The 57,671-nt window shown below is 38.7% G+C and carries 52 protein-coding genes and 1 riboswitch (1 of these 53 cut by a window edge); of the genes, 8 read left to right on the forward strand and 44 right to left on the reverse strand.

Annotation, left to right across the window (positions count from 1 at the left end; translation table 11 throughout):
* Positions 1 to 428: 428 nt before the first annotated feature.
* From purU to ACN6NE_RS04915, 11 genes are all read right to left on the reverse strand, one after another.
* Positions 429 to 1,331, reverse strand: a complete 903-nt coding sequence (gene purU, locus ACN6NE_RS04865; protein ID WP_129704342.1) for a formyltetrahydrofolate deformylase — start codon at positions 1,329 to 1,331, stop codon at positions 429 to 431.
* Complete coding sequence (locus ACN6NE_RS04870) at positions 1,328 to 1,486, reverse strand: hypothetical protein (RefSeq protein ID WP_165351668.1); 159 nt, start codon at positions 1,484 to 1,486, stop codon at positions 1,328 to 1,330. The genes purU and ACN6NE_RS04870 overlap by 4 nt, the downstream gene beginning before the upstream one ends.
* Positions 1,487 to 1,617: 131 nt before the next feature.
* Positions 1,618 to 3,423: an IucA/IucC family protein gene (locus ACN6NE_RS04875; protein WP_474324742.1), complete on the reverse strand. Its 1,806-nt coding sequence runs from the start codon at positions 3,421 to 3,423 to the stop codon at positions 1,618 to 1,620.
* Complete coding sequence (locus tag ACN6NE_RS04880) at positions 3,420 to 4,577, reverse strand: MFS transporter (protein ID WP_474324745.1); 1,158 nt, start codon at positions 4,575 to 4,577, stop codon at positions 3,420 to 3,422. The genes ACN6NE_RS04875 and ACN6NE_RS04880 overlap by 4 nt, the downstream gene beginning before the upstream one ends.
* A 3-nt stretch (positions 4,578 to 4,580) precedes the next feature.
* On the reverse strand, positions 4,581 to 5,870 hold the full coding sequence (locus ACN6NE_RS04885) for a lysine N(6)-hydroxylase/L-ornithine N(5)-oxygenase family protein (RefSeq protein WP_129704348.1): 1,290 nt from the start codon (positions 5,868 to 5,870) through the stop codon (positions 4,581 to 4,583).
* Complete coding sequence (locus ACN6NE_RS04890; RefSeq protein ID WP_129704350.1) at positions 5,849 to 6,442, reverse strand: GNAT family N-acetyltransferase; 594 nt, start codon at positions 6,440 to 6,442, stop codon at positions 5,849 to 5,851. The genes ACN6NE_RS04885 and ACN6NE_RS04890 overlap by 22 nt, the downstream gene beginning before the upstream one ends.
* Positions 6,439 to 8,193, reverse strand: a complete 1,755-nt coding sequence (locus tag ACN6NE_RS04895) for an IucA/IucC family protein (protein ID WP_129704352.1) — start codon at positions 8,191 to 8,193, stop codon at positions 6,439 to 6,441. The genes ACN6NE_RS04890 and ACN6NE_RS04895 overlap by 4 nt, the downstream gene beginning before the upstream one ends.
* On the reverse strand, positions 8,171 to 9,691 hold the full coding sequence (locus ACN6NE_RS04900) for a pyridoxal phosphate-dependent decarboxylase family protein (protein ID WP_474324749.1): 1,521 nt from the start codon (positions 9,689 to 9,691) through the stop codon (positions 8,171 to 8,173). The genes ACN6NE_RS04895 and ACN6NE_RS04900 overlap by 23 nt, the downstream gene beginning before the upstream one ends.
* A gap of 1 nt (position 9,692) precedes the next feature.
* Positions 9,693 to 11,057: an aspartate aminotransferase family protein gene (locus tag ACN6NE_RS04905; RefSeq protein WP_129704356.1), complete on the reverse strand. Its 1,365-nt coding sequence runs from the start codon at positions 11,055 to 11,057 to the stop codon at positions 9,693 to 9,695.
* A 262-nt stretch (positions 11,058 to 11,319) separates the two neighbouring features.
* The gene (locus ACN6NE_RS04910; RefSeq protein WP_474324751.1) at positions 11,320 to 12,012 is read right to left on the reverse strand and encodes a copper homeostasis protein CutC; all 693 of its coding nucleotides are present in this window, start codon (positions 12,010 to 12,012) and stop codon (positions 11,320 to 11,322) included.
* Positions 12,013 to 12,263: 251 nt separating this feature from the next.
* Entirely contained in the window at positions 12,264 to 13,034 is a 771-nt protein-coding gene (locus ACN6NE_RS04915; RefSeq protein ID WP_474324753.1) for a hypothetical protein, read from the reverse strand.
* Positions 13,035 to 13,199: 165 nt separating this feature from the next.
* Here ACN6NE_RS04915 and ACN6NE_RS04920 point away from each other — a divergent pair, with 165 nt between their 5' ends.
* Both ACN6NE_RS04920 and ACN6NE_RS04925 read left to right on the forward strand, forming a co-directional pair.
* Positions 13,200 to 14,627: a cryptochrome/photolyase family protein gene (locus ACN6NE_RS04920; RefSeq protein ID WP_474325208.1), complete on the forward strand. Its 1,428-nt coding sequence runs from the start codon at positions 13,200 to 13,202 to the stop codon at positions 14,625 to 14,627.
* 239 nt (positions 14,628 to 14,866) lie between these two features.
* Complete coding sequence (locus ACN6NE_RS04925) at positions 14,867 to 16,072, forward strand: ATP-binding protein (protein WP_474324755.1); 1,206 nt, start codon at positions 14,867 to 14,869, stop codon at positions 16,070 to 16,072.
* A gap of 24 nt (positions 16,073 to 16,096) precedes the next feature.
* Here ACN6NE_RS04925 and ACN6NE_RS04930 read toward each other — a convergent pair whose 3' ends face one another.
* The 3 genes from ACN6NE_RS04930 to ACN6NE_RS04940 all read right to left on the reverse strand — a co-directional run bounded on the left by ACN6NE_RS04930 (position 16,097) and on the right by ACN6NE_RS04940 (position 17,188).
* Positions 16,097 to 16,285: a hypothetical protein gene (locus ACN6NE_RS04930; protein WP_165351657.1), complete on the reverse strand. Its 189-nt coding sequence runs from the start codon at positions 16,283 to 16,285 to the stop codon at positions 16,097 to 16,099.
* A 133-nt stretch (positions 16,286 to 16,418) separates the two neighbouring features.
* Complete coding sequence (locus ACN6NE_RS04935) at positions 16,419 to 16,904, reverse strand: metal-dependent hydrolase (RefSeq protein ID WP_474324757.1); 486 nt, start codon at positions 16,902 to 16,904, stop codon at positions 16,419 to 16,421.
* Positions 16,905 to 17,020: 116 nt separating this feature from the next.
* Positions 17,021 to 17,188 (reverse strand): hypothetical protein, encoded by a 168-nt coding sequence (locus ACN6NE_RS04940; RefSeq protein WP_014458527.1) that lies wholly within the window; start codon positions 17,186 to 17,188, stop codon positions 17,021 to 17,023.
* A 123-nt stretch (positions 17,189 to 17,311) separates the two neighbouring features.
* Between ACN6NE_RS04940 and ACN6NE_RS04945 the strand changes: the two genes are divergently transcribed.
* On the forward strand, positions 17,312 to 17,554 hold the full coding sequence (locus ACN6NE_RS04945; protein ID WP_474324760.1) for a hypothetical protein: 243 nt from the start codon (positions 17,312 to 17,314) through the stop codon (positions 17,552 to 17,554).
* Positions 17,555 to 17,590: 36 nt separating this feature from the next.
* On the opposite strand, the gene ACN6NE_RS04950 is transcribed toward ACN6NE_RS04945, so the two are convergent.
* From ACN6NE_RS04950 to gabT, 3 genes are all read right to left on the reverse strand, one after another.
* Positions 17,591 to 19,015, reverse strand: coding sequence for an NAD-dependent succinate-semialdehyde dehydrogenase (locus ACN6NE_RS04950; RefSeq protein WP_013084712.1), 1,425 nt, complete (start codon positions 19,013 to 19,015; stop codon positions 17,591 to 17,593).
* A 31-nt stretch (positions 19,016 to 19,046) separates the two neighbouring features.
* Positions 19,047 to 20,417, reverse strand: a complete 1,371-nt coding sequence (locus ACN6NE_RS04955) for a sigma-54 interaction domain-containing protein (protein ID WP_129704365.1) — start codon at positions 20,415 to 20,417, stop codon at positions 19,047 to 19,049.
* A 148-nt stretch (positions 20,418 to 20,565) separates the two neighbouring features.
* Entirely contained in the window at positions 20,566 to 21,921 is a 1,356-nt protein-coding gene (gene gabT, locus ACN6NE_RS04960) for a 4-aminobutyrate--2-oxoglutarate transaminase (protein WP_129704367.1), read from the reverse strand.
* 276 nt (positions 21,922 to 22,197) lie between these two features.
* Between gabT and ACN6NE_RS04965 the strand changes: the two genes are divergently transcribed.
* Entirely contained in the window at positions 22,198 to 22,623 is a 426-nt protein-coding gene (locus tag ACN6NE_RS04965; RefSeq protein WP_013058765.1) for a DUF2621 domain-containing protein, read from the forward strand.
* Positions 22,624 to 22,654: 31 nt separating this feature from the next.
* Here ACN6NE_RS04965 and ACN6NE_RS04970 read toward each other — a convergent pair whose 3' ends face one another.
* The 3 genes from ACN6NE_RS04970 to ACN6NE_RS04980 form a co-directional block, all read right to left on the reverse strand.
* Positions 22,655 to 23,146 carry a CcdC family protein gene (locus tag ACN6NE_RS04970; RefSeq protein WP_013058766.1) on the reverse strand — a complete coding sequence of 164 codons (492 nt, stop codon included), beginning with the start codon at positions 23,144 to 23,146 and terminating at the stop codon, positions 22,655 to 22,657.
* Between the two features lie 103 nt (positions 23,147 to 23,249).
* Complete coding sequence (locus ACN6NE_RS04975; protein WP_013058767.1) at positions 23,250 to 23,807, reverse strand: DUF2179 domain-containing protein; 558 nt, start codon at positions 23,805 to 23,807, stop codon at positions 23,250 to 23,252.
* 211 nt (positions 23,808 to 24,018) lie between these two features.
* On the reverse strand, positions 24,019 to 24,726 hold the full coding sequence (locus ACN6NE_RS04980) for a cytochrome c biogenesis CcdA family protein (protein ID WP_129704369.1): 708 nt from the start codon (positions 24,724 to 24,726) through the stop codon (positions 24,019 to 24,021).
* 139 nt (positions 24,727 to 24,865) lie between these two features.
* On the opposite strand from ACN6NE_RS04980, the gene ACN6NE_RS04985 reads away from it, so the two are divergent.
* The gene (locus ACN6NE_RS04985; protein WP_013058769.1) at positions 24,866 to 25,042 is read left to right on the forward strand and encodes an aspartyl-phosphate phosphatase Spo0E family protein; all 177 of its coding nucleotides are present in this window, start codon (positions 24,866 to 24,868) and stop codon (positions 25,040 to 25,042) included.
* Between the two features lie 21 nt (positions 25,043 to 25,063).
* Here ACN6NE_RS04985 and ACN6NE_RS04990 read toward each other — a convergent pair whose 3' ends face one another.
* From ACN6NE_RS04990 to yneA, 8 genes are all read right to left on the reverse strand, one after another.
* Entirely contained in the window at positions 25,064 to 26,869 is a 1,806-nt protein-coding gene (locus ACN6NE_RS04990; protein WP_474324765.1) for an ABC transporter ATP-binding protein, read from the reverse strand.
* Positions 26,859 to 28,622, reverse strand: coding sequence for an ABC transporter transmembrane domain-containing protein (locus ACN6NE_RS04995; RefSeq protein ID WP_474324767.1), 1,764 nt, complete (start codon positions 28,620 to 28,622; stop codon positions 26,859 to 26,861). The genes ACN6NE_RS04990 and ACN6NE_RS04995 overlap by 11 nt, the downstream gene beginning before the upstream one ends.
* A gap of 90 nt (positions 28,623 to 28,712) precedes the next feature.
* On the reverse strand, positions 28,713 to 28,925 hold the full coding sequence (locus ACN6NE_RS05000) for a YneF family protein (RefSeq protein WP_013058772.1): 213 nt from the start codon (positions 28,923 to 28,925) through the stop codon (positions 28,713 to 28,715).
* Between the two features lie 90 nt (positions 28,926 to 29,015).
* Positions 29,016 to 29,456, reverse strand: a complete 441-nt coding sequence (gene sirA / locus ACN6NE_RS05005; protein WP_050689597.1) for a sporulation inhibitor of replication protein SirA — start codon at positions 29,454 to 29,456, stop codon at positions 29,016 to 29,018.
* 148 nt (positions 29,457 to 29,604) lie between these two features.
* On the reverse strand, positions 29,605 to 31,611 hold the full coding sequence (tkt, locus tag ACN6NE_RS05010; RefSeq protein WP_129704375.1) for a transketolase: 2,007 nt from the start codon (positions 31,609 to 31,611) through the stop codon (positions 29,605 to 29,607).
* Positions 31,612 to 31,778: 167 nt separating this feature from the next.
* Positions 31,779 to 32,009 (reverse strand): DUF896 domain-containing protein, encoded by a 231-nt coding sequence (locus tag ACN6NE_RS05015; RefSeq protein ID WP_013058775.1) that lies wholly within the window; start codon positions 32,007 to 32,009, stop codon positions 31,779 to 31,781.
* A gap of 69 nt (positions 32,010 to 32,078) precedes the next feature.
* Positions 32,079 to 32,738 (reverse strand): YneB family resolvase-like protein, encoded by a 660-nt coding sequence (locus ACN6NE_RS05020; protein WP_129704377.1) that lies wholly within the window; start codon positions 32,736 to 32,738, stop codon positions 32,079 to 32,081.
* Between the two features lie 53 nt (positions 32,739 to 32,791).
* Entirely contained in the window at positions 32,792 to 33,121 is a 330-nt protein-coding gene (yneA, locus tag ACN6NE_RS05025; RefSeq protein ID WP_013084723.1) for a cell division suppressor protein YneA, read from the reverse strand.
* 146 nt (positions 33,122 to 33,267) lie between these two features.
* Here yneA and lexA point away from each other — a divergent pair, with 146 nt between their 5' ends.
* Both lexA and ACN6NE_RS05035 read left to right on the forward strand, forming a co-directional pair.
* On the forward strand, positions 33,268 to 33,885 hold the full coding sequence (gene lexA / locus ACN6NE_RS05030; RefSeq protein WP_013058778.1) for a transcriptional repressor LexA: 618 nt from the start codon (positions 33,268 to 33,270) through the stop codon (positions 33,883 to 33,885).
* A 211-nt stretch (positions 33,886 to 34,096) separates the two neighbouring features.
* A complete protein-coding gene (locus ACN6NE_RS05035; RefSeq protein WP_474324771.1) occupies positions 34,097 to 35,542 on the forward strand; it encodes a hypothetical protein in 1,446 nt (481 codons plus the stop codon).
* Positions 35,543 to 35,755: 213 nt separating this feature from the next.
* On the opposite strand, the gene ACN6NE_RS05040 is transcribed toward ACN6NE_RS05035, so the two are convergent.
* The 7 genes from ACN6NE_RS05040 to hflX form a co-directional block, all read right to left on the reverse strand.
* The gene (locus ACN6NE_RS05040; protein ID WP_129704381.1) at positions 35,756 to 36,733 is read right to left on the reverse strand and encodes a cation diffusion facilitator family transporter; all 978 of its coding nucleotides are present in this window, start codon (positions 36,731 to 36,733) and stop codon (positions 35,756 to 35,758) included.
* Between the two features lie 109 nt (positions 36,734 to 36,842).
* Positions 36,843 to 38,669 (reverse strand): APC family permease, encoded by a 1,827-nt coding sequence (locus ACN6NE_RS05045; RefSeq protein WP_474324773.1) that lies wholly within the window; start codon positions 38,667 to 38,669, stop codon positions 36,843 to 36,845.
* A 162-nt stretch (positions 38,670 to 38,831) separates the two neighbouring features.
* Positions 38,832 to 38,973: riboswitch (cyclic di-AMP (ydaO/yuaA leader) on the reverse strand.
* A 191-nt stretch (positions 38,974 to 39,164) separates the two neighbouring features.
* Positions 39,165 to 40,211 (reverse strand): N-acetylmuramoyl-L-alanine amidase, encoded by a 1,047-nt coding sequence (locus ACN6NE_RS05050; protein WP_129704385.1) that lies wholly within the window; start codon positions 40,209 to 40,211, stop codon positions 39,165 to 39,167.
* A gap of 735 nt (positions 40,212 to 40,946) precedes the next feature.
* Positions 40,947 to 42,281: a type I glutamate--ammonia ligase gene (glnA, locus tag ACN6NE_RS05055; protein WP_013084732.1), complete on the reverse strand. Its 1,335-nt coding sequence runs from the start codon at positions 42,279 to 42,281 to the stop codon at positions 40,947 to 40,949.
* Between the two features lie 83 nt (positions 42,282 to 42,364).
* Entirely contained in the window at positions 42,365 to 42,772 is a 408-nt protein-coding gene (locus ACN6NE_RS05060) for a MerR family transcriptional regulator (protein WP_013058786.1), read from the reverse strand.
* Between the two features lie 190 nt (positions 42,773 to 42,962).
* A complete protein-coding gene (locus ACN6NE_RS05065) occupies positions 42,963 to 44,225 on the reverse strand; it encodes a methionine gamma-lyase family protein (protein ID WP_474325209.1) in 1,263 nt (420 codons plus the stop codon).
* 14 nt (positions 44,226 to 44,239) lie between these two features.
* A complete protein-coding gene (gene hflX / locus ACN6NE_RS05070; RefSeq protein ID WP_474324776.1) occupies positions 44,240 to 45,502 on the reverse strand; it encodes a GTPase HflX in 1,263 nt (420 codons plus the stop codon).
* Between the two features lie 277 nt (positions 45,503 to 45,779).
* Here hflX and ACN6NE_RS05075 point away from each other — a divergent pair, with 277 nt between their 5' ends.
* Positions 45,780 to 46,391, forward strand: a complete 612-nt coding sequence (locus ACN6NE_RS05075; protein WP_013058789.1) for a trimeric intracellular cation channel family protein — start codon at positions 45,780 to 45,782, stop codon at positions 46,389 to 46,391.
* A gap of 32 nt (positions 46,392 to 46,423) precedes the next feature.
* Here ACN6NE_RS05075 and spoVK read toward each other — a convergent pair whose 3' ends face one another.
* From spoVK to miaB, 9 genes are all read right to left on the reverse strand, one after another.
* A complete protein-coding gene (gene spoVK / locus ACN6NE_RS05080; RefSeq protein ID WP_013058790.1) occupies positions 46,424 to 47,380 on the reverse strand; it encodes a stage V sporulation protein K in 957 nt (318 codons plus the stop codon).
* A 187-nt stretch (positions 47,381 to 47,567) separates the two neighbouring features.
* Positions 47,568 to 47,792, reverse strand: a complete 225-nt coding sequence (gene hfq, locus ACN6NE_RS05085; protein ID WP_013058791.1) for an RNA chaperone Hfq — start codon at positions 47,790 to 47,792, stop codon at positions 47,568 to 47,570.
* Positions 47,793 to 47,824: 32 nt separating this feature from the next.
* A complete protein-coding gene (gene miaA / locus ACN6NE_RS05090) occupies positions 47,825 to 48,775 on the reverse strand; it encodes a tRNA (adenosine(37)-N6)-dimethylallyltransferase MiaA (protein WP_129705181.1) in 951 nt (316 codons plus the stop codon).
* Positions 48,776 to 48,875: 100 nt separating this feature from the next.
* Positions 48,876 to 50,753, reverse strand: a complete 1,878-nt coding sequence (gene mutL, locus ACN6NE_RS05095; RefSeq protein WP_097824483.1) for a DNA mismatch repair endonuclease MutL — start codon at positions 50,751 to 50,753, stop codon at positions 48,876 to 48,878.
* Between the two features lie 18 nt (positions 50,754 to 50,771).
* Positions 50,772 to 53,429 carry a DNA mismatch repair protein MutS gene (gene mutS / locus ACN6NE_RS05100; RefSeq protein WP_013084739.1) on the reverse strand — a complete coding sequence of 886 codons (2,658 nt, stop codon included), beginning with the start codon at positions 53,427 to 53,429 and terminating at the stop codon, positions 50,772 to 50,774.
* A 163-nt stretch (positions 53,430 to 53,592) separates the two neighbouring features.
* The gene (locus tag ACN6NE_RS05105) at positions 53,593 to 54,990 is read right to left on the reverse strand and encodes an amino acid permease (RefSeq protein WP_013084740.1); all 1,398 of its coding nucleotides are present in this window, start codon (positions 54,988 to 54,990) and stop codon (positions 53,593 to 53,595) included.
* Positions 54,991 to 55,167: 177 nt separating this feature from the next.
* A complete protein-coding gene (locus ACN6NE_RS05110) occupies positions 55,168 to 55,713 on the reverse strand; it encodes an outer spore coat protein CotE (RefSeq protein ID WP_013058796.1) in 546 nt (181 codons plus the stop codon).
* 225 nt (positions 55,714 to 55,938) lie between these two features.
* Positions 55,939 to 56,370: a YlbF/YmcA family competence regulator gene (locus ACN6NE_RS05115; protein ID WP_013058797.1), complete on the reverse strand. Its 432-nt coding sequence runs from the start codon at positions 56,368 to 56,370 to the stop codon at positions 55,939 to 55,941.
* Position 56,371: 1 nt separating this feature from the next.
* Positions 56,372 to 57,671, reverse strand: the 3' portion of a protein-coding gene (gene miaB, locus ACN6NE_RS05120; protein ID WP_025601388.1) for a tRNA (N6-isopentenyl adenosine(37)-C2)-methylthiotransferase MiaB. Its footprint extends 230 nt past the window's final position; the window shows 1,300 of its 1,530 coding nt (coding positions 231–1,530); the start codon falls outside the window, past its right edge; the stop codon is at positions 56,372 to 56,374.

Here is a 57,671-nt window from a genome sequence, read left to right on the forward strand (position 1 = left end):
TTCTATTGTATAAGTGTTCACGAGCTAAGTAAACAACTAAATCTCAGCTCATGTAGAAAAATTTTTTATCATTTAGATACGCAATTCCCCCGAAAAAAACGAGAATGAGACCTAACAAAATCAATTAAATAATCGAGTATGAATCGCTTATGATACTGCGGTTGATCTCCGTGCAAGGCTTCGCTTTCCGCGGGCGGCCGATGAGCCTCCTCGTCGCTTACACTTGCGGGGTCTCATCTGTTCCGCTTTCCCCGCAGGAGTCTTCGCCTTGCCCTCCAATCAACCGCTAGAAGCAACTAAACAGATGAAATCTACGTTTACCATGACCATAAAAAAAATCCGAACGAATTTCATTCTCTCTCAAGAATCTCGATTCATCGTTCGGATCTTCCTTCGGCGAAACTATTTTTTTAACAGCTTAGTCTTTGTTAATTAAATACAATTGTGCGGTTTTCATGCACTAAAATGCGGTCTTCTAAATGCCATTTCACAGCACGTGCGAGCACCGTACGTTCAATTAAGCGGCCTTTTTTCTTTAAGTCATCCGCATCATCACGGTGGTTCACGCGTTCAATATCTTGTTCAATAATTGGTCCTTCATCCAAGTCGTCCGTTACATAGTGAGACGTAGCACCAATTAATTTTACACCTCGTTGATATGCCCGTTCATATGGACGTGCTCCAATGAATGCCGGTAAGAATGAATGGTGAATATTAATGATACGATATGGATTTTCAGCCACAAAAGTCGGCGTTAAAATTTGCATATAACGCGCCAAGATAATCACGTCAATATTATAATCTTTTAATACCTGCAGCTGTTTGGCTTCTGCTTCTTGGCGAATGTCTTTTGTCGCCGGTATATGCTTAAACGGTATACCGAATGATTCAACCACTTCGCGCGCATCTTCGTGATTGCTCACAACGACAGCGATGTCTGTCATCAAATCTCCGCTTTCCCATGCCCACAGCAGCTCTAGTAGACAATGAGGCTCTTTTGACACAAAAATAGCTGTTTTTTTCAAATTATGAGCATATGTAAACTGCCAGTTCATTGAAAATGTATCGGCAATTTTTTTGAAGCTTTCTTCTAGTTTTGCTTCTTTAGCTAATAAATCCTCACATTCAAATTCGAAACGGATAAAAAACATACCCCCTTCATGGTTCGTTGAATGCTGACTTGATTCTACAATATTTGCACCGTACTCATGTAAAAACGTAGACACAGCCGATACAATACCCGGTTTGTCCGGACAGCTAATTAGCAGCCGACCGCGATTTTTATATTTCTCTTTATATGAAGTTAAATGTTTTTGAATATGCGATTTCATGTAATTCCCTCTCTTTTTTTAAATATACAGACAATTGTACCATTATCCTTGTAGCGATGCGACATTGAAATAAGGCTTTGACAAAAGAAAGCCGAAACGTTTGCTTCAGCTTGTGTACTTGTTGTTCTAACATCTACTTCCATCAAATCGTTCATTCACTCTCCTTTACGTTCTACACATACCTAAAATGAGTGTTTCCTAAAGTGCTGTAGCTCATCCAATTCTCTTGTTGCTTTTGAATTAAACATAAAAAAGCCGCTAGCACAACACCAGCGGCTTTTCCTTATTATTGCACGGCTTTTTCACTAACTTCATGCAAGGCATTCCGTACCTTGCCATATTCGCTTGCGTGAGGACGATCTCCGTCATCTTCGTATCCGTAATCAAACATTCGATTTCGATTTAACGTTAATTTCGTAATGGTTGGACGTAATAAATCAAACAATTCAAATCGTTTTTTCAAATGTGGAAATGATGCTTGATAATGTAAAATTTCTGCTCGTACACTTTTCCAAAATTCCGCTTCTTCTACGCCTTCATGCTCTTCTAAAATAGTCGCTAAATAGCGGAAGTGACAAACAAATAACCCTGTTAAAATAAACTGCGTCAGTCCTTCCGGCTCTTCGCTGCGCAACACTTCTTTCAATTCAAAAGATAGCTGCTGCAGTTCTTCAAATGGCTGATCGCTAATATTCACGTCGTCTACAAAATCTTTCATAATAATTCGAACGGGCTTGTTGTTTTTAAGCACCAGTACCGTATTTTGACCGTGCGGGGAAAATACAGTACCGTATTGATATAAGTAATGAAGAAGCGGCGGCAATACAGCGCTGGTTAACGCATCAATCCACTCGGCAGGAGTTAAGCCCGACTTTTCTATATAAGATGAAACTAAAGCTTTCCCTTTACTGTCAACATGTAAAAGCGCAGCTAACGTAATCGCATGCTCTCCTTCTTCTAACTCTTGATAGATGCTTTCACGCCAAACGACTCCCAGCATTTCTAAATACTGATAAGGCGCGTTTTTAATAGAAGCAAACGTCGGCTGAGTTACGTTTAACGTAGCCACTTCACCTAAAAGTCCTACTTTGCACGTATCTTTTAAAAACGCATCGCGATCTCGTATGCCTTTAATGTGCTGAGTTACTTGAGGAGCAATTACCGTCCGCTCACTTGGAAGGCCTCTGTACACAAGCGTATTTAATATACTCATAGGAAGCTTCACATGATATTTATCTCGATTTGTTGTATTCACAAATGTACGAATCGACTGCTGAGGAAAATATTGATCTTCACCTTCTCCTAACGGAACAATTAAATCATTTGCAATGTATTCAGCGAATAAAGGAACAATCACGTTCATCCACTGCCATTCATGGACGGGAATATAGTAATAGTCCGCTGCTAAAAGGTCTTGGCTTGTTAATTCTTTTTCAAATTCAACTAGCGTCTCACCGCTTAGCTCCTGCTTCATGACATCATCGAAGCCGAGGGTATCTAATGAATGAAACGAAGCAATTTGCTTCGCAACAGCAATCCATGAAAGCTGAATTTTTTGTTTTTGCTCAGGTGCAAACCGCAGATAATCATCATAGCCAAATCCGATGCGCCCTTTGTTGTATGTAATCCAAGGATGTCCCGTCATTTCACCTTCTAGCTCCGCATAATCCATATCTGCTAATTCATCAGCTGATTTTCGATTTTGCAAATGCACGTCTGCTATTAATGTATGAAAATATTCTTTTGCTAAGTGACCTGCGGTTGAGCTAGACATTCCTTTGTCTTCAGATAAGCTAATTAACAGCTGCAAGGCTTCCGAAAATGTAGGGGTTGACGCTTTAGATGTCAGCTTAATACTTTCTGGCAATACAGAAAAACTGTCAAACAATCGCTGTTTCGCTTGATATGTATACGTAACGCCCCGGTGGTCTTCCCATCGATACGTGGCAAGCGCACCCTGCTTTTGCAGCTGTTTTGGCTCAATAATATTTTCATACATGAATTCCTGCAGCATTTTAGCTAAAAGCTGTCGATTTGCTTTTTCCCATGATTGCTTATTAAATACGGAAAGATTCGTTTCTTTGATTTTCATCCTTCATTCTCCTTTACTTGTCTTAGAATAGGGATTGTTTTATTACGCAGCGGCATTACAGCGCTAGCAGCTAGCAAAGCAGCGGCACCAGCTGCTAAAGGAAGCGCTAAATTTACTTTGCTGATTTCTAGTGCTAAAAGCGGTGCAATCAGCAGGGCAATATTTTGAACAGCAATAAGCCAGCTGTAATAGTAAGCAGCTCCTTCTTTGCTTTTTTGAAATAAATAGATATCAAGTATAACCATGCTGAGATAAAACCCGGCTCCATATAAAATTCGACTTATAATAAACATGCTGAGATGATCGGCATATGCTTGCAAACATAGCAGTAAAGCACTAGCGCCCGTTACGCTATAAAAAAGCGGTATAACTTTTCCATTAAATAGCTTTGTAGGTACCGTAAGCTTTAAGACGATCGCCATAATGCTCGGCATCACATATAACAAGGCGCTGCCTTGACTGCTCATGCCATATGTTTCATTTGTAAACAATGTAAAATAAGGGCGAATGACATTGTGTCCAAGGTGAAAAAAGAAAATAGCCAGCAAATAGAAAAAAATAGGCTCGTTTATACTTTGAATGTATGCTGGTGTTTTTTCTCTTTTTAAAGATGAAGCTTTTCTTGTTATGAGCCATACGGCCAGTACCATATCAGCTAAAGCAAAGTATTGATATACTTTAAGCGGCATTTCCCATGCAATAATCGTACTTCCAAACAAGCTAGCGACAATAATAGCCGTATGAACAATAAATACATAGGTTGTTGCGGCACTTGCCTTTTTCTGTCCATTTTTCATGCCGCCTACTAAATATGGATACAAAAGATATAAACTGCTTTGAAATACAAGCAGCGCTAAGGAAGTGGTTAAAAATCCATAAAAAGTAGAAGCTTCGCTCAAAATGACTTTAATTAAGGCTGTCATTAGAAGTGACGTTACAACTACATATTTTACGTTCCATTTCTTAAGCAGCATTCCCCATAAAGGTGTCATAACAATGACCACAATCCGGCAGCAAATAATAAAAAAAGACGTCATCTCGACTCCATCTACATGAAATGCATTTGTAAAATACTGTGGATAAAATGGTGATAATAACACTTCTGATGTCATGGTCATAAACAAACAGATAAAAACAAAACGCGCAGAAATCATTTCTTAAAATCCAAACTTTTGGAAAACAGTATTTTCATATATTTTGTACACGTTTTTACCTGCAATTTGGTTAATCAAAACAGCATTGCGATAAGCGCCTAAGCCTAAGTCCGGAGCTCCAACTCCGTGTGTATGAAGCTCTCCGTTTTGAACAAATAGCGGGGCTCCTTTTTTCTTCATCTCAACTTGATAGAGTTCGTTAATTTTCAGCTGTCCTTTTTCATCAAACAGCAAATGTTCTTTTAAACCTTCCATAAAAGCAGGCTCTTTTGCATGATAGCCCGTAGCCATAATAACAATTTCACTTTCTTCTTTTTCAAACAAGTCCTGCTCGTATTGGTGAAGAGTAAGAAGATGTGTATCGTTTGTCTTTTCAACGCCTGCAAGTTCCGTAAGCGCGCGCATCGTTAGCGGTACTTCTTTTCCTCCAATTGTTCGTTCGTAAATCAACTCATAAATATCACCGATCGTTTCAAAGCTTATTCCTTTGTATAAAAGAGCTTGATTTCGTAAAACGCTCTCTTTTTTCTCTTCGGGCAATCTATAAAAATAGCGGGTATAATCAGGTGAAAAATGTTCAAGGCCAAGCTTTGAATATTCCATCGGATAAAACCCTTTTGAGCGCGTATACCAATTCAGCTTATAGTCAAACTGAGGCTGCTGTTGAAGTAAATCATAGACAATTTCAGCTGCGCTTTGACCAGAGCCAATTACGGTAATACTTTTAGCCTTCAGCGTTTGTTCACGATTCATTTTGTACTGAGCGGAGTGATAGAACGTATCGCTGGCTACTGATTGAAAGTCTCTTGGCACTACGGGCTGTGTACCTACTCCGGTTACAAGATGATAGCTGTAATAGGTATGAAGCTTTCCTTCTTTTTCAACCGTTACTTCATAAAAAGGTTTAGCGTCTTCATGCATTTTTACTTCTTTTACTGTGCTGTTAAATTCAAGCCCACTCAGCTGGCTCGCTACCCAGCGGCAATAATGATTGTATTCATTTCTCGGAATGTGAAACTTCTCAAAGAAATAAAACTGATACAAGCGCTCATGCTCATGCAAATAATTTAAGAACGTGTACGGACTCTTCGGATCCACCATCGTGACCACGTCTGCCATAAACGGAACTTGAAGAGTTGTCCCTTCTAAAAGCATTCCTGGATGCCAATTAAACTCATTTTTTTGTTCAAAACATTTATATGTAAAATCTGTTTTATCAATTAAAGCTGCTAATCCTAAATTAAATGGACCAACTCCTACTCCAATTACGTCTAAAATGTCCCGTTGTTCCATTCTCTCCACCTTCTTTCAAATACTTCTCTTTCACATTTCAGCAGTACACCTGTTTTATCAGGCAGGGACACTTCTTTCATAAATTGAAACCCGCATTTTTTAAATACTGCAATCATTTTTTCATTTCGTATATCTGGTTCCGCTATTACTTTAGTAGTGTCCGCTACGTCAAACTTGTGCTTTAGCAAACTAAGAAGCAGCGGATAAATATAGCCTTTTCCTAAAAAAGCAGGTTCTCCAATTAATAGATGAATCCCTTGATCTCCTTTTTCATAAACGTAATAGTTACTGATTATGTCGCCTTCAACCATATAAGATTCCCAGTAGCTCATAGGTACACCGTCAATTTCTCCAATTAGCAGTTTTTGATGAGAATCCGCTAAAAATGTTTTTAAATGCTGCTCATACGCCTGTTTTGAAATATTTAAATTCCAATACGGAATAACATGCGGTTCATGCATCCACTTATAGAGACGGTCGAAATCTTTATTAAAAGAAACAGAGCGAAAGGTGATGCTCTGCTCCTTTTGCTGAATTATAAATGGATACTTCGTTTGTAATGCTGAATTCATACACGCACACCTGCAGATTCGTACAGCGGATTCTCAACATTTACATAAACAGACTGCGTTTCAAGAGACCCTACCAGCTCATCCATATCATGAACACGCGTTAAGAAATTGGCTTTGCAAGGAAGCACTTTCTCTTCTAACATCGATGAAACAAGCCCCGTATGATCTTTTTCTTTGTACATCTCTATTTCTTGTCGCAGAATCAATAGCAGATCTGACTCTTGAACGAGGCCAGCTGCACCAAAAGCATTAACTAATCCTAAAATATGATTAAAAAATACGTAATAGCGAAATCTTTCTTCCGCTACAGCGTCATCACATACCGTATCGCTTTCTCCGTTTAACGAAGGAAGCAGCTCGCGAAGCTCTTGTTCCTTTGATTTCATAAAGTAGTAGCCTTGGTTGTCGCGGTAGTAAAACACCGATGGATACCCGCTTTCATCAAGCTTAATAACGGAATTTTGCTGATGAGCTTCCAGCGCGATTCCTTTTTGAGTGTAAAGCCACATCATCGGGTGAAAAGAGACATCTAAATAACGTTTAAACCAGCGTTTGCTTACATCTTCAATCGTGTTATTTTCATTAGCAGCAATGTAATTAATAATATTATCAATTTGAGAAGCCTCTCCAAACACATGGTCTTGACACAAACTTGCTAAGAGTGTTGTACGGTTCCCATGCTCACCTTGAAAAGGATTGCTTCGAATCATGACTTCAAACCCAAGCTCCTTTTTTCCAAGCGTGATGTAAGCAGGGTCTTCAATCACTTGAAAAGCCGGATGGTTTTCTTGAAGCTCCGCCTGTAATCCCTTTTGCAATAAACGGCTAACTTCTACTCCTCTGCTTAATTCTTTGCGTTTATTCACTCTCAGTGAATTAGTGATCTTTACCGGAATAGAAAATTTGTACATCACATCTGCATCTTTACTGTATACGGTTCTAACAGACGAAGTCGGATAAAACAGCTGACCGTGTGGCCCTAGATAAGCAAGCCTGCCTTTTTGAATCCATTCACACACTTCTTCTTTTCCTAAAAGATAACGAGCTTGCAGCGGATGCATAGGTATAAGTGAATAATCGTCCGCTTGGCAATGCGACTGTATGAATTCTTCAGAAACCTTGTTATCTTTTTTCAGTTGCTCTTTAATAAGCTGTGAAGCGGTTTGACTCCCGGCAGACTGTTCTGCAACAAGAGATTTATGTGCTTTAAAATAATGAAGCTGAAATTTGCCGTTCACTTCAGGCCCAAACACCTCTTCTTCTTCAGGCAATATCCCTTGACGGCTTTTAGGTGTTGGATGCAGCTGGTGGCCAATAAGCAATGACTGCTCAGATTCTAAGAACGTTTTGTCCCATTTATAGCACGTTTCTAACTCTTTCTGTCTTTTTTCAATGAACAATTTCATATTTTCGTAGCTTAATAGCACACGTACAATTAGCTCATTTACTTGTAATAAATGATCTGTTACTTCTTTTAAAAGAAAGGCTAAAAGAGTGACGACATCTAATTCCTTGAGCTCCTCTTTCTGAATGCGATAATAAAAGACCGGAAAGAACAAGTGACGTCCGGTAGCTGAACGGTACTTTACTGGAAAGTAAAGAGTTACCGGCTGTTTTTCTAACCTAAGAACGAGCGTTTCCTCGCTTTTCATTTCTGAAACGGACTGCCATACTCCCTTACCTGTTTCTCGAATATAGCAATTAATAATATTTTGCATCGTAATAAAATTAGCCGACAACTGAGCGTTCACGTAATCGCTCCTCCTTTTTCTCCAACTCTTTTCCTAAAGCCACGACTTCCTCTAACTGAGTGGCAACAGAATCAACTGTAATCATAGGATTTAACATCGTTAGCTTTAAATAAGCTTGCTCTTTATGCTTTGTTTTTGCCATGATAAAAGTGCCTTTTTCATATAAATGCTGCTGAATACGCTGATTTAACTTATTTTCATAATGCTGCTGTTTTTGACAATCACCATATAAAGTATCTGGCACATAGCGAAATACAACCGCGTTCATATAAGGATCATTTAACACCGTAATATTCCTTTGCTTTCGTAAATGTTCAGCTGTCTGCTTAGCCGTTTCAATCGTTTGGTCAACCATTTTCCCATACTCTTTTGTACCTACTGAACGGAAAGTCAGCCATAGCTTCAAGGCGTCAAATCGTTTGGTCGTTTGAATACTGCGATCTACCAAATGTACATGCTCATCTTCTTCGGGATTTAGATAATCTGCATGAAGCTGAATGTGTTTGAACATAGCTGAATTCTTCAATAGAAATGCACCACAGCTCACCGGCTGATAAAACCACTTATGAAAATCCATCGTAATAGAATCTGCTCGTTCAAGAGCTTTTAAGCGTTCACGATATTTATGTGAAAATATCAGCGCTCCTCCATAAGCGGCGTCAGCATGAAGCCAAAGCCCTTCTTTTTTAGCAAGCTCACTTATTTCAAAAAGAGGATCCACGCTTCCAAAATCCGTCGTGCCTGCCGTTGCTACAACAGCAAAAGGAAGGTTTCCCTGTGCTTTGACTTCCCGTATCGCTTCTTCTAAATTTTCTATATCCATCTCGTGCCTTTCATTGCACTTTACACTCACCACTGCATTCATGCCCAATCCAAGCTGAGCTGCAGATTGCTGCACCGTAAAGTGGGCTTTTTCGGAGCAGAAAATCCGCAGTTTTTTAGCTTGGAGCGGTAAACCTTCTTCACTAACATCAATTGAAAATGCAGCATGACAATATTCATTACGAGCAAGCAGAAGTCCCATATAATTCGACTGAGTCCCTCCGCTTGTAAAAACGCCGGAAGAAGAGCTTGAATAACCAATTTGTTGTGTTAACTCATCAATCACTTGATCTTCTATATACGTAGCTGCCGGACTTTGATCCCACGAGTCCATAGATTGATTCAAAGCAGAAATCATCACTTCCGCAGCAAGGGCCGGTATAATCGGAGGACAATGCAAGTGCGCCATTGCCCCGGGATGCGAAATATGAAGCGAATGATCCAGCACTACGGCTTGTACGTCATCAAACAGATCTTCTAGCGGCTGTTCGTGTTCGCTAAAATAGACCGAACGATTGACTAAGTTCGATAGTTCGTCAACGTCTATGTGAGTATAAGGGGATTTTAGTTCATGGTAGTGACGTTTAATCATCTCAGTCATTCCGCCTATCATCGCTTCATAATTCTCGAGGCTTTCTTTGGATGATGATAAAAACCACTTTTCAAACGGCGCCATTTTATTTATTCACCCACTTCTCTTCTGCTGCTTTTATCGCTTCTTCAAATCTTGTTAACACTTCATCGGTTTGTTGTTTCGTTAAAATTAATGGAGGAAGCAGACGAATAACAGCACCATGCCTTCCACCCACTTCTAAAATGACGCCTCTGTCAAAACATTCTTTTTGAATCAGCTTAGCTAACTCACCGTTTGCAGGATGACTGCCGATTTTATTAGCCGGCTTTGTTGCGTCTATGATTTCAACGCCCAGCATCAAACCTCTTCCGCGTACATCACCAATTGAGAATACTTGCTTTTGAATATGTTTTAGCTGACTCTGAATATAAGCTCCTAATTCATGAGCATGTGCAGGTAAGTTTTCTTGTTTTATAAATTGCAGAGTGGCTTGTCCTGTAGCCATCGCAAGCTGATTTCCTCTAAAGGTGCCGATATGTGCACCCGCTTCCCATTGATCCAGCCTTTTATCATACAGAACGACTGATAAAGGAAGGCTGCCTCCAATTGCTTTAGATAGAACTAGTACATCCGGTTCGATATCAGCGTGCTCGAATGCATACAGCTTTCCTGTTCGTCCAATTCCAGTTTGAACTTCATCTACAATAAGCGGAATGTTTCGTTCTTTTGTGATTCTGCGAAGCTCTTTTAACCATGGAATCGGCGCCGGAACAGAGCCTCCTTCTCCTTGTACAATTTCTACTACAACACCCGCCGGAGTAACAATTCCGCTTTCAGGATCATCCAGCATATTTTCAATGTATGTACTAATGTAAGTGTGACCTTCAGCACCCACGCCAAACGGGCAGCGGTATTCATATGGATAAGGTAGAAAATGTGTATCGGGTACTAGCGCATGAATGTGCTTTTTGGGACTCGTTGTACCGCTAATGCTTAACGTTCCGTGCGTGGAGCCGTGATATCCCCCTTGAAAAGATAAAATCGTTCGGTTACCTGTTGCTGTTTTTACAAGCTTCAAAGCCGCTTCAATTGCGTCTCCTCCAGTTGGACCGCAAAACTGTATTTTCGCTTTGTTTGCAAATTCTTCTGGTAAACTAGCAAATACTTCATCGATAAAAGCTTCTTTCACAGGCGTTGTTAAATCTAATGTATGTAAAGGAATAGATTTTGCTAAAACGTCTTGTATTGCTTCATGAACTACGTAATGGTTATGACCAAGAGCAAGCGTGCCGGCTCCTGCTAAACAATCAATATACTCTTTTCCATCCATATCTGTGATCACGGCGCCTTTTGCTTGTTTAATTGCAATAGGAAGCCGTCTAGGATAAGACCTTGCATTGGATTCACGTTCATTTTGCATAGCAAGCAGCATTTCGTTTGATATAAGTTGTTTCGTTGACGTTGACATATCATATCCTCCTGTTTGTTAAATTGATAATGATTTTCATTAACAATTACAACAATAAATGATAATGATTATCAATGTCAATAATTATTCTGAAAATATGAAATTATTCCTATTTCACTTTAAAATCGAAAAAACGCAGTATTTCTCTTATGTATCAAGGATTCAAAGGGTTTTATGGTGTTTTCCATTTAGGGAAAACTATGTAATAAGTCCCTTTCTATTTCCAAATAAAAAAGTGCTACAATTTCTTGTAGCACTTCTGTTACTTTTGCTTATTCATCGTTTCTTTTGCAGTTTTTACACTCCTTGGGTCAAGCGGTTTCGTATATTGACAATTCACTCGAACCCCTGAACCAATACGAATTTCTTTCACGGGAGTAACGGATAAGAACGCTTGAAGATTTTCAGGTTTCAGCCCTTTTGTCCCGATTAAAATAATATCTTTATCTTTCATTCTTCTTAACAGTTTTTTAATATGAGGAATACCGTTTAGCGCACTTTTATCCGCTCCTGAAGTCATGACACGCTGAATTTGCTTATAGCTTACAAGCGTTTCAAGCGCCTTTTCTTGATCACTGATTTCATCAAATGCTAAGTGGAACGTTACATTCATTTCTCCTGCCGCATCCAGCAGTCGCTTTAAAGCTTGCTCATCAATAATTTTGTCTTCTGTTAAACAGCCTATTTCAATTCCATCAATGCCGATTTCTCTTGCATAGTGAATATCTTCAATCATTGTTTGCAAATCATCTTCATCATATTGAAAAGATTGATTATGTGGGCGAATCATCACAAATATTGGGATATGTATCGTTTCTTTCACTTTTTTCATCAAACCGTAGCTTGGGGTTAAGCCGCCTTCACCGATTCCAGTTACAAGGCTTATACGATCGGCACCATGTTCCTGGGCAACTTTAGCATCATGTAAGGTTGCAGCTGTGACTTCTAATATCATTCTAAAAACACCCTTTCCCCTTTAATATAGAGCTTTTGCCTTCTTTTCCCTGTATTTATACTTAAAAAACTCTACCAAACTCTCTTATGTAAGAAAACACCCAAAAGATGTGATTAATATTTTCAAAAAATTGAATGTCATGGAAAAAGAGTAAGAACTATTCTTTTTCTCATGACGTTTCAATTAATAAAATTCTATATTTATACTAAAGATTCAAAAATACATCCCTTTTATCTAGGGTAAAGGGTTTATTAAAAAGAGCGTGGATTTGTTTGTTGCATGAACATCCAATCATTTAAAGAATGAGGCTGCTGATGACCAACGGGTGCTGAGAAATCGCGGCATCCGCAATCATGCATCGGCATTTGACCCATTCCTCCGTGCATCGGCATTTGACCCATTCCTCCGTGCATTGGCGCCATTCCACCTTGCATCGGCATTTGGCCCATTCCTCCGTGCATTGGCGCCATTCCACCTTGCATCGGCATTTGGCCCATTCCTCCGTGCATTGGCGCCATTCCTCCGTGCATCGGCATTTGACCCATTCCTCCGTGCATTGGCGGCATTCCGTCTTGCATCGGCATTTGGCCCATTCCTCCGTGCATCGGCATTTGACCCATTCCTCCGTGCATTGGCATTTGACCCATTCCTCCGTGCATTGGCGGCATTCCGTCTTGCATCGGCATTTGGCCCATTCCTTCATGCATTGGCATTTGATTCATTTCTTTTTGCGTCGGCGGCATTCCTCCGTGCATTGGTATTTGATTCATTCCTCCATGCATCGGCGGCATTCCTCCGTGCATTGGCATTTGATTCATTCCTCCATGCATCGACGGCATTGCATCTTTCATCGGCGGCATTTCTCCGTACATTGGCATTTGATTTGCGCCTTCTTGCATCGGCATTGCCTGCATTTCTTTTGCAGAAGGCATAGGCGGCATTTTAGCCGGTTTAGGTGCTGCTTGCATATAGGGATTGGATATCGGTTGTCCGGTTTGTTTCATTCCATACGAATTTCTCATTTTTAAGGGCTCCTTCCCATTCTCTTACTCTGTTTACGTTATTCTTTTTACCATCAATCTGAAATTCGTCCATAAGAAAATAGGCCTTCTACACATTCAAAATTGTAGAACGTATAAGAAAAAAGCTATAATCGAGGCAAATTGCAGATAGAAAGGCGGTACATGATGAATAAAACCATTATCGTATGGATTCGAAAAGATTTTCGGCTGGTTGATAACCCAGCTCTATTTCACGCAGCTAAAGAAGGAATGGTTGTACCTGTTTATATCCATGACGACTATGAAGAAAGCTCAATGGGAAGTGCAAGTAAATGGTGGCTTCACTATGCGCTGAATGACTTTAAAACCTCGATCAAAAAAATAGAAGGAACGCTGATTATACAAAAAGGAAACCCTAAAGATGTGTTGCAAAAATTACTCCATGAAACGAATGCACAAGATATTTATTGGAATAGACGCTATGAACCACATGTGTTAAAAAGAGATAAAGAGCTTCAAGCTTTTTTTTCAGAGCAACAAATAAATATTCGCACATTTGAGGGATTTCTCCTTCATGAACCTTGGAAAATCACAAAAGAAAATGGAGATCCTTATAAAGTATTTACAGCTTACTATAAAGCTTCTCAAAAACATTCAGTATCTTCTGCTGTAAAAAAAGTTACTTCCATACAGGCCTCCTCTAAACCGGTTGAATCTCTTTCAGTCTCAGATCTCAATTTGCTTCCAAGCATACCGTGGGATGAAACGATTAAGTCGACGTGGGAAGCTACGGAAAAAGGCGCTATTGAAGCTTTTAAGACGTTTTTAAAAAATAAGCTGCTTCATTATGAAAACGGACGAGATTTTCCTGCTGAAGCATTAAATTCATTTCTCTCTCCTTATTTCGCTTCAGGACAGCTCTCAGCACGAGTTCTTTATCATTATTTAAGAAATAAAGCGGAAAAAGTACGTTCTGAAGCTTTTGAACATCAAGCTGAAATGTTTATTCGTCAACTTATATGGCGAGATTTTGCTTATCAGCTGCTTTATCATTTCCCGCACACCACAAGTAAACCGCTTAATGAAGAATTCAAGCAATTTCAGTGGGCTGACGGCAATAAAGAGCTTCAAGCTTGGAAAAATGGCAAAACCGGCTATCCCCTTGTCGATGCCGGAATGCGGGAGCTTTGGGAAACAGGGTTTATGCACAATCGAGTTCGAATGGTAGCTGCTTCCTTTTTAGTAAAGCACCTTTTAATTCATTGGAAGCACGGAGCAAATTGGTTTTTTGATACCTTAGTAGACGCAGATTTAGCTAATAACACAATGGGCTGGCAGTGGGTTGCAGGCTCGGGAGCAGACGCCGCGCCATATTTTCGTATCTTTAATCCAATCACTCAATCAGAAAAATTTGATAAGGAAGGAGAATATATTAAAAAGTGGCTTCCAGAGCTGAAAGATATTCCTTCTTCTTATATTCATAAACCTTGGGAGGCCCCAGCAGACGTATTAAAAAAAGCAAACGTTACACTTAATAAAACATATCCCACCCCAATTGTCGACCATAAAGCAGCTAGAGAGCGAGCGCTAGAGCATTATCAGCACATTAAATAAGAGGTAAACTGCTCCTCTTATTTAATGTGCTGATTTTTTAAAATGTTTAAAAATTCCAATTATAATCTATTTGCAACTAAAAACATGTATTTGAAATCTCTTTATAGGGTTTTCAAGCCCAATTCTCCTCTCTATAGCACATTTGATTTTTCTTATTTTTTCCTATAATTTGAATATATAATAATGATTATATATGCTTGAGAACTCTCTCATTGCATAGAGCTGATTGGAGTGATTCGATGCCCATTTGCCCTTCTTGTAACTATAAGGAAGATTATAATTTTTGCAGAATGTGCGGCACACAAGTTCGGCACACCTTTGCCACACAAGAAGATCAGCTTTTTTATCCATTAAAAGATCGAATCATGACGGAGGACAATGAACAAAAGCATCAGACTATTTTATCTCATACTCGTGATTTAGTATGTGCTACTACTGAAGAGGGCATTTATGAATACGCTTCTCCTTCTTACGCTAAAACGTTAGGCGTTTATCCTGATGAGCTTATTGGACAACATGTGCTTATCAATGCGTATCCCGAAGATAAACACATAATCTCGACTGTTTTAGCTAACATGAGTAAAACAAAAAGCACCTCCACATTTGAATACCGGAAGTTTCATTTGAACGGCACCATCGTTTTATTAGAATGCAAAGGTGCTCCAATTATCACATCTACTGGAGAAATTGAAGGGTTTGTATTTGTCTCACGAGACGTAACAGAAAAAAGACAAGCAGAGAAAAAGATTCAGAATTCAGAAAAACTTTCTGTCATCGGCCATCTAGCTGCCAGTATCGCACATGAGGTTCGGAATCCTTTGACAACTATTAAAGGGTTTGTACAACTGTTCAGTGAGACACAGCAGCCGAAAAAAACAATGATTTATCGAGACCTCATTCAGCATGAGCTCTCACAAATTGAATATATCATCACAGAGTTTATGAGTTTAGCTAAACAAGAATACGTATATAGAGAAAGCATTGTTATTACAGACTTGCTAGATGAGGTATTAAAGCAATTCGAACCGGCTACTGGAGTCAAAAACATCCACATCATTCGCCATTATCCAAAAGAACATCCTCTGCTCGTTATTGGACAAAAAACACAGTTAATTCAAGCATTTATCCATATTATACAAAATGCCATTGATTCTATGGAGAACGGTGGCAAGCTGGCGGTATCGATTGAAAAATTAGCTAGAGAAACGCTGTGCATTATGATAAAAGACAGCGGATGCGGAATTGATTCAAAGCGTATCCCTCATATAGGAGAACCTTTTTATACAACAAAAGAACGAGGAGTAGGCCTTGGCCTAACAATTTGCAACAAAATTATTAACGAACATAATGGTTTTTTTCATGTATCTAGTGAAAAAAATGACGGGACAACCATTACCATTACCCTCCCTATAAAAACGACTGAACTTTACGTAGTGGAAGCCTAAAAGAGAGGTTGAGACATAACTAAATCACTTCCATTTAAAGACGAACAAATTAGATAAATGCTCTAGTATAAATGGCCTTCTACACCGCTGTTGATATCCGTACAAGGCTTCGCTTTCTGCGGGTGGCCGATGAGCCTTCTCGTCGCTAGGCTTCTGCGGGGTCTCATCTAGTCCGCTTTTCCCGCAGGAGTCTTCGCCTTGCCCTCCAATCAATCGCTAGAAGCAACTAAACAGATGAGACCTACGTTCACCATTCCAATAAAAAACGAACCACCAATCAAACATTTTGATCAATAGTTCGTCATTCATCTCGGCTAACATACTTTTGTCCCAGCCTCTTCTTCCTTTAAAACAGCTGGGTGTACAGCTGATACTTATAAAACATATAGAAACTTCCTATCACTGCCAGGTAAAAGATGAGAGTCTCTGCTCCGCTACCTGTTTCATATGTTAAAGGAGGCTTAAACTTCTTCTTGCTAAGAGGTGAGAAAAAAGGTACCCCTCGTTTAGAAAAGAAATCTCCAAGAATATGAAAAGCGTATCCATAGGCTATTCCTAATGTAAAGTCATTGTCATACATCGTATGTAAATAAAAAATAAGTCCACTTGCAAGAATAGAATGCGTAATACCCCTGTGTCCAAAAATAGATTTAATTATTTTTGCGAGACCAAGAGATCTTCTACCAATATATGAATTTGGTTCATCAATATCAGGAAGCAGTGCTCCAATCGCGATGCCTACAACATAAGGAAATGTAAACGAAGCGTCTCCTGTTATAGCCACGCCGGCACCGGCAGCAATCGATGTTGCAATATGTGTGTGATATCTCAAATATGCCACCTTCTTTCTTTTTCAACTTAAGGCAAGCACTGTGATCAAAATCACACATATGTTCGCCCAACGTTAACTATAAGTGAAGGTGGTAAAAATGTCAAAATAATCTATGATTACGTAAGCTGCAGACCGACTAACCCGATAAGCATCACAAGAAAACTAATAAGAGTACCCTTTCCATTTTTCTTTGCTCTTCCATCTTTTTTGACAATAGAATAAATCCACGTACTCGAATACACAGCGAATCCAAGAAAACCAAATAACGTGATATATGTAAACATACCGAAACTCCTTTGCTTGTCATTACTATTAACTATACGAGATTTTATAAAAAAAACAAAGTAGTATGACGGCTTGTTTAATATCTCTTTCTTTTTCTTATACTAGGAAGAGGAGGGATGGCTATGCAACAGAAGCAGCTAGAAGATATATTCGACTTCTATGGGTTAAGTGAGGTTTATCGCGGCAATTTCGAAGATGTTGAACGCCACTGGTTATTTAAAGACGTGGAGGTAACTATACTTGAAGATTTTTTTAACTCTCACGATTGCGAAGATCTCGAATGCTGTACTCTAGAAGAATTTTGTTTTTCATTCATGAATTTCCAATCCATACATGCACAAATCCCCCACGTGTACTATTACTAAAAAAGTGATTTCGCAGGAAAGCGAAATCACTTTTTGTTAAAAGCCTAAAGAAATATATTTTACTTCTAAATATTCTTCAATTCCGTAATGTCCGCCTTCACGTCCAAGTCCACTTTCTTTAAAGCCGCCAAACGGCGCTTGTGGTGTAGAAGGCAGTCCATCATTTAGCCCTACAATACCATATTCTAAAGCTTCAGCAATACGAATAGCTTCTGAAATATTTTCAGTGAACACATAGGCTGCTAATCCGTAAGGCGAGTTATTTGCACGGCGAATAACTTCTTCTTCTGTTTGATACGTCGCAATTGGAGCAATTGGCCCGAATGTTTCCTCGTACATACAAAGCATATCGTCCGTTGCACCATCTACAACCGTAGGTTCAACAAACAGTCCGCTTCCCTCTTCGCGTACAGCCCCTCCAGTTAAGACGTTTCCACCTTTTGCTACAACATCGTCTAAGTGGCGCTTTACTTTTTCTAACGCTTTTTCATCGATTAGAGGTCCGATATCCGTACCTTCTTCTAAGCCGTTTCCGACTTTCAGCTGACTAACAGCCGCTGCAAACTGCTCTGCGAACGGTTTAGCAATAGACTCGTGCACGTAGATGCGGTTTGTACATACGCATGTTTGACCAGCGTTACGGAATTTAGAAGCAATTGCATTTGTTACTGCTTTATCTAAATCAGCATTTGCTGTTACGATAAACGGAGCGTGTCCGCCTAATTCTAAAGACACTTTTTTAACCGTATCAGCTGCTCCGCGCATTAACAGTTTACCTACTTCTGTAGAGCCCGTAAACGATAGTTTACGTACACGTCCATCTTGAAGCCACGCTTCTCCAATCGCTTTTGCATCTCCCGTAACTACATTGATTACGCCTTTTGGAATACCCGCTTCTTGTGCCAGCTCTGCTAGACGAAGAGCCGTTAGTGGCGTTTGTTCTGCCGGTTTAATAACCGCTGTACATCCAGCTGCTAAAGCTGGCGCTACTTTACGTGTAATCATAGCTGCCGGGAAGTTCCAAGGCGTAATAGCTGCCATGACTCCCACAGGCTGCTTATGAGCAAATAATCGTTTATTAGGAGAAGAAGCTGGAATTGTTTCTCCGTAAATGCGTTTGCCTTCTTCTGCGTACCATGAAACGAATCCGTTGGCATAGCCAATTTCACCTTTTGCTTCTTTAAGAGGCTTGCCTTGCTCGACTGTCATTATTTCAGCAAGTTCATCGGTGTGTTCTTCAATCAGCTGATGCCATTTAAATAATAATTTACCGCGCTCTTCTGCAGTTTTTTTAGACCATGTTTGAAACGCTTCATAGGCAGCATCTGCTGCTAGCTTCGCTTCTTTTTCTCCACCTTTTGCAACAGCAGCCACTACTTCATTTGTTGCTGGATTCACCACTTCGTATGTATCATTTGCTGAAACAAATTCTCCGTTAATATATAAGTTTGCTTGCTTCATATTTCTTCACTCCCTGCTTAAATTTATCTACTCAATGTTCGGTGCTGTCCGAAACGTACTTTCGAATTTTACGACTGGCTTGTGATTGACTAATACCAAGCTGTTCTGCTACTTTGTAAGATGACCTATGCTGTTCAAACGCCTTTATGACCATCTCTTTTTCCACATGTTCAATCATTTCAGGAAGCGTATGCACAGGTGGATCGATAGCAAACTCTTTTGCAAAAGGCAAATCTTTAAGCGTAATCATTTCTTCCCCTGTAACAACCAGACGCTCAATGATATTTTCCACTTCACGAACGTTTCCTTTCCATTCTTGTCCTAAAAACGCATCTAACGCCTTTGGTGATAAACGTACATTACGTTCATATACCGTATTAAAATGGTGAAGAAACTGATAGACAAGCGGCAGAATATCTTCTTTTCGCTCTCGTAAAGGAGGAATGGTAATCGGCACTACATTAAGTCGATAGTACAAATCACGTCTAAACTTTCCTTCTTCCACCATTCGTTCTAGATTTTGATTCGTAGCAGCAATAATTCGTACGTCTATTGATACTGCTCTTGTTGAGCCCACGGGACGAATTGTACGGTCTTGCAGCACGTGGAGCAACTTACTTTGTGCTGAAAGAGAAAGTTCACCAATCTCATCTAGAAAAAGCGTGCCTTCGTTCGAAAGCTCAATGATTCCTTTTTTCCCTTCTCGAAATGCTCCAGTGAACGTACCGCCTTCATAGCCAAATAGCTCTGATTCAATAAGCTGTTCAGGAAGCGCTGCACAATTAAGCTCATGATACGGCTGCTGTTTTCTTGTACTAAGCTGGTGAAGCAGTTTTGCTACTCTGCTTTTTCCTACCCCTGTTTCTCCAAGTAAAAGAACGGTTGTATTTACAGAAGCAACTCGTTGAATGGTTGAAAAAACTTTTTTCATCGCTTCACTTTTTGTCACGATGCCTTCTAAATCCACTGCTTCGTTTAACTCTTTTTTATAGTTTTCAAGCTGTTCTTCCATCTCTTCTACTTTTCGTTTTAATTCCATTAAGTCTGTGAGATCCCGAGAATAGCTAATAACGCTTTTTAAATGCCCGTCGTTTGTAAATACCGGCCTTGTCCGCACATGAAGATACCGGCCGGAGTTTGTTTTTTGAACCAATTCAATTGCTTGATTAGATTCAATCACTTTTAGCGTGGCCGAAGGATAAAAAATACCCATTTCCTGCAGTTCTTTTACGTGCTTTCCAATAAAATCTTCCACTTTCAAAGCATAGTTTTTTTCACACTCTGAATTTACAACTAACACATATCCATTTGCATCAGTTACAAAGATTTCATCAAATGATGACTCAAATATATCGTAAAGTTCGTCGTTAATTTGCTGAATATGCTTTTTATGAATGGTCATTTGAATCACCTTTTCGTCAAAAAATAATTATTATTTTATTTTATCAGAAAATGAAAAATCTATAAATAGAGTGTCCAAACATACCCATTTTTTGTGATTCATGAAGAATGAGTGAAGAGTTCTCTCTTCACTCATGCCACAATTTCACTTATACTTCAACCGTTTGCTGTACGCTTGCTTCTAGTGCTGCTTCAAAAATAGCTAAGCCTTCTTCTAGCTGCTCATCCGTAATAACAATCGGCATTAAGATACGAAGAACGTTTCCAAATACTCCTGCACTAAGCAATAATAATCCACGTTTGTTTGCTTCTTTTACGATGCGCTGTGTAAGCTCTTTGTCCGCTTCTTTTGTTTCACGGTCTTTCACAAGCTCAATCGCAGACATCGCTCCTAATCCGCGAATATCACCGATACAGTCATATTTTTCTGCTAGTTTTTCAAATCGTGATGTTACCACTTTTCCAAGGTACTCACCGCGTTCGTTTAGCTTTTCTTCTTCAATGATATCAAGTACAGCTAAGGCGGCTTCACATCCAAGAGGACTTCCACAATACGTCCCGCCAAGCTCACCAGGATTAGATTCATCCATGATTTCAGCACGGCCAATGACACCGCTGATTGGTACGCCAGCTCCTAGTGATTTTGATACCGTAATTAAATCAGGCTCAACGTCAAAATGTTCAATACCGAAGTAGCGGCCTGTACGTGCAAATCCTGCTTGAATTTCATCTGATACAAATAAAATTCCGTGCTCTTTACATAATTGATACACTTCTTGCACAAAACGTTTACCTGGAACAATGAAACCACCTTCACCTTGAATCGGCTCCATTACAACAGCTGCAATCGTTTCTGGTGCTACTTCTGTATTTAAGAAGTTTTTGAATTCTGTAATCATGAAATCTTCGTATGCTTCAACTGATAATCCTTGTGGACGGCGATACTCATAAGGATATGGAGCTTTGTATACTTCAGGAGCAAACGGTCCAAATTCATATTTATATGGTTTTACTTTACTTGTCATTGTCATTGTCATTAATGTACGGCCATGGAAACCGCGGTTAAAGGAAATAATTCCTTGACGCTTTGTATATTTACGAGCAATTTTCACTGCGTTTTCTACAGCTTCTGCTCCGCTATTTAAAAGTAATACTTTCTTGTCAAATTCACCAGGTGCAATTGTTGCTAATCTTTCTGCAAGCTCTACGTATGACTCATACATCATTACGTTAAATCCTGTGTGAATAAAACGGTCTACTTGTTTGTGAAGCGCTTCTTTTACTTTTGGATGACTGTGCCCTACATTGATTGTGCCAATTGCGCCTACGAAATCAATAAACGTATTGCCATCGACATCTTTAACGATCGCCCCTTCAGCCGTATCAGCAAATGTCGGAATGCCATAACTTACACCTTTCGGAATGGCACGGTGTCTTCTATCTAATAATTGCTTTGCGTTTTCTCCCGGTAAATTTGTTGCTACTTTGCTAAAAGTTTGACTCATTTTTTATCTTCCTCTCATATTAAATAATTCTTCAATTAGTTTATATGCAAAAAACGTGCCAACTTTTAAAAAGCTGAAAAATAAGCATTTTTAGATAATTCTAACGATATTTAACTTATCAATAAGTCTATATAAACTTATTGATAAGTCAAAAAAGACTCCAACCTTACATAAAGTGCAGGAATTTTATATTGCCATAAAAGGAACAAGGCTTTTATAATAAATGTATAAATATAGTAATGTTATGATTAACCTCTTTATAAAGGAGCGAAAAATATGCTAGAGGGCTGGTTTTTATGGGTTATTTTATTTTGGGTTGTCTTTTTAATGAGCATGTTTGCTATCGGCGGATTTTTTATGTTCAGGAAATTTTTAAAGCGCTTACCAAAAGAAGACGGCATGTCTGAGCTTGATTGGCAAGATCACTATCTTTCCAAAACCGTCCATCTTTGGTCAGCGGATCAAAAGCAGCTATTAAACGTTCTTGTTGAACCAGTACCTGAACTATTTCGCGATGTAGCTAAACAAAAAATCGCGGGAAAAATTGGGGAACTCGCAATTGAGGAACAAGCAGCCTCTATAACGGAAGACTTAATCGTACGTGGATACATTTTAGCTACGCCTAAACGTGATCATAAATTTTTATTAAAAACATTAAAAAAGCAAAAGATAGATGCCGTCCCCTACCAGCATTTATTTTAAATCAAAAAAGGTGGCTGCGTAGCCACCTTTTTTAGTTTAATATCGTTGTATTAGCAAGACGATCATTATGCAGCTTTCGTTCGAGCTTTTTGTACGATGTGTACATAGCAATGCGCCAAGGTACAATCATACCAAATGCTAAAATCCAGAACATACCGCCAAGCTGGCCAACATCAATTGAAGAACTTAAATATATTTTCATTGCAATTCGAATAATAAGCAAACCAATAATAATGAATGCAAAAGCTTTTGAACGCTTCAAGTAAATATGATCGTCACGAATTTCAAATTTAGACGTTTTAATTAACAGGATTGAGAAAATCATGCCTGCTATTAACGCCTCAAGCAGTTCTGCACCCGTTACTCGAAACATTGGAAAGATAAACATTAACGCTCCCGTACTCATAAAAAAAGGCGGAAGTATAATTTTTTTTGCATTCGTTGGTTTATCAGCAGCTTTCATTCGAACAACTAATATGAAAGAAGCCATAAAAATTGCGACAAGTGTTGAAGCAATAACCAATGAAATCCTTCCTTTACTATAATTTAGTGTTTACTTATATTATAATCCAAAAAACATCAGAAGTAAAAGTGCAACAAAAAACAGAAGAGGAACTCTTCTGTTTTTATTTAGTAGAGGTGATATCTGCTTTTGCTTTTTGCTTTTGTTTTTGCTTTTTCATTGCTTTAAGTAAGAACCCGCCTTTAAATTTACGCGGCTCGTATGAAATAATGAAAGCACGAGGCTCATATTCTTCAATGAATGCTAATAGCTCTTCTTCTCTACTTCTTTTTGTTAAAATGTCTAATCTATAGCGTGCACTGTCTCTTCCTTCTCCTTGGTAAACAGTAACACCAAAACCTTCCTGTCGAAGGCGGTTAATCAACTCTTCATTTTTGGTCATAAGGTTAACTAAGAATGTTGTATATCCGATAGCAAGTCTAGATTCGATATAACTTCCAAGGATAATTCCCACTCCAAACCCAACTGCATATACAACCATAGCAAGCGTGCTTTGATCTCCTGAAAATACAAGAGATAAGCCGAATACATAAATTAACGCTTCAACAAATCCAAACACTGAGGCATACATACTCATACCTTTGACTAAAAAAATTGTGCGCAGCGTCAAGATCGGTACATAGATCAGTTGCAAAAGCAAGATTAACAAAATATCTTTCAATTTATACACCTCTTTTTAACAATTAAAAATATGACGATTTCATTGTATCACTCCGTATTTATAGAAGATATAGTAAAAATAAATTTTTTCTATATATTTTTTTACATCATATTCTTGTATATTTCCTAAGAGCGAAAGTAACTATTTTGTCTTTTAAAAAATAAAAAGAATCTGCCAATTTCCAGATTCTTTTTTGTATCATTTTCCCTTTTTAGAAGCCCGTAAACCCTCCGAATACGCTCGTTGTATAAATAATAATTTTTGTCATCCAGTCAAAATACAAAATAAATCCCATTCCAATCATTGCGTATCCGCCAACTTTCATCATGGAATTCATATGTTTTTTTAACCAGTTCATTTTCCCAATAAAAAACGTCATAATAAAAAATGGAATAGAAAACCCAAGTGAATAAATTATCATGTACAAAAGACCGGAGCCTGGGTTTGTCGCTGCAAGCGCCATAACCGATACTAAAATAGGGCCCGTACACGGCGTCCAGCCGGCAGCAAAAGCCATACCAATAAAAGAAGAACCTAAGAGTCCAGCCGGCTTATTTGCAAATTTAAGCTTGTGTTCTTGCATAAGAATTCGAGGCTTAAAAATCCCTAGCACAACTAGACCAAAGAAAATAATAAGAATAGCGCCAATCTGCCGAATTAAATCCTTATAGTTAAAAAACCACTGACCAATAAAAGAAGTCGCAAAGCCAATCATAATGAAAATAACAGAAAACCCCAATAGAAAAAAAGCTGTGTGAATAAAAGCTTTGCGCTGATGTGACTTAGCGCCTTCCTTTAGCTCGCTAACTGACACTCCCGTTATGTACGATAAAAAAGCTGGGTACAAAGGCAAACAGCAGGGTGAAATAAACGATAAAAAACCCGCGCCAAATGCCAAAAACAAATTTAAATCTCCCATATTTCCCACTTCCCTTTTTTGTTCTTTTTGTTCTTTTTCGTTACCATTTTGTAACCAAATTGTCTTATCTCACTTCTTTCAAATAGTACCATTATCTTGTATAATTAGGTAAACAACTTGTTAGAAGGGATACATAGCATTGGCCAAAAAAGATATTCTATTAGCGATTGAAAAGAAACGAGAAGAACTCATCCGCATAGTCCGAGTAAGTGGATTAAACTCTCCACCTGCTATTAAACATAGTCAAGAATTAGATCATTTATTAAACGTTTACAATGAATTCCCTACTCAAACAACAGAAACAACCTCTTCATGAAGGTTGTTTCTTTTTTTACCTTCACTCTATCAATTCTGTATAAATCTCTTTTACTCCTGTTTCTTTGCTGAAATTCTCTTCTTTTTCACTGTGCTGAAGCTGATACATATTATAGTACAAGCCGCATTTGTTTAGCAGTTCAGCGTGCGTTCCTTTTTCGACGATTTTTCCTTTATGCAATACTAAAATACAGTCGGCGTGTTGAATGGTCGATAAGCGATGAGCAATCGCAATCGTTGTGCGGCCTTTTCCCATATCTCTTAACACTTCTTGAATCGCTTCTTCCGTTTCTGTATCAATGTGCGCTGTTGCTTCATCAAGAATAAGGATTTTAGGGTTTCGAATCACCGTTCTTGCAAATGCTAAGAGCTGGCGCTGACCGCTTGATAAAGTCGAACCTCTTTCCACTAGCACTTCATTATACTTATTAGGAAGTGCTTCGATAAATGCGTGAGCTTGCACAAATTTCGCCGCTGCTTTTACTTGTTCATCAGAAAAATGGTCTTCATGCAGCGTAATATTTCGCTTTACGGTATCGGCAAATAAAAAGGCATCTTGCAGCACCAGCCCTACCTCATCTCGAAGCTGTTCATTTGAAAAAGACGATAGCGGTTTATTATCAATCAAAATGTCTCCTTTTTGCTGCTCATAAAAACGCATTAATAAATTAATGATGGAGCTTTTCCCGCTTCCAGTATGGCCTACTAAAGCCACTGTTTCTCCTTCGTTTACCGTAAATGATATATCAGAAAGCACATCTCGAACACCATCATAGGAAAACGTTACGTTTCTGAATTCTACCGTTCCTTTTTGTACCCCCTGCTTTTGTTCTCCTGTCATGACTGGATTTTTTTCTTTTTCATCCATCAAGTCAAATACCCGAGAGGCTGATACCATCGCTTGCTGATACATAGAAAGACGCTGCATCATTTCATTAACAGGTTCAAAAAAACGATCCAAGTAGTTGATAAACGCGTAAAGAACACCAATTTTAACAGGGCTGTCAGCTACAGAAATACCAAAATAACTGAGCACAAGAATAACGGCTAAAATGTAAAGAATTTCGACTGCCGGCCTCAGCAGCAAACCATCTAACTTAATATTGCGCATACCCGCCTTGTAATGCTCATCATTAATTTCTTCAAATTCCGAGCGCAGCCGCTTTTCTTGACGAAATAACTGAATAATAGACATGCCTTGCAAAGACTCATGAAGCTTGGCATTTAATTGACTTAGCTTTTCTCGGAGCTGTCCGTAGTAAATAGCGCTGTAATGCTGATAAAGCTTCATAAGTCCCCAAATGAACGGGAGAAGAACTAAACAATAAAAAGCCAGCTTCACATCTAGCATAAACATGGCTATAAAAATACCGATCAAAAATACCCCATTTTGAATAAAAACCGCAATGACTTCCACAAACATTTCTTTCATGGCTTCCGTGTCATTTGTAATTCGAGATACCAGGCTTCCCGTTGGTGTGTTGTCAAAAAAGCGAAGAGCCAGGCGATGAACATGAGAAAAAACGTCAATTCGAATCTGCTGAATAATTTGAAGCGCAATTTTTTGAAACTGCAGAAGCTGAAAGTATTGAACGACAATTTTTAAAAGCTGTAAAAGCAAATAACTGCTTGCAAGCCACACAAGAGGCTGAAGAGGCAAGTACTTAGGAGTTAAATAATCGTCAATAAAAATTTTAATCAAAATGGGCCCTAATAAATCTGCAGCCGTAGCAATTAATAATAGTGTGAACGCTAAAAAAAATGATTTTTTATGCGGAATTGTATAGCGAAATAGACGTTTATGTACCGAAGAATGCTCAATTTTCATTTTTCGTCTCTCCTTCTTCTACCGCACGTTCAAGCTGCTGTCTATCGTACATATCCTGGTACCAGCCGCTCACGCTAAGCAGTTCTTCATGAGTTCCTCGCTGAATAATTTTCCCTTTATCAAGTACAAGAATCATGTCTGCATGAGTAACCGAGCTCAGCCGATGCGCTGTAATAATCGTTGTTCGATTTTGACGTTTCTGCTTCAGCGCTTGTAAAATACCCGCTTCCGTTTTTCCATCTACCGCTGATAGCGAGTCGTCTAAAATTAAAAGCTCAGGATCTAATAAAAGAGCTCTTGCAATCGAGATACGCTGTTTTTGTCCACCCGATAACGAAACGCCTTTTTCACCTACTATTGTTTGATAGCCATCTGTAAAATCGAGGATGTCTCTATGTACATTGGCAACTTTAGCCGCTTCTTTAATTTCTTGATTGCTTGCTTCTCTTTTTCCAAACGCGATATTATCAGCAACTGTTGTTGAAAACAAAAAGTGATCTTGAGGAACATATCCAATGCTTTTGTACAATGAATCAAAAGCATAGTCTTTAATGTCTTTTCCTCCCCATAAAACAGCTCCGTCACTTACATCAAATTCACGAAGCAGCAGCTTTAAAAGCGTGGTTTTACCAGCACCCGTCTTTCCGACAATACCTAACGTTTGACCGCGAGAAAGTGTAAAATAAATTTCGTTTAACGTATATTCGTCTTCTTTAACATACGAAAACCTATGAATAACAGCTTCAATATTTCCTGTTGGCATTTCAGCACTAGGATGCGCTGCTTCTTCAATCGAATTTTCTTCTTTTAATAAAGAAAATACCCTGTCATATGATGCTCTTCCTCGTTCTACAATGTTAAATAGCCAGCCAAACGCGAGCATCGGCCAAATAAGAAGGCCCAAATAAGTTGTAAAGGTAACAAGCTGCCCCAGTGTTAACTCTTCACTAATAACCATCTTGCTGCCAAAAATAAGAGCAAGTAAAAAAGAAAGTGCTACAATAATCGAAATGGTCGGATCAAACAATGCATCTACTCGGGCTACTTTCATGTTCTTTTGGACAACATCTGCAGACTTAATGCGAAATTCTTCGACATCAGCTGCTTCTTCCCCAAACGTCTTAATGACTTTAATTCCGCTAATGCTTTCTTGAACCTTATCATTTAAAGTAGAAAATGCTGCTTGTGCGTGATGAAACCGCGCATGAAGCAATGTACCGTAGTAACTTGTTAAAACGGCCATAAGCGGCATAGGAATAAGGCAAATAAGCGTTAACTTCCAGCTGATTGTAAGGGCCATTGTGCATAGAACAAGCCCTCCTGTGACAATGGAATCCACGAGTGTCAAAACGCCCGAACCTGCAGTTTGTTGAATAGCTTGAATATCGTTTGTTGCATGAGCCATCAAATCCCCAATTCGCCGCCGTTGATAAAAGGCCTGATTCATCTTGGTAAAATGAGTGTAGAGGGTATTTCTCAGCTGCTTGGCTAGTTTAACAGATGAACCAAATATCATAATACGCCATATGTACCTTGTGAAATAAGCCACAACAGCAGCTCCTAGCAAAATGCCAACCATCTGCATTAAGCGCTTTCTATTCAGCGTCTCTTCTTTAATGCCATCTACCGTTAAACCAATAATTTTAGGAGGAAGAAGTTCTAATGCTGCCACAATAATGAGCAGCGCTACCCCCGTTATGTAAGACTTTTTTTCCTGTTTGAAAAACCACCATAACTCTCGAAAAATTTTCATCGTATCCCCCTAGCCCCACAACCATTTTCTTATATCTATCATAAAACAAAAGACACCCTTCTGAATAGAGAGTGTCTGTCCAATTAACCATTATTTAATTTGGCCGTTCATTGCTTTCATCATTTGGTTAATTTTTTTCTGCGATGGTTTCATGCCCATTTGCATCATCATCATTTTTAACATTTGTTCATTAATTGGTGGATTTTTCTTCAGATAGCTCATCATATATTTACGAGCAATGAAAAATCCTAGCGCTATCCCAACAATTAATGCTAGAACACCAACTAGAATATACATTCCCATGGTATTACTTCCTCCTTCGTGTTGTCTAACTTACAGTGTACTAGACCATACGCTATTATACAATATTTCCGTTCCAATTTCCTTAAATAATTACACAAATTTTCTTGTTTTCACAGGCCTCAGCCAGCCGTATTCATCCGTTCCATAATTCACTGCTAAAAAACAAGGATCTAGCTTGCGTAATACTTCAAAAAAAGCTGTCTCAGCATCAACATTGCCATCTCCTTCAATTGTTATACAGCGATTCGTTAATTTTATAGATGCTCGACTTTTTTTATGAGGATATTCCAGCACAAACGTCTCTTGATGAGTAAAAAAATGAGGATAATGAGAAAACGCCTGAAGCAATTCTCGTTGAATAAATGAAATGGGCAGTTGGCGAGTAATGTAATGAACTTGTTTTTGTAAGTGCGTTTCATTCAAGTGACGTTTCATTCTATATTCAATCAGCAGCTGATAAATGAGCTTTTCTCTTCGAAAATAGGATGATGCAACTTCTTCCTCCATTAAATATACTTCATACGTTCTCACGATTCATCCTCCCTTTCGGCTCGTTCTTTTTTGTACCATTATACCGAATGGTGTACGCAATGCTTGTCTATCGATGAAAAAATTCCTTTGTTTTTTTGTCGAAAAAAAGAGCAGACTCCTGTGGTCTGCTCTTTCTTATGAAAAAGAATTATGCATTAAGCAAGCTTTTCACTTTTGCTACTACATTTTCAACTGTAAAACCAAATTCTTTCATGATTGTTTCACCAGGAGCAGATGCACCGAAGTGATTAATACCAAGAACTTGTCCTTCGTCTCCAACATAGCGTTCCCAGCCAAGTGTAGAAGCCATTTCAATACCTAAACGTTTTTTCACTGATTTAGGGATAACACTTTCTTTGTACTCAGCAGATTGCTCTTCGAAACGATCCCATGCAGGCATACTTACTACAGATACGTCAATGCCTTCTGCAGCTAATGCTTTTTGTGCTTCTACTGCTAGGCTTACTTCAGAGCCTGTTGCAAGTATTAATGCATCCGCTTGGTCTTTACCAGCTTTAGATACAACGTACGCACCTTTAGACACGCCTTCGTATGCATTTTCTTTTGTACCTTCAAGCGTTGGCAAGTTTTGACGAGTCAATACAAGCGCCGTTGGGCGGTCAGTTGACTCTAATGCTAAGCGCCATGCAGCAGCTGTTTCATTTGCATCTGCAGGACGAACCACTGAAAGACCTGGCATTGCACGAAGTGATGGCAATTGTTCAATTGGCTCATGTGTTGGGCCGTCTTCTCCAACTGCGATACTGTCATGTGTAAATACATATGTTACAGGAAGCTTCATTAAAGCTGCTAAGCGAATTGCTGGGCGAAGATAATCAGAGAATACAAAGAATGTTCCTCCGAATACTTTTACACCGCCGTGTAGAGCCATACCGTTTAATGCAGCTCCCATTGCAAATTCACGTACACCGAACCAGATATTACGTCCGCTGTAATCAGCTGCAGTGAAGTCTTCTGAACCTTTAATCATTGTTTTATTTGAGCCAGCTAAGTCAGCTGAACCGCCGAAGAATTGAGGTACAGCTTGTGCTACTGCGTTTAATACTTCTCCAGAAGAAGCACGGCTAGCTAGGCTTGAACCCGTTTCGTATGCTGGAAGCTTTTCTTCCCAGCCTTCCGGTAACTTTCCTTCTACTGCTAGTTCAAATTGACGACCTAGTTCAGGATATTTTTCTTTATACTGTGCAAATACATCGTTCCATTCGTTTTCTTTCTTTTGGCCATCTTCAGCAATTGTAGCTTTGAAGTGAGCATACACTTCTTCTGGCACATAGAAATCTTCTTCAAATGTCCATGCATAAGCTTCTTTTGTTAATTTTGTTTCATCGGAACCTAATGGAGAACCGTGCACTCCAGAAGTACCCGCGTGGTTTGGAGAACCAAATCCGATTGTTGTTTTTACTTCAATTAGCGTTGGGCGTGTTAAATCGCCTTTTGCTTCTTCAATTGCGTTTGCAATCGCTGTCAAGTCATTGCCGTCTTCAACGCGGATTACTTGCCATCCGTAAGCTTTGAAACGATCTTCTACGTTCTCAGAGAACGAGCGATCTAAATCTCCGTCTAACGAAATATCATTTGAATCGTATAAAACAACTAAACGTCCTAATTTTAAGTGTGCCGCTAATGAAGCTGCTTCAGCAGATACACCTTCCATTAAGTCTCCGTCACCACAAATACCATACGTAAAGTGGTCTACAATTTCTAAACCTTCTTTGTTGTATGTTTCAGCTAAATGACGTTCTGCCATTGCTTTACCAACAGCCATTGCAATACCTTGTCCTAGTGGACCAGTTGTTGCATCAACACCTGCTGTATGACCGAACTCCGGATGACCTGGTGTTTTACTTCCCCATTGACGGAAGTTTTTAAGGTCTTCAATTGATAAGTCATATCCAGCTAAATGAAGCAAGCTGTATAATAGTGCCGATCCGTGTCCTGCTGATAATACAAAGCGGTCACGGTTGAACCAGTTTGGATTCTTTGGATTGATGTTCATAAATTTTGTCCACAATGTATATGCCATTGGAGCAGCTCCCATTGGCATACCTGGGTGACCTGAATTTGCTTTTTCAATCGCATCGATTGATAAAGTACGAATTGTTGCAATCGAAAGATCTTCAATACGTTGTGTCATACTCTTCATTCCTTTCAAAACTATGTACATATGTTATCATACTAATGATTTGCTTATTTGTACAATACTTGAACCAAAAAAAATTCCACTTTTACAGTTTTTGTGTGCCTTATTAAAAATATACAAAAAACTAGAGGGAACACTCCCTCTAGTTTTACTAGAACGTCTTAGTGAAGACGCTTCTTTTTACTCTCTTTTAACTTCTTAGGCGTAACATCTTTACCTTCTTCGTCCACAACTTTAATCGTATGAAGGTGATTTGTCATAGATTGTCGGAAAACTTTTAAATATTCCTGACGTAGCTCTTGCTGTTCTTTCGCTTCAGATTCTGTCAGCCCTTCAGCCTTTGCCTTTTTTGAAAGAGCATTAATACGAGCAAGTTTATCTTTTGATAGCATATAAAACCTATCTCCTTATAATCAATAATTAAAATTACCGAACCGCTCCGGCAACATGTAGTCATCTTACTAAATCTCTTTCGTTTTATCAAGAGATTGAGCATTCTCTTGATAGCGACGATGTACCGTCGCTTTTGAAATATTATAACCAAAACCTTTTAGCGTAACTGAAATTTCAGCAAAGGTTAAGCCGTTATGGCGAAGGCGTACAATTTCTTCAATCGGCGCTTCTTTTTTTTCTCTTCCCGAGTTAACTCCTTGATTTTTTAAATTTTGCTGCGGACGATAACCGTTTTCGACGGCTCTTTTCATTCCTCTTTTAATTTTAGCATTATGTAATTTTCGCTGATGCTCTTCCACTAAGCTAATAATATCTAACACCATCGAATCAGATTCTGAAAGCTGAAGCTGACCTTGATGACTAATCGTATAGATCGTAGCATTTTCTTTATGAAAAGCATGAAGCAGCGCAATTCGGGCATTTCCTCTGCCTAATCGTGTTTCATCTTGAATGAGCAGCACAGATATTTTTTCTTCTTTCATTGTATGAAGAACATCCAAAATACCCTCTCTGTCTACGTCATATCCGCTTGCTTTTTCCATTACGACTTTTCTTACGTCTAGATGGTGAAGATTAGCAAGCTTTTTTAATTCTTCTTGCTGGCGCTGTAAAGATGTTTCTTGGGTTTTTTTATCCGTACTGACACGGCAATAAATAATGGCGTCCACTTTTATCACGACCTTTTCGGCTTCTAACAATATTCAGGAACGGCCGTTACACACTACTGTTCAATTGCCACTTGATTATGTAACTCTTTTTTTAAAACAGGAATATATAATTTATCTCCAGGAGATAAGGACTGTGCAGTGTCTGAGTTTAAATCATTGACGTCTTCAACCCATTTGACAAATTCGTTGGTGGTCAAATGATGGTGATTATGATACTTGTTGGACAATTCCCAAAGCGTATCTCCTTTTGTAATAGTAACCGTTGAATATTTGTCTAAATCTACTTTATCCGCTCCTAAAACCAGCGTCAATACATATGTAAGTGCAGCGATAACTGCAAAAAAAATAGCGTAATGTTTCATAGAATGTAAGAATTGTTGCATATTATGATCCCCCTATCAGAATATATGTTCTTATTTTAGTGAGAACATTTGTTTCTGTCAATGGAATTCTTCGAACTTATGTTTGTATATTGACACATCACGTGGTATAATTCACCTAAAGAATAGCTAAAATCGAGGTGAAAAATATGAAGCTATCAAAACGTCAACAAGACATACTAGATTTTATTAAGCACGAAGTAAAATTAAAAGGTTATCCGCCTTCTGTTCGTGAGATTGGGGAAGCGGTAGGATTAGCCTCTAGCTCCACTGTACACGGGCATTTAGCTCGTTTAGAAAGCAAAGGGTTAATTCGCAGAGATCCAACAAAACCAAGAGCAATCGAAGTTCTTCAACTAGACGAAGTAAACATTCCTAAAAGCAATGTCATTAATGTTCCTGTTATCGGTAAAGTAACAGCGGGTCTTCCTATAACAGCCGTTGAAAATGTGGAAGAATATTTCCCTCTTCCAGATAAATTCGTTTCTCCAGATGATCATGTATTTATGCTTGAAATTATGGGAGAAAGTATGATTGAAGCAGGTATTCTAGATGGGGATATGGTAATCGTACGTCAGCAGCAAACAGCTAATAATGGAGATATTGTGGTCGCTATGACCGAAGACAACGAAGCAACGGTAAAACGTTTCTTTAAAGAAGAAAATTTCGTTCGTTTACAGCCTGAAAATTCAACGATGGCGCCTATTATTCTTCGCCACGTAACGATTTTAGGAAAAGTAACTGGTGTATATCGCACGATTCACTAATCAGACACTGTATGTAAAACCAACTAATCATGATGTTAGTTGGTTTTTTTACGTTTGTTTTCTAAAAAAATTGGCATATTATAAATGATACGTTGAATCATTGCAGGCAGGTAGAACTGTTTTTATAAAGCTTGTTTTACCTTTTACTTTCTATCTGCATTTCCTCGACTCTTAAAAGGAAATACAACCCACCATAAGAAGGATGTAGTTTATGACCAATACACCAAGGAAAACAGAACCATTTCAAGCCATTGTACCTACTAAAGCAATGAACATGTTTCTTTTTCCTTTTTCCTTTGATCGAAAAAATAAAGAGCAGCTTGTTCATGCACTGAAAGCAAATTTGTTCGAGTTTTTTTCCATTCAAAATAAACATTTAGAAAAAGAGTACTACGGAGAACAATATTACGTATCTCATGATAGCCTGGATCAATATTTTCTTCCTTACATTGAATGCATTCTATTCCCTGACTCATGCGAAAAAGAAGGGTTGCTTCGATTTTCAAAAAAAATAGACCATACCATTACGTTACACACTTCCTCCACCACCGTGTCTAGCAACGTGCTGTCTGTGGATGTTTTTTTATGTCCTTTTGAAATTGGCGTCATGACCATTCGCACTGAGATAAGCCATAATCATTACACCTATGATGATACTTTAGAGTTCATGAATCATTTTCGTGTATTAGAACCGAAGCTTGCTGAAGAGCATGGATCCACCATTACCTATGAACATCATCGCTATAGCAAAGTGCAAGATTATATTTTTTCGCAGCTCGCGCCATTTTTGAACGAACACATCAAGAAAGAAGCCACACGTGAACAGCACGTTGGGAGCCTTCCTTATTTTATCGATGAACGGATGTTTGTGTTAAGTTATGTAACGGTAAATCAAGAGCAAGAGATTAATTCCACAACTTTATTTCGTACTGGACAGCTAAATAGCTATACGCCTGACGGGAAAGCGTTTATTTCTGCACACAATCATGAGTATATTAAAACGTATAATACTAAACACGTGTATCCCAGATGGGCTCCTGAAACCTATTATGTCATAACAGACCATGTGTTTTCGTGTATTTCTAAATCGACAGACTCTAAAACGGATCAGCTTTTGATGAATCATCTATTTGGCCAGCATTACTATAATTTATTTTTACATTTTTTCTATAAAATCGTGTTGCTAAAACTATCTTATGAATATTCTCAGCTCACGTTTCATAAAAATTCAGAGGGCATTGAACGACTAATCCGCTCTATTACCGTGTTTTCAGGTAAATATTTGTTTTTAGAAATTAGCTCTCGCACAGAAGGTCAAGAGTTTTCTAAGCTCTTTAAAAAAATCTTCCATATCAATTCTCTTTATCAAGAAGTCAAAGAAACCCTTGGTACTTTGTACCAAAATCAAGAGAAAATCGCAGCCAAGCGTCACAATTACTTATTATTAATTTTAACGATTTACACGGTTCTTTCAGGTATTTACGGAATGAATTTAGTTATTAGCAAACTAGAGGGAAACATCAATTGGGATAGTATGAAGCAGTTTTCTATCTTTGAATATATCGCTTTAATAGTAGCTCTATCAGGAATTCTGATCAGCATTAGTCTCGGAGTGAGTTCCCTATGGAATTTATTAAAAGATCGATTTAAAACATAAAAGCCGTTCGTATCAGAGAATACACCATTGAAAAAAGAAGAGGTCGAGACATAACTACACCCCTCCAATCTACAGACGAACAAATGGGATACATGAAACCTACGTTCACCATACCAATGAAAAAATCCGAACGAGTTGGATTCTCCATCAAGAATCTCGATTCATCGTTCGGATCTTCTTCAACTAAAATAATTTTGTCCTAACCTCTTCTTTTTATTCTTTTTGAAGCTGTAAATCACTTGGCGCCCAGTCTGGAATTCCATCATCTTCATCAAATTCAATAATAATATCCGTTATTCCTTTTTCCTGCAAAATACGATTTTCCAGACGATCTTTAATATCATCAGCTTCTGCCACTGTTAAAGAAGGATCAATTTCTACTTTTAATTCAACGTGAAGCTCTTCTCCTTCTTTCATCACCATTAATGTTTGAATATCATGCACTTGTACATCTTGCATGACAATCGCGCCAATTTTTATTTCCATTTCTTTATCTGCTTCACCAAGCGCTCCAGCAGCATTATCTAAAAATACTCGTCCTACTACAAAAAACATCATAAGCCCAATTAAAATAGAAGCAATTCCTTCAGCTTGGTGAAAAGGTGTAAACCGTGAAATAAAAACGGCTATTAATGCCAATACGCCTCCTCCAGTAGCTACCAGATCTTCCATAAAGACCAGCTTGGTTGCTGGCTTTGCTTTCTTTAAATGAACAAAGCTTTGCGTAAAAACATTGACCTCTGCGGTATTCATTCCGACATCGTGCAAAATTTCTTTCATTGCCTTAAATAGGACAAACATCTCAAGTAACACCGAGATGCCAAGTACTGCAATATTTAAAATAAAGCCTGAAGACTTCGTCGGATGAAGAATATGGTGATATCCTTCTTTAATCGTTTCAAACGCCATAATCCCTACTACAAGAACCGCTCCTAATAGAACGAGATTAACCAATCGGCCGAAACCGTTTGGAAATCGTTTGGTCGGGGCTTTTTTACTTAATGCCGAACCTATAAAGACAAAAAACTGATTAGCTGCATCTCCTAAGCTGTGCATCGTTTCAGCAAACATTGCTACATTCCCTGTTAAAGCGAAGGCAATTCCTTTAATGATAGAGATAATGGTATTAACTACAGCGGCCATCATGGCCGATTTATTTCCCTTTCGCAACAATTTAATTAATTCACTCATGTAATCCCTCCGTTTGCGCCTTTGATGAGATTCGATTACGGTTAGTGTATGTGAATTTAAAAATTAAAAACCTCCAACATACAAGTTGGAGGTTTTTAGTCATGTTTCATTATTTTTTAAAACGGTACGGTACAGTTGTAACAATTACATTTTTACGGTAAAGCAAATGTGCTTTTAACAGTAGACTGGACTGATTGTGAAGGATATTTTGCCAGCTTTTTTTCGTAATGAATTGTGGAATAACGACCGTAATAGCCATATTGTTTTCCCGCGCTTTTTCCTCGGCCATATCAATGAATCGAAACAGCGGCCGCACTAAGCTGCGGTATTGAGAGTGAAACGTAACAATACGAATATCAGGCTGCCACTTCTCCCACTTCTCTTCCATTCTCTTTTCGCTTTCTCGATCGAAGGCCACGTGCACTGCAATAACGGTATCGCCAATCGTTCGTGCATAATTTAATGAATTTTCTACTACCTTTGTCATTCCTGCTACAGGAACAATGACCACACTTCCCTCAAGCGTTCCAATCTTTTCTCCTTGCTTAATGCGAAGCTGCTCTCCTACTGCTTCATAATGCGTATAAATGCGATGAAAAATATAAACAATAACCGGTAAGAAAATGAGCACGGACCATACTTGTGAAAACTTCGTTGTAAACAAAATGATTAGCACCGTTAAGGTAATGAGGGCACCAATTAAGTTAATGGTTAGCTTCCCTTGCCAGCCGGCCGGCTTTTCTCTAAGCCATTTGACAATCATGCCTGTTTGAGAAAGCGTAAATGGAATAAACACCCCGACTGCATAAAGAGGAATTAATTGTTCAGTTGCTCCTTTAAAAGCTACAATTAAGACAATAGAAGCAATTCCAAGGGTCACAATTCCATTTGAATAGCCTAATCGATCGCCACGAATTTGAAACATTCTTGGCATGTATTTATCAGACGATAAGTTGACAGCCAGCAAAGGGAAAGCTGAAAAGCCCGTATTCGCCGCTAGCACTAGAATTAGAGCTGTTGTGCCTTGAATAAAATAATAAAATCCATTTCGTCCAAACACACTCGATGCAATTTGTGATACAACCGTTTCATCTGCTTTTGGAGAAATGCCAAGCCAATAAGCTAAAAACGTGATGCCAGAAAATAAAACGGCTAAAATACCGCCCATCAGCATTAAGGTATGAACAGCATTTTTTGCACCTGGCTCTTTAAAGTTAGGCACTGCATTTGAAATAGCTTCTACACCTGTCAATGCCGAACAGCCTGATGAAAAAGCTTTTAATAATAAAAACAAACTAATACCTGGCACTACTGTGCCAAGAGATGGATGAAGCTCAGGTGAAACTTGACCTGTCGCTATTTTAAACAAGCCTACCGCTATTAACAAAATAAGAGCAATAACAAATAAATAAACCGGATAAGCTAATACAGAAGCGGATTCTGTTACACCACGTAAATTTAAGACGGTAATAAAAATCACCAGCAAACACGCAATTACTACATTGTAATGATGCAGCGTTGGAAAAGCCGAAGTTAAAGCATCTGTTCCTGCTGAAACACTCACAGCAACTGTTAAAATATAGTCTACTAACAGTGATCCTCCAGCGATAAGCCCAGGATTTTCTCCTAAATTGGTTTTGGAAACAATATAAGCTCCTCCACCTTGCGGATACGCATAAATAATTTGACGGTATGAAAGAATTAAAGCTGTCAGCAGCACCAATACCCCAAGCGCAATTGGAATTGAATACCAATAAGCAAGGACGCCTACTGTTGCAAGTACAATCAAAATTTGTTCTGTTCCATAAGCCACTGATGATAAGGCATCTGATGATAAAATAGCCAGTGCTTTAAGCTTACTAAGCTTTTGATCACCTAACTCTTTTGTTTTAAGCGGCTTTCCAATCAATAATCTTTTGAGAACTGAATAGTTCACGTAATTTCCCTCCGATGATTGCTTAGCTACTATTTACTATTTGTTGCTAAGCTCCGTTACAAGTTCACAAATAAGTGATATTATCCCTAAAAAATACCTTTTTATGTTAAAAAAGCGCACAAAAAAAACACTAAGGGTTCTCAGCGTTTTTACACAGCTTAAACCTCCTCTCCAAAACGCTTATGGGGTTAGCTGTCGGATTCGGGCTATGAGAGTAGCCCTACCTTTTAAAAAAGGATTCACCCCAAGTGACAATGCACAAATTTGGGTCCCCCACTTCTTACGAATTAAGCGATAACAGGTCAATATAATTTTCAGTTAAAGGGTATGATTGATAACATGTTTCTTTCATAACTATCCTTTGTTCTTAGATAATATACTCCCGTACAAATGGTTTGTAAAGCATTATTTTACGCAAATGATAAAATAGTGCTTAAGGCGCTTTTAACAGGAAAACAAAAGGCCTTCTGCCCGCTTACAGAAGACCTTCTTGCTTTAACTTTTTGCTTTTAAAACGGCTGCTAGCTTGTTTTTCATTTGAGGACCATAAATGCCATCTACATCATAAGGAAGATACACAAGCTGAAAACGTCTGACTGCATCTTTCGTTTGAACTCCATATATTCCGTCTACTGACCCTACTTTAAAATTCACCGCGTTTAATGCTCTTTGAAGCTGCTTCACAGCTTCTCCAGAATCACCTTGTTTTAAAATTCCATTTGGAAGTGGATATTGTTCCGAAGGTGGAGTTGGTGACGGTGTTGGAGATGGGTTTGGTGAAGTCCCTGAAGGAATAACAATTGTTTTTCCAACCTGTAGTGTTAAAGGATCTGAAAGCCCTGTATTGGCTTCTTGAAGCGCCTGTACTGTTATATTGTACTTCTGTGCAATACTGTAAAGCGTATCTCCTTGCTTGATCGTATACGTTTTTGTACCTGGTTCAGAAGGTGATGGAATTGGATTTGGTGTTGGTGTTGGATTTGGAACTGCACGACGAGGTAAATTCAAATAGACGGCAATTCCTTTTGCATACGATTCACCCATGCTTTTTAAAAAAGCTTCATTTTGAAGAAGTGCTGCATCTGTGCGGTTATCAATAAAAGCTATTTCAGTCAGTACTGCAGGCATATTTGTTAAGCGAAGCACCGCATAATTGGCTGATTTTCGACCGCGATTCGGATGATTATATGACAGCAGCGTTGGCTGTACTTGGCCGTGGACAATTGATTGAAACGTTTTACTGGCATTACTAGCGCTTCTATAAACATAATCTTCATATCCTGTTCCTCCACCGGCATTTACGTGAATAGACATAAATGCATCTGCGCCCCACGAATTAGCTTGAGAAGCGCGCTGAGATAACGATAAAAAAACATCTGTGGTACGAGTGGTTTTAATCGTAAAATCACTGTATGTGCTATTTAAATAGCTTATTAAATATTGTTGAATTTTTAAAACTAAGTTTTTTTCATATAGTCCGTTCGCTCCAACTGCTCCTGCATCTGCCCCACCATGTCCTGCATCAAGATAGATTTTTTTCATATTACTTGTCCCTCCTTATTGTTAACATATGCACGGGGGACAAAAAGTGCTACGTATACTAGCCTACCAGGTGAAAAATCACTAAAAAAAGACCCGCTGCCTAATGGCAACGGGTTATTCTGCTTTATAGACAGAATACTGAATAAGGATAGCTCTCAAGGAGTGACAGCTATATGCAGAGTGTTGATTCGTTGATTAAATGATAATAATTATCATTTTCATTTAAAGTATACACTACGAGGAAAGTTTTGTCTATTTTATTATTAGATTTGGATCTACTTAAAAAGCAGAACGCCTATAACAATGAGAATAATCCAAATTGGAATGCTTATTAATATGCCTATTACTAAACCTTTGAAAAAATTCCCTTCTTGCATTTTCATTCCATTCCTCTCCAACAGTATTTTCTAATGACACTACGACTGGCTGAAAATTCTCTGAAGTTATACTGAAGTGCAGAGTGAACACATAAACAATCTCTCTATCTGTTATACACTACTTTTACATATAGATTCAATGAGACAAAAAGCTTATCCTTTTTAATTCATATAACCAAATTCTTTCCTGTATATAACAAAACAACAAAAAGCCTCCCGTAAATTGTACGACAGGCAGCTATACTTATTTTATGAACAGTTTAGTTCGATATTTAATATACGCATGCAGAATGTTATTCATTTTGAAAAACAAAAAAGTCCGAGAGAACGTATAAACGATCTCTCGGACTTTTAGGAATTAATATTGGCTCATGTATTGGTCACGTTCCCAAGGATGAACTTGTGTACGGAACATATCCCATTCGATTTCTTTCGCTTCAACGAAGTGCTCTGCTAAGTGTTCACCTAATGCAGAAACCATAACTTCGTTTGATTGGAAGCTATCTAAAGCTTGAGCTAATGTTGCAGGTAAATCTACGATACCTTCTTCAACACGCTCTTCTTTTGTCATTACATAGATATTACGATCGATAGGTTTTGGAGCTTCAAGGTTGTTCTTGATTCCATCTAAACCAGCTTTTAATAGAACAGCCATTGCTAAATACGGGTTAGCAGCTGGGTCTACGCTACGTACCTCAACACGAGTTCCTACGCCGCGAGAAGCTGGGATACGGATTAATGGGCTACGGTTACGAGCAGACCATGCAACATAACAAGGAGCCTCATATCCAGGTACTAGACGCTTATAAGAGTTTACAGTAGGATTTGTTACTGCTGTAAAGCTGTGTGCGTGCTTGATGATACCTGCGATAAATTGACGAGCAGTATCACTTAGCTCTAGATTACCGTTCTCATCATAAAATGCGTTTTGACCATCTTTGAATAATGAAACGTTACAGTGCATACCTGAACCGTTCACACCAAATAATGGTTTTGGCATAAATGTAGCATGTAAGCCATGTTTACGTGCAATTGTTTTTACAACAAGTTTGAACGTTTGAATATCGTCACAAGCTTTTAACGCAGCAGCATATTTGAAGTCAATCTCGTGTTGTCCAGGAGCTACCTCATGGTGAGATGCTTCAATTTCAAAGCCCATTTCTTCAAGCTCTAATACGATGTCACGACGGCAATTTTCACCAAGGTCAGTTGGCGCTAAGTCGAAGTAGCCACCTTTATCATTTAATTCTAATGTAGGTTCGCCTTTTTCGTCTAATTTGAATAAGAAGAACTCTGGCTCAGGTCCAAGGTTGAAATCAGTAAATCCTAACTCTTCCATCTCTTTCAACACACGTTTTAAGTTATTACGTGGATCTCCATCAAACGGAGTTCTATCCGCATTGTAGATGTCACAAATAAAACGTGCTACTTTACCTTTTTCAGATGTCCAAGGGAAAATAACAAATGTATCAATATCCGGGAATAGGTACATATCTGATTCTTCAATACGTACAAAACCTTCAATCGAAGAACCGTCAAACATCATTTTGTTGTCTAACGCTTTTTCTAATTGACTTACTGGAATTTCAACGTTTTTAATTGTTCCTAAAATGTCAGTGAACTGAAGACGAATATACTTTACATTCTCTTCTTGAACTTTGCGGAAAATATCTTCTTTTGTGTACTTTGCCATCGTGTGATCCTCCCCTAAATCTCTATATAATATTTATAATCTATACCCCTCATATACGAACGGCATAAATATTGATAACTTTATTAATGAAAGAACCTGGACATATCTCCTTGATTTAAAGTTGCTCGATTAAAACGGCCTGCTTGCATAAGTTCTGCACGAAGCATTTTTCGCAATTCATCGTCCGTTAATTCTGGCTTTGCTGTTGCTGCCACAACTTTTTCTTCTTGCTTATGCCCTTTTTGCTCCTTTTGAAGATGAAACAGCTGTTTTACACCTGCTAAGTTTACACCTTGTTCAATAAGATCACGGATTTCAAGCAGCTTATCAACATCGTTAAATGAGAATAATCGTCGATTTCCCTCTGTTCTTACTGGTGCAACTAATTCATGTTCTTCATAGTAGCGAATTTGGCGAGCCGACAACTCAGTTAACTGCATCACAATTCCAATTGGGAAAAGTGGCGTATTTCTTCGAATGTTGTCACTCATTTCAGTTCCTCCTTTGGATTAACTATTTACATTGTATGCTATGTTAGTTCACCTGTCAACCGAATGTTAGTAATTCTAACATAAATTTTTCTGAACATTTCTTCTATACAAATAAATAGCACTTCGTTTATTTTTATAAGCCTATCTTTTCTTTCTTAGCGGGGAGAAAATAGTCTTTCTATCTTATATTTTATAAAAGTTCTTTCGTCAGCATTTGATCTACTGCCATGCATATTGCTACTTTTACGTGAGCATACGTTAACCCGCCCTGCACGTAAGCGACATAAGGAGGCCTGATAGGCCCATCTGCCGTCAGCTCGAGGCTTGCTCCTTGTATAAACGTTCCAGCTGCCATAATCACATCATCTTCGTACCCTGGCATATAAGCAGGATAGGCCGTTACGTGTGAATTAATTGGCGAAGCAAATTGAATAGCCTGACAAAAAGAAACCATTTTATCGCGGTCATCGAACTGCACGGATTGAATTAAATCTGTTCGTTCACTGTTCCACTTCGGTTCACTTTGCATCCCTAGCTCTTCGAACATAGCGGATGAGAAAACTGCTCCTTTTAATGCTTGACCGACTACGTGCGGAGCCAAAAAGAAACCTTGATACATTTCTTGCAAGCTATACAGCGTCGCTCCAGCTTCTGCACCGATTCCAGGGGTTGTCATTCGGTATGAACAAGCTTCCACTAGGTCTTTTCGCCCTGCAATATAGCCACCGATTTTAGCAAGACCTCCACCAGGGTTCTTAATGAGCGACCCCGCCATCAAATCTGCTCCTACATGCGTTGGCTCGATTGTTTCTACAAATTCACCGTAGCAGTTATCGACAAATACTATAACGTCAGGCTTAATACTCTTTACAAAAGAAATCATTTCTTTTATTTGCGCGACTGTAAAAGAAGGACGAATGCCGTAACCTTTTGAGCGCTGAATACCTATCATCTTTGTGTGCTCATGAATAGACGCTTTCACTTCTTCAAAATCCACTTGACCTTGCCCTGTTAAATCTACTGATTTATAGCTAATATTATATTCTTTTAAAGAGCCTACACCGCTTCCTCGTATACCAACGATTTCTTCAAGGGTGTCATAAGGCTTTCCAGTTATATATAATAGTTCATCTCCAGGACGCAGTACACCAAACAGCGAAATGCCAATTGCGTGCGTACCTGAAATAATTTGCGGACGCACCAGGCAAGCTTCTGTTCCAAAAACGTCCGCGTATACTTTCTCCAACGTATCGCGGCCTAGATCGTCATATCCATACCCCGTTGTCGGATTAAAATGCGAATCACTCACTCGATTTTGCTGAAAGCTTCGCAACACCCGAAATTGATTTGCTTCAATGCGCTCGTCAATTTTCTCATGTACGGGCTTAATTTGTTTTTCTACTTTTTCAGCAAGTTCCCGAATGCGTGCCCCGTTTTTTAACTGATCAAACATCATTTCTTTGTTCCTCAACTTTCTTCAAGCGTTTGTAGCTTTTTGTAAAGGGGATGCTCTTTTGCAATATACCCTTTGCACTGATACTTCTCAGTTTCTTCATTGAATTTTAACGACTCAAGAATAGAGACCGTTTTGAGTTCAGCGAGCATTTTCCCTTCATAAGCCGGCAGCAGCACATGAAAAAACGCCATTTCTTTTTTCATTTCTTCTTGAATTTTTTCCCCAAGCTTCACTAAATCAGTAGCTTTAAAAGCGCTCATTGATAAAGATGTCGAAGCGGATGGGACAAATAGTTCATGCTGCATATCTTCTTTATTGTAAACTGTCAGCATCGGAATGTCCGTTACGTTCAGCTCTTCTAGTAAACGATGCACTGTTTTTTCGTGGTTGTTGTAATCTGGATTAGATGAATCTACCACGTGCAGAACAAGGTCAGCTTCGGTTACTTCTTCAAGTGTTGAACGGAACGCGGCTACTAACGTTGTTGGAAGATCTTGAATAAATCCAACCGTATCCGTTAACAGAGCCGTTAATCCTGACGGAAGCGTATACTGTCTTGTCGTTGGATCAAGAGTTGCAAACAGCTGATTTTCTTCAAAAATACCAGCCTCTGTTAAGCGGTTAAAGATCGTCGATTTACCAGCGTTCGTATAGCCCACAATTGCAATTTGATAGACATGATTACGCTTACGTCTTTCTCGATAACGTTCGCGGTGACTTACCACTGTCTTTAACTGACGCTTAATTTCATCAATTTTACGGCGAATATGTCTGCGGTCACTTTCAAGTTTCGTTTCACCAGGACCTCTTGTTCCAATTCCGCCTCCAAGACGCGACAAAGCGGTACCTTGTCCTACTAACCTAGGTAGCAGATAATTTAATTGAGCAAGTTCCACCTGCATTTTTCCTTCTCGCGTTTGAGCACGCTGTGCGAAGATATCCAAAATCAGCTGCGTGCGGTCAATAATACGCGCAGATAACCCTGCTGACAAATTGCGGATTTGACTCGGTGACAATTCATCATTAAATACAATTAAATCAGGCTCTAACTCTTCTTCAAGAGCCACAAGTTCTTCTACTTTCCCTTTTCCAATATAAGTAGCTGGATGAATGCGATCACGTTTTTGCGTTAACCTTACCAGCACTTCGCCTTTTGCAGTCTCAGTTAAAGATGCTAGCTCATCCATTGAATATTCAAAACGTTCGTCATCGTCATGAAGCTGACATCCGACTAAAATTACGCGTTCAAGTTCAGTATTCATTTCTGCTGTCAAAGATTTTTCCTTCCCTTACTATTAAATTGACAAATCATTCATATCATATCAAAAAAATGTCCATTTCTCCATCTTTGCAAAAGAGACAGAATACATTGTCTTTTACTAGTTTAACACCCTTTTTAAAATCTATAAAACGATGATTAAAAAAACATTGAAATATCACGAAATTCTGTATACAATTTGAATTGGTTTACTTATCGAAATTTGAATCAGGCTGCCTGATTTTACAATAATAGTCGCTACTTGGTGAAAACAGAATAAAGGGGATAGCATCATGACTTGGGACGTACTTAGTATTATTGGAACGATTGCTTTTGCAATCAGCGGAGCTTTCATTGCCATGGAAGAGGAGTATGATATTTTAGGCGTTTACATACTGGGAATCGTAACAGCTTTTGGCGGAGGAGCCATTCGAAACCTGCTTATCGGTGTGCCGGTGTCTGCCCTTTGGGAACAAGGACTCTTTTTTCAGATTGCTTTATTATCTATCACTGCCACTTTTTTATTTCCAAACAATATCTTAAAACATTGGAAGCGATGGGGAAACTTTTCGGACGCCATTGGCCTTGCAGCATTCGCGATTCAAGGAGCGCTTTATGCCACTCATATGAACCATCCGCTTAGCGCGGTTATTGTAGCTGCGGTCTTAACAGGAAGCGGCGGCGGTATTATCCGAGATTTATTAGCACGCCGAAAGCCTACTGTTCTTAAAGATGAAATTTATGCGGTATGGGCGATTATCGCAGGATTTAGCGTAGGGCTGCATATTACAAATACGCCTGTAGAACTTTATACGTTATTTATCTTACTTGTAGGTCTTCGGATGTGTTCATATATTTACAAATGGCGCCTGCCGATCAAAACGATTCGACAACCAAATATGTAGAAAAAAAGCCTTTCGTGACGAAAGGCTTTTTTTTACAGCTGAATATCGCTTGACGTTAAAGTTAGAAGCTCGTTGCGCTCATAGCTTTCTTCTTCTAAAAGCCTCATGGATTGAGTGCGTATGGAACGTTCGATAATGTTTCGCACATATCGACCGTTACTAAAATCCCTAGGCGTCTGATTGTACTTCACGTCCATGAAATGATCTTTTAACTTTTTATAGGCCTCTGTACTAAACTGATACTGCCTGTCATTCATCATGTGACCGGCAATGTCCATCAGTTCATTGACATCATAATCCGGAAAATCAAAAATAAACGGAAACCTAGAGCGCAGTCCTGGATTAAGACTTAAGAAATTTTCCATTTCTCTTGGATAACCAGCTAAAATCAATACAAACTTATCATTTGAATCTTCCATATGTTTGACCAATGTATCAATCGCTTCTTTTCCAAAATCTTTTTCTCCCCCTCTTGCAAGAGAATAAGCCTCATCAATAAATAAAATACCTCCAAGCGCTTTTTTTACAAGATCTCTCGTTTTCTGAGCGGTATGACCAATGTATTCTCCAACTAAATCTGCCCGCTCTGCTTCAATTAAATGTCCTTTAGACAAGATGTTCATATTCAAAAATAATTTACCTAGCAGGCGGGCTACTGTCGTTTTCCCTGTTCCTGGATTTCCTTTAAACATCATATGCAGCGCCTGCTTTCCCGCTTTTAAGCCCTGTTCCTCTCTTTTTTTGTTAATATATAACCACGCATATATTTCTTTTATCATTTTTTTCAATTCTTCCATTCCAACCAGTCCGCTCATTTCTCGTTCAATTTCCCGAAGCGGCTCATGATTTATCACAGCTTTTTTGGCAGGACGCGGAATTGATGTCGTATACGATTTTTCCTTTTTTGTTTCATTATTTAAAATGATATTAATTTGCCCATTATTTTTAAGAGTTATCGGCTGCTCCACCATGTTCACCTCTCGTTTCATCCCACTTCTCTGTATCGCATAGCTGCATGCGATGAACGATACGAAGACAATGATCTCTTATTACCTAAGAAATAATCGTCTATTATAAGGTTTATGTTCGATGAGTAAAAACAATGTTAAGAAACTTTTTTAAGCCTTTATTTGCATAAAAAAAGCATCCGAATATGCGGATGCTTCTCTTTAATCTCTATTCAAGTTCTACTGTAATATTTTTATTTGGTACAAATGTCGAAATCGCATGTTTATAAATCAGCTGCTGTTTTCCTTCAGATTCAATTAACACAGTAAAGTTATCAAATCCTTTAATTAGTCCTCTTAATTGAAAACCATTTAAAAGAAATACCGTCACATAGATATTTTCTTTACGTAATTGATTTAAAAATTGGTCTTGAATATTAACTGATTGTTTCATTATTCGGCCTCCTCGTTTCTCTATCTGTTTACTTAATTCGCTTCTTTCTTCAGCTTTCCTGCAATATATGTAAAAATTTCAGCAAACTTTTCGGGAAATTTGTCAACTTCCATCTCTATCCATTTTACAGGCATTTTATTTCGAAACCACGTTAACTGACGCTTTGCATATCTGCGTGAATTTTGTTTCAACTGTTCAACGGCTTCTTCGAGCGTGCAGCGTCCTTCAAAATAAGCATACAGCTCTTTGTAGCCGATAGCTTGAATTGATTGTACATCATGCAGACCACTTTCGTACAATGATTTGACTTCATCAAGCAGTCCAGCCTGCATCATCATATCGACTCGGTGATTAATTCTCTCATATAATACGTCTCTATCCATTGTAAGTCCAATAATGCTTACATCATATAATAACTCTTGCGACTGTTCTTTTGTATAGTCACTGAATTTTTTGCCGGTTACTTCATACACTTCAAGCGCTCTGATTACACGGCGATGGTTGTTTTTATGGATAGCAGCTGCACTGTCTGGGTCAATCTCTTTTAGCTTTTCATACAGAGAATCAATGCCATGAGCTTTAATAAATACTTCCATTCGTTCACGAACTTTTTCATCACTAGGAGTTTCTGTGAACTGATAATCATAAATAACGGATTGAATATAAAGACCCGTCCCGCCGACTATCATCGGCATTTTTCCTCTAGCGTGAATATCATCGATTTGTTTTCTTACAATCTCTTGAAATTCTGCCACAGAAAACGATTCATCTGGCTCCTTAATATCGATCAGGTAATGGGGAATACCCTGCATCTCTTCTTCTGACACCTTCGCTGTTCCGATATCCATCCCTTTATAAATTTGCATGGAATCACCTGAAATAATCTCTCCGTCTAACTGTTTGGCAAGTTCAATGCTCAATTTTGTTTTACCAACCGCAGTTGGTCCAATAATGACAATAAGTTTTGGTTTCTCTCCCGTCATAACAACACTACTTTCATCTATAGGCATTCACATCATTCCATTTTATCCAAATGGCCATGATTTATTCAACAAAACGGCTAGCTGCAGCTAGCCGGATTGCCTACATCACTCGCTTAAACATTTTTTCCATTTCATACGTCGAATGATGAATAATAATTGGTCGTCCGTGCGGACACGTAAATGGATCTGTTGTTTTTCTTAACGTTTCAAGTAAAGCAAAAATCTCATCGTTTCGCAAATGATGATTCGCTTTAATCGATCCTTTACAGCTCATCATAATAGCCGCTTCTTCTCGTAACTTTTCGATATTGACTCGTTTCATCGTAAAGATTTGCTGAATCATTTCTTCAATAGTTTCCTGTTCCTCTCCTTTTGGAAACCACTGCGGATGTGAACGAACTATATAGGAGTTTTGTCCAAACGGTTCTAAAAAGACTCCTACTTCAGCAAGCATGTCTTTGTATTCTTCTAAAATCAAGGCTTCATTTCCCGAGAACTCTAGCGTAAGCGGCATAAGCAGTTCTTGAACTTCTGAATCTACTTCTCCAAGCTTTCGCTTAAAATATTCGTACTTAATTCTCTCCTGCGCCGCGTGCTGATCAATAATAAATAATCCTTTTTCATTTTGTGCCAAAATATACGTTCCGTGCATTTGGCCAATTGGGTACATCGCAGGAACACGCGGTTCTGGCTGCTCTTTGGCTGAATGGTTTGGTTCTGGAATAGGGGCGTTTTCTTCCACCGATTCTTCATAGTGTTCTATTTCTCGAAACGTTGGTTCGAGTTCTTCATCTTGACGTATGACCTCTGTTTTAACAGGCGGCATGATCTCGTCTACACGAGCGGGAGCCTCCTTAAAGCTAGGCTCTCGAACCGTATTAGACGGCTGATAGCCAGACGTTTTAGACTGATGATCAAATGTAAAGGTCTGCTGCTCAGTTGGCTGCACAGCTGATTTTGACTTAGTTGGTACTACCGCATCCGGAATTAACTGCTGCTTTTTAAAAGCAGCTTTCACTCCTTGTTCAATAAGTTCAAACAGCTCCGCTTCTTTACTTAAGCGCACTTCTAGTTTCGCTGGATGAACATTCACGTCCACTAACAAAGGGTCCATTGTAATGGTTAAAAACACGATTGGAAAACGGCCTATAGGTAAAAGGGTATGATAGCCCTGCTGTACCGCTTTTAACAGCCCGTAGTTTTTAACAAACCGACCGTTAATAATGGTCGACATATAGTTACGAGAAGCTCTTGTAATTTCAGGAAGAGCGACGTAACCATTCACTTCATAATCAAGAGACTGAACATTAATCGGAATCATTTTTTTGGCCACTGCCATTCCATAAATAGCGGCAAGCACTTGACGCACATCTCCGCTTCCGTTTGTATACAGAAGCTGTCTTCCTTGATGCATCAGCCGAATTGAAACTTCAGGATGAGACATCGCAAGGCGATTGACTACGTCCGTTACGTTACCAAGCTCCGTGTTTACCGTCTTCATATATTTTAAACGTGCAGGTGTGTTGAAAAATAAGTTTTCAATAACAAGTTCGGTACCTTTTCGGCTTGACGTTAATTCGTGATGAACGATTTCTCCGCCTCTAAGTTTAAGATGAGTGCCGGCTTCTTCTCCCGTACTCGTTTTGAGTTCAAGCATTGAAACCGAAGCAATACTTGGCAAAGCTTCACCGCGAAATCCTAACGTTCGAATTCGAAATAAATCTTGTTCTGTTTTGATTTTACTTGTCGCATGTCTTTTAAAAGCGGTCAAGCAGTCTTCAGAAGCAATGCCGTCTCCATTATCCAATATACGAATTTTTGAAAGGCCAGCTTCTTCTAGTTCAATTTCAATAACTGTACTGTTTGCATCAATAGCATTTTCGACTAGTTCTTTCACCACCGAAGCAGGTCGTTCAACAACCTCTCCGGCAGCAATTTTATTTGAAAGTTCGTCTGAAAGCTGCACAATTTTACCCACAGACTCACTCCTCTCAATCTATTTCTTCTTTAATGATTTTTGCAGTTCATACATCGCATTCATTGCGTCTAAAGGCGTCATTTCTAAAATATCCAGCTCTTTTAAACGATCTATAATTGCCTTTTCCCGTTTCGAAAGCGCAGGCTTTTCTTTTTTCTCTTCTATTTCAAAGAACGAAAGCTGATTGGCTTCATCTGCTTTTTTACTATCTGCACGTTCTTCTTGAACCAAAGAAGCACCTTCTTGTGGAACTTGTTGTGTCATCTCTTCTCTTTTTGGAGCCTGACGTACAGGTTCACGCTCAGAAGATTGTTCTAAGTCGTGTAAGATGACGCGAGCTCGCTCTAGAAGCGGATCTGGAAGTTCCGCTAGTTCCGCTACGTGAATACCATAACTTTTATCTGCGGCACCATCTTTGATTTTGTGTAAAAAGACGACTTTCCCATTTTTTTCAACCGCGCTTACATGAACATTTTTAAGCGCAGGAAGCGACTCATCGAGTACGGTTAATTCATGATAATGAGTAGAAAATAGTGTCTTACAGCCAATATGTTCATGAACGTATTCAATAATTGCTTGAGCAAGAGCCATTCCGTCATACGTAGATGTGCCGCGTCCAATTTCATCTAACAGAATTAGACTCGACTGAGTGGCATTTGTCACTGCATTTTTCGTTTCTAGCATCTCGACCATAAACGTACTTTGACCTGAAATTAAGTCATCGGCTGCTCCGATACGTGTAAACACTTGATCAAAAATCGGCAGAACCGCTTCGTCTGCTGGCACAAAACAGCCAATTTGAGCTAATATCGCCGTTAAAGCGACCTGACGCATGTACGTACTTTTACCAGACATATTGGGTCCTGTAATCAGTAAAATTGAACTATCATCCGTCATTTGACAGTCGTTTGGCACATATTCCTGCGAATTCATTACTTTTTCTACCACTGGATGGCGTCCATTTTGAATCGAAATATCTTCACTTGAAAAAATAGGCTTTGTATAATGACGTTCTTCACTGATTTTTGCAAAGCACTGCAGTACGTCAAGCTCACTTACTTTTTTAGCGAGTTCTTGCAGCCTTGGAATATATGCTTTTACTTCTTCACGAATTTGTAAAAACAATTCATATTCCAGCTCTACAATTTTCTCTTCCGCTTCTAAAATGAGCGCTTCTTTTTCTTTCAGCTCAGGCGTAATAAAACGTTCTGCATTGGTTAACGTCTGTTTTCGTTCATACATTCCTTCAGGCAAAAGATGCAGATTTGCCCGCGTTACTTCTATATAATAGCCGAACACGCGATTATAACCAATTTTCAGTGAGCGAATCCCTGTTTTCTCACGCTCTTGCTGTTCAAGTGACGCAATCCACGTTTTTCCGTTTCGGCTTGCATCTCGGTATTGATCAAGCTGTTCATGATAGCCGTCATTAATAATGTCTCCTTCTTTAATTGACAAAGGAGGGTGCTCTTTTAATCCTCTTTCAAGAAGATTAGCTAATCGCTCACAAGGATCAATGTCTTCAACAAGCTTTGTGGCATAAGGATGATTCAAACGATTCACAACCTCTTGAATATGAGGCACATTTTGCAATGATTTTTTTAATTGAATTAAATCACGAGCATTTACATTACCAAAAGCTACTCGACCAGCTAAGCGTTCTAAATCATATACGTCTTTTAGCAACTCACGCAGTTCTTCTCGTTCAAAAAACTGTTTCATTAAGACATCTACCATATTCAAACGATTATCAATATCCGCTTGTTTTAAAAGCGGACGGTCAATCCAATTTTTTAATAAACGGCCGCCCATTGCCGTAACGGTCTGGTCTAATAGCCATAGAAGCGAGCCTTTCTTTCCTTTTGAACGAATCGTTTCGGTTAACTCTAAGTTTCGCTTAGAGAATAAATCAATTTTCATATATTCATTGATTTGATAAAACTGCACGGGCTGTAAGTGTTCAAGCGAACGCTTCTGCGTGCGAGTTAAATACTGAAGAATACGTGCAAACGTTGTAATAAGCTTTTGCTGCTGAAGCGACTCTACTAAATAATCTAGTCCTTCTACTTGCTCTGTACTATTCTCATAAGAAATGGTAATCGTCATGCGCTCTTTTAGTGTTTGTAATAAGTCAGCAGGAAACTCAGAGCTTACAACGACTTCTTTTGCTTCTTTTGCATAAATCTCTGAGACTATATCGTGAAACGAACTAACAAGCGTTACGCTGTTTTCTCCTGTAGACAAATCAGAAAGAGCAAGACCAAACGTTTGATCCTCGAACGCAGTAACAGAACAAATATAGTTATTTTCCTTTTCATGCAGTCCGCGTTCGTTCATCAGTGTTCCGGGTGAAATCACCTGTACCACTTCTCGCTTTACAACACCTTTTGCATGCTTAGGGTCTTCTACTTGTTCACAAATAGCTACTTTAAATCCCTTTTCAATTAAACGCTCGATATACGTAGGAGCAGAGTGGTACGGAACCCCGCACATCGGAATTCTCTCTTGTCCTCCTCCGTCTCGACTTGTTAATGTTATTTCAAGTTCTTGAGAAGCTGTCGTAGCATCTTCAAAGAACATTTCATAAAAATCACCTAATCTAAAAAATAAAAAGGCATCTTGATACTCCGCCTTAATTCTCAAATATTGCTGTATCATTGGCGTATACGCTGCCATACTATTCCTCCATACCACATCTAGTTGTGCGTTTTTGCTACACGTATTATAACATAAGTCTTTCTTAAACTTAATTTATTCAAATAGAACAATCTTCAATTTCTTTTCATAAAACAAATAAAAAAGCTTCGGACGAAGGAAGAAGCTTGTCCGAAGCTTTTCATTATTTACTGCTGTTCAAATGACTATGCTTACGTCCGTATAAGAAGTAAACCACTAGCCCTAGTACAAGCCAAATTACGAAACTAATCCATGTTAACTTTGGAAGCTGAAGTGCTAAGTATAAACAGAACACAAAAGCTAAAATTGGAATCACCGGCACGAACGGTACGCGGAAACCAGTCGATTCTGAAGTTTGTTTTGATTTACGTAAATATAAAATTCCAATTGATACGGTCATGAAAGCAAAAAGAGTACCGATGTTTGTTAACTCTGCTAATCTTCCTAATGGTACTAAACCAGAGAAGATGGATACTAGTAAACATGTAATCCACGTATTTACTACTGGCGTTTGTTTTTTCTCACTGATTTTTGAAAAAGGCTTCGGCAATAGACCATCTCGACTGATCGCATAAAATAAACGAGTTTGTCCATACATCATAACGAGTAATACCGTTGTAATACCAACAATTGCGCCTAATGAAATAAATCCTGCTACCCAATCTTGGTTAATGTAGCTTAAAGCAAATGCTACAGGGTTTTTAACATTTAATTCTGTATAAGGTACGATTCCTGTTAAGATAAGCGATACGACGATATAAAGGACTGTACAAATCGCAAGAGATGCAATGATTCCGATTGGCATATCCCGCTGAGGCTTGCGTACTTCCTCGGCCGCTGTTGCTACAGCATCAAACCCAATGTAGGCGAAGAATACAGTTGCTGCTCCTGTCGCTACTCCGGAGAAACCAAACGGCATAAACGGCGTCCAGTTTTCTGGTTTAACGTAGCTAACTCCTACCCCGATAAACAGAAGTACAACAGCCAGTTTAATAATAACCATGATAGCATTAAAACGTGAAGATTTTTTTACTCCTTGCGTTAAAAGTAATGTGATTAAAAACACGATCATAATTGCTGGAATATCAATATACGTGCCGTTTGCAGGATTATATGCACTTGTTAAAGCTTTTGGAAAATGTATGCCAAACCCTGCTAACAATCCTTGGAAATATCCCGACCATCCGCTGGCTACAGCAGAAGATGCAAGACCGTATTCCAAGATAAGATCCCACCCTAAAATCCAAGCGATTAATTCACCAAATGTTGCATAACTGTAAGTGTATGCACTTCCTGAAACAGGAACTGTTGAGGCAAACTCTGCATAACAAAGAGCTGCAAACACACACGCAAGTCCTGACATAATGAAAGATATAACTAAAGCTGGCCCGGCATGTTCAGCGGCGGCTACGCCCGTTAATACAAATATTCCGGTTCCAATAATGGCTCCAATTCCTAACATCGTTAAATCGAAAGCGCCTAAATCCTTTTTTAATTTAACACCTTTAGAGTTGGTTTCACTAATTAACGTTTGAATTGATTTTTTACGAAATAAGCTCATAGTAAACCCCCAAAAAATACTTATCTGATATAACTAAATTTTCTGAAAATTAATGCATTATTTTCTTTAGATTTACTATACACTGCGCATTCGACAAAAAGCAATATATTTTTTTATTTTTATAAGAATTTTCTTAAAATAGTAAAAATAAAAAAACTAGGAAGAACTTCTTCCTAGTTACTCATCGTCTCCTAATATAAAATCAGGATCCAAATCTTCAAATTCATCGTCATCTACGTCTAAATCAAACTCGTCTTCATCATCGCAGCCTTTCGGATTTACTGCAACACAAACCTTGGTTTCTCCAATCACTTCCGCCAACAATTCTCTCTCTACTTGAACAATCGTTTTATTGCCATTTGGTGAAATTGTGCACTCTAGGCAATTTGGCTGCTGCAGCACGCGAACAATTACTTCGTAATCGTCTCCAATAGAATCTTCGTCTTTATAGCGCAGCTTAATATTATCTTTGTATGATACGGTTTCCGTCCAAACTTCGGTTTTTGTATTATTATTGTACGAATACCAGATGTTAATATCATATCTGCCGTCAACTTCTACATTGCTGCCGCTTTTCTTTGCTTTGTACTCATGGTTAATCACCCAGCACCCTAAGATGCTTGTTGGTCGATTTTTCGGTGCAAGCGTATGAGACGATTGTGTAAACTTGCGACCTTTACCTACGACTGCTTTTGTAATAATTTCTCTATAGTGTTGTGACATGTGAGCATACCCTCCTCAAACTATCTTCATTTCATCCTATGCAGGCTCATTCACTTGTTTGCACATTATTTTTAAGAAACTAGGTTTAAGGCATAAAAAACCTATGTTCCATTGTATGCAAGGATATAGAAAAACGTGACAATTATTAGAGAGAAAATCTGCCCAATTTTCATGCCACATCATGTACAAAAAAATGCCTCAGCAAATTGCTGAGGCATTTTTTCTTTATGAGCAGCTAGATCCAGGGCTGTTTCGCACCTGTGAACCTGTTTCACCGCGCAGTAAATCACCATCTGTTGACACAATAATTTCATCCGTTACTGTGTTTGAAATAGTGTTAGCAACAAGTTGAAGCAAATCATTCACGTTTATTTGAGACTCTTGAAACTGCTGAATAATCGGCAGTTCATCCAGCTCTTCCTGTAAACGATCGATTTTTGCCTCCACTTGTTTTAACGCTTCTGTTTTACCATAGTGTTGGAAATTAACAGCTTGTTTTTGCAAACTTTTAATACTTGCAATGGTTTCACGCACTTTTTGATTTTCGTTAAGCTGAGCTTCGGCACGCTTGAAGAAATCTACTTCTTCCGTTTCAGCAATCATTTTTGCCAGCTCTTGAGCACGTTTAATTACGTCACTCTTGTTATACTGCGCCATATTACTTCACCTCTGCTGTTTCTTCTACCATTTCCCCGTTTAGCGTCCATGTTTTGGCTTTTGTAACTTTTACTTTTACAAGTTGCCCAATCACTGACTTAGGTGCTTTGAAGTTTACAAGCTTACTTTTTTCCGTGTAGCCTGCTAATACTTCCGGATTATTTTTACTTTCACCTTCTACTAATACTTCGACAACTTTACCTTCATATTCCTTCAATTTCTTTGCAGAAATTTCATTTACAAGAGCATTTAAGCGCTGAAGACGCTCTTTTTTCACTTCCATTGGTACGTTGTCTTGCATCTTAGCAGCTGGCGTACCTTCACGAGGTGAATAAATAAACGTATAAGCACTATCGAATTCAACTTCACGATATAGCGACATTGTTTCTTCAAACTGCTCATCCGTTTCATTTGGGAAACCAACAATAATATCAGTTGTTAATGATGCTGTTGGAATGGCTTCTTTAATTTTACGAACAAGCTCTAAATAATGTTCACGAGAATATTTTCGTGCCATAATTTTTAAGATATCGCTGCTTCCTGATTGAACAGGCAAGTGAATGTGGTCGACAAGATTTCCGCCTTTAGCAAGAACTTCAATTAAACGGTCATCAAAGTCACGAGGATGACTTGTTGTAAAACGGATACGAGCAACGTCAATTTTACGGATTTCGTCCATTAAGTCGCCTAAGCCGTACGTCATGTCTTCAAAATCTTTTCCGTATGCATTAACGTTTTGGCCTAAAAGCGTAATTTCTTTGTAGCCTTGAGCAGCTAAGTGACGTACTTCTTGGATAATATCTTCTGGACGGCGGCTTCGTTCTTTTCCTCGCGTATACGGAACGATACAGTACGTACAGAACTTGTCACAGCCGTACATGATGTTAACCCATGCTTTGACGCTGCCTTTACGTGCTCTTGGAAGGTTTTCAATAACGTCCCCTTCTTTAGACCATACTTCAATCACCATTTCTTTTGCTAAGTATGCTTCGTTTAAAATGTGAGGCAAACGGTGAATGTTATGTGTACCAAAAATCATATCCACGTGCTGATGTTTTTGTAAAATTTTATTTACAACTGACTCTTCTTGAGACATACATCCGCAGACGCCAATTAATAGCTCAGGGCGCTCGCGCTTTAAGGCCTTCAAATGTCCTAATTCACCAAACACTTTATTTTCCGCATTTTCACGGATCGCACACGTATTCAATAAAATAACGTGAGCATCTTCAACAGAGTCAGTTGGCTCGTAGCCAAGGCCTAGAAAAATACCAGCCATTACTTCTGTATCGTGCTCATTC

The sequence above is a fragment of the Priestia sp. 53B2 genome, assembly GCF_056099005.1.

What these genes read in the sequence shown, in the direction of transcription:
- ACN6NE_RS05040 (WP_129704381.1), bottom strand. Translation starts at nt 36,733, where the DNA reads ATGAGTGAATTAATTAAATTGTTGCGAAAGGGAAATAAATCGGCCATG.
- ACN6NE_RS05110 (WP_013058796.1), bottom strand. Translation starts at nt 55,713, where the DNA reads ATGTCACAACACTATAGAGAAATTATTACAAAAGCAGTCGTAGGTAAA.
- ACN6NE_RS04950 (WP_013084712.1), bottom strand. Translation starts at nt 19,015, where the DNA reads ATGAAGCAAGCAAACTTATATATTAACGGAGAATTTGTTTCAGCAAAT.
- ACN6NE_RS04880 (WP_474324745.1), bottom strand. Translation starts at nt 4,577, where the DNA reads ATGATTTCTGCGCGTTTTGTTTTTATCTGTTTGTTTATGACCATGACA.
- ACN6NE_RS05060 (WP_013058786.1), bottom strand. Translation starts at nt 42,772, where the DNA reads ATGAGTGACAACATTCGAAGAAATACGCCACTTTTCCCAATTGGAATT.
- ACN6NE_RS04945 (WP_474324760.1), top strand. Translation starts at nt 17,312, where the DNA reads ATGCAACAGAAGCAGCTAGAAGATATATTCGACTTCTATGGGTTAAGT.
- ACN6NE_RS05115 (WP_013058797.1), bottom strand. Translation starts at nt 56,370, where the DNA reads ATGGCGCAGTATAACAAGAGTGACGTAATTAAACGTGCTCAAGAGCTG.
- ACN6NE_RS04890 (WP_129704350.1), bottom strand. Translation starts at nt 6,442, where the DNA reads ATGAATTCAGCATTACAAACGAAGTATCCATTTATAATTCAGCAAAAG.
- ACN6NE_RS04955 (WP_129704365.1), bottom strand. Translation starts at nt 20,417, where the DNA reads ATGACCATTCATAAAAAGCATATTCAGCAAATTAACGACGAACTTTAC.
- ACN6NE_RS04900 (WP_474324749.1), bottom strand. Translation starts at nt 9,691, where the DNA reads ATGGCGCCGTTTGAAAAGTGGTTTTTATCATCATCCAAAGAAAGCCTC.
- hfq (WP_013058791.1), bottom strand. Translation starts at nt 47,792, where the DNA reads ATGAAACAATCAGTTAATATTCAAGACCAATTTTTAAATCAATTACGT.
- spoVK (WP_013058790.1), bottom strand. Translation starts at nt 47,380, where the DNA reads ATGAAACGAGAGGTGAACATGGTGGAGCAGCCGATAACTCTTAAAAAT.
- ACN6NE_RS05065 (WP_474325209.1), bottom strand. Translation starts at nt 44,225, where the DNA reads ATGTTTGATCAGTTAAAAAACGGGGCACGCATTCGGGAACTTGCTGAA.
- ACN6NE_RS04940 (WP_014458527.1), bottom strand. Translation starts at nt 17,188, where the DNA reads ATGTTTACATATATCACGTTATTTGGTTTTCTTGGATTCGCTGTGTAT.
- ACN6NE_RS04920 (WP_474325208.1), top strand. Translation starts at nt 13,200, where the DNA reads ATGAATAAAACCATTATCGTATGGATTCGAAAAGATTTTCGGCTGGTT.
- ACN6NE_RS04885 (WP_129704348.1), bottom strand. Translation starts at nt 5,870, where the DNA reads ATGGAACAACGGGACATTTTAGACGTAATTGGAGTAGGAGTTGGTCCA.
- ACN6NE_RS04980 (WP_129704369.1), bottom strand. Translation starts at nt 24,726, where the DNA reads ATGGGAGATTTAAATTTGTTTTTGGCATTTGGCGCGGGTTTTTTATCG.
- ACN6NE_RS04995 (WP_474324767.1), bottom strand. Translation starts at nt 28,622, where the DNA reads ATGAAAATTTTTCGAGAGTTATGGTGGTTTTTCAAACAGGAAAAAAAG.
- tkt (WP_129704375.1), bottom strand. Translation starts at nt 31,611, where the DNA reads ATGACACAACGTATTGAAGATCTTTCGATTGCAACAATTCGTACTTTA.
- ACN6NE_RS05050 (WP_129704385.1), bottom strand. Translation starts at nt 40,211, where the DNA reads ATGAAAAAAATCTATCTTGATGCAGGACATGGTGGGGCAGATGCAGGA.
- ACN6NE_RS04875 (WP_474324742.1), bottom strand. Translation starts at nt 3,423, where the DNA reads ATGAAAATCAAAGAAACGAATCTTTCCGTATTTAATAAGCAATCATGG.
- mutS (WP_013084739.1), bottom strand. Translation starts at nt 53,429, where the DNA reads ATGGCAGCGTATACGCCAATGATACAGCAATATTTGAGAATTAAGGCG.
- ACN6NE_RS05075 (WP_013058789.1), top strand. Translation starts at nt 45,780, where the DNA reads ATGACTTGGGACGTACTTAGTATTATTGGAACGATTGCTTTTGCAATC.
- glnA (WP_013084732.1), bottom strand. Translation starts at nt 42,281, where the DNA reads ATGGCAAAGTACACAAAAGAAGATATTTTCCGCAAAGTTCAAGAAGAG.
- ACN6NE_RS05000 (WP_013058772.1), bottom strand. Translation starts at nt 28,925, where the DNA reads ATGGGAATGTATATTCTAGTTGGTGTTCTAGCATTAATTGTTGGGATA.
- ACN6NE_RS04965 (WP_013058765.1), top strand. Translation starts at nt 22,198, where the DNA reads ATGCTAGAGGGCTGGTTTTTATGGGTTATTTTATTTTGGGTTGTCTTT.
- ACN6NE_RS05015 (WP_013058775.1), bottom strand. Translation starts at nt 32,009, where the DNA reads ATGCTATCAAAAGATAAACTTGCTCGTATTAATGCTCTTTCAAAAAAG.
- gabT (WP_129704367.1), bottom strand. Translation starts at nt 21,921, where the DNA reads ATGAGTCAAACTTTTAGCAAAGTAGCAACAAATTTACCGGGAGAAAAC.
- ACN6NE_RS04915 (WP_474324753.1), bottom strand. Translation starts at nt 13,034, where the DNA reads ATGAGAAATTCGTATGGAATGAAACAAACCGGACAACCGATATCCAAT.
- ACN6NE_RS05035 (WP_474324771.1), top strand. Translation starts at nt 34,097, where the DNA reads ATGACCAATACACCAAGGAAAACAGAACCATTTCAAGCCATTGTACCT.
- yneA (WP_013084723.1), bottom strand. Translation starts at nt 33,121, where the DNA reads ATGCAACAATTCTTACATTCTATGAAACATTACGCTATTTTTTTTGCA.
- ACN6NE_RS05105 (WP_013084740.1), bottom strand. Translation starts at nt 54,990, where the DNA reads ATGAGCTTATTTCGTAAAAAATCAATTCAAACGTTAATTAGTGAAACC.
- purU (WP_129704342.1), bottom strand. Translation starts at nt 1,331, where the DNA reads ATGAAATCGCATATTCAAAAACATTTAACTTCATATAAAGAGAAATAT.
- ACN6NE_RS04910 (WP_474324751.1), bottom strand. Translation starts at nt 12,012, where the DNA reads ATGATATTAGAAGTCACAGCTGCAACCTTACATGATGCTAAAGTTGCC.
- lexA (WP_013058778.1), top strand. Translation starts at nt 33,268, where the DNA reads ATGAAGCTATCAAAACGTCAACAAGACATACTAGATTTTATTAAGCAC.
- miaA (WP_129705181.1), bottom strand. Translation starts at nt 48,775, where the DNA reads ATGACGGGAGAGAAACCAAAACTTATTGTCATTATTGGACCAACTGCG.
- ACN6NE_RS04925 (WP_474324755.1), top strand. Translation starts at nt 14,867, where the DNA reads ATGCCCATTTGCCCTTCTTGTAACTATAAGGAAGATTATAATTTTTGC.
- ACN6NE_RS04870 (WP_165351668.1), bottom strand. Translation starts at nt 1,486, where the DNA reads ATGAACGATTTGATGGAAGTAGATGTTAGAACAACAAGTACACAAGCT.
- ACN6NE_RS04905 (WP_129704356.1), bottom strand. Translation starts at nt 11,057, where the DNA reads ATGTCAACGTCAACGAAACAACTTATATCAAACGAAATGCTGCTTGCT.
- ACN6NE_RS04990 (WP_474324765.1), bottom strand. Translation starts at nt 26,869, where the DNA reads ATGAAAATTGAGCATTCTTCGGTACATAAACGTCTATTTCGCTATACA.